Source organism: Tardiphaga sp. GW822-FHT04G09 (genome assembly GCF_058800725.1).
On the sequence record NZ_JBXAMO010000007.1, the window covers coordinates 168,752 to 224,813 of the forward strand.

The window sequence follows — 56,062 nt, forward strand, 5'->3', positions numbered from 1 at the left end:
CTTCCATCCCGGCGACCGCGTTGCCTATTATTCAAATCTCGGCAGCTATGCCACTGAGCGCGTCTTCGCTGCAGACCGGCTGGTGAAGCTGCCCGACCTGATCACCCACGAGCAGGGCGCCGTGCTGATGCTCAAGGGCCTCACGGTCTGGTATCTGCTGCACAAGACCTTCAAGGTCGAGCCGCATCACCGCGTGCTGATCCATGCCGCGGCGGGCGGCATCGGACTGCTTGCCTGCCAGTGGGCCAAGGCCATGGGTGCACATGTGATCGGCACCGTCGGCTCGAAGGAGAAGGGCGAGTTGGCACTGGCCAATGGCTGCGATCACGTCATCTATTACAACGAAGAGAACTTCGTCGATCGCGTGAAGCAGATCAGCCGTAACGAACTGTGCGATGTCGTCTATGACGGTGTGGGCAAGACCACCTATCCGGGCTCGCTGTCGTGCCTGAAGCCGCGTGGCATGTGGGTATCGTTCGGCAATGCGTCAGGCCCGGTGCCGCCATTCGCGATCGCCGAACTCAACAATCACGGCTCGCTGTTCGCGACGCGCCCGAAGCTGAACGACTATGTCGCCAAGCGCTCTGAATTGCTGGAGGGCGCCGACACGCTGTTCTCGGCTGTGATCGACGGCAAGCTGCATGTGCCGATCAATCACGCCTATGCGCTGAAGGATGCAGCCAAGGCGCATGTGGATCTGGAAGCACGCAAGACCACGGGCGCGGTGATTTTGAAGGTGTGAGGTTTGTTCTTTTCCCTCCCCCTGGTGGGGAGGGAAACCACCGCCGCCGGCACTTTTATTAAAACCCCGCCACGGTCCCGTGCAGATCATACGCATCCGCGCGCTCGATCTTCGCCGTGACGATCTCGCCGACCTTCAGCGGCCGGCGTGCGGTGATGTAGACCGAACCGTCGATATCGGGAGCGTCGGCCTTCGAGCGGCCCTTCGACACGGTCGGGCCGACCTCGTCGATGATGATCTGCTGCCGGGTGCCGACCTTGCGCTTGAGGCGACGCGCGGAGATCTTCTGCTGGCGCTCCATCAGTGCATTCCAGCGCTGCTGCTTGATTTCTTCGGGCACCGCATTGGCGATGGCATTGGAGGTCGCGCCCGCCACGGACTCGTATTTGAACGCGCCGACGCGATCGATCTGCGCTTCTTCCAGCCAGTCCAGGAGATACTGGAAGTCGCTTTCGGTCTCGCCAGGGAAGCCGACGATGAAGGTCGAGCGGAGTGTGAGATCCGGGCACATCTCGCGCCACGTCTTGATGCGGGCGAGGGTCTTGTCCTGCGCGGCCGGGCGCTTCATCGCCTTGAGCACCTCGGGAGCCGCATGCTGGAACGGGATGTCGAGATAGGGCAGCACATTGCTGCCGGCATTCATCAGGCCGATGACTTCGTCGACATGCGGATACGGGTAAACATATTGCAGCCGCACCCAGGCGCCGAGTTCACCGAGCTCTTTCGCCAGATCGTAGAACTTGGCGCGGACCTCACGGTCCTTCCACGGGCTGCTGGCATATTTGATATCGACGCCATAGGCGGAGGTGTCCTGCGACACGACCAGCAATTCCTTGACGCCGGCCTTCACCAGCTTCTCAGCCTCCAGCAGCACTTCGTTGGCAGGGCGTGAGACGAGATCGCCACGCAGCTTCGGGATGATGCAGAAGGTGCAGCGGTTGTTGCAGCCTTCGGAAATTTTCAGATAGGCGTAGTGCCGCGGCGTCAGCTTGATGCCCTGCGGCGGCACGAGATCGATATGCGGATTGTGCACCGGCGGCAGCGCGCGGTGCACGGCGTCGAGCACGCTCTCATATTGCTGAGGGCCGGTAATCGACAGCAGGTTGGGATAAGCGGCTTCGATCTGCTCGGGCTCGGCGCCCATGCAGCCGGTGACGATGACCTTGCCATTCTGCGCCATGGCTTCGCCGATGGCGCCCAGCGACTCCGCCTTGGCACTGTCGAGGAAGCCGCAGGTGTTGACGATGACGATGTCGGCACCGTCGTGCTTGCGTGCGAGTTCGTAACCTTCGGCCCGCAGGCGCGTGATGATGCGCTCGGAATCCACCAGGGCCTTCGGGCATCCCAGTGACACAAAGGAGATTTTCGGCGCGGCGGCCTGTTGCATGTTCGATCTGCCTGATTGAGAGGCAGCAGGTAGTCCCATTTGCCCATAATTACAAGGCTTTAAGCCGTGCGCGGGCGTGCTATGGGTATTCCGCATCCCTGTGAGTGCCCGATGGCTGCCGACCAGTCGCCCAAAATTGTCATTGTCGACGAAAGCCCGATTCGGGCCGCGATCCTCGAGGAAGGGCTGCGGGAGGCGGGCTATATCGACGTCCAGCACATCCGGGAAATGCACAATCTGCTCGCCCGGATCTACGCCCTGGACCCCGACGTCATCGTCATCGACCTGGAAAACCCCAGCCGTGACGTGCTGGAACAAATGTTCCAGGTCAGCCGCGCGGTGCGCCGGCCGGTGGCGATGTTCGTCGACCAGAGCGACGCCGAGGCGGCCCGGGCGTCAGTCGAGGCAGGGGTATCCTCTTACATCGTGGACGGGCTGAAGAAGGAGCGGATCAAGCCGATCCTCGATCTCTGCATCTCCCGTTTCAATGCCTTCTCCAAACTGCAGGACGAGCTCGAGCGCACCAAGTCGGCGCTGGAGGAGCGCAAGATCATCGACCGCGCCAAGGGCATCGTGATGAAGGTCAAGGGCCTCACGGAAGAAGAGGCTTACGTATTGCTGCGATCCACGGCGATGCGCGAGAAGAAGAAAATCGGTGAGATCGCACAGTCGATCGTCACCGCAGCGGAGTTGCTGAAATGACCGATCACCCGCTTCGTATTGGTTTCATTCCGCTGGTCGATGCCGCCGCGTTGATTGTCGCCGTCGACAAGGGCTTCACCAGGGCCGAAGGGCTGGACGTTACGCTGGTGCGCGAAGTGTCGTGGTCGAATGTCCGCGACAAGCTCAACATCGGCCTGTTCGAAGCGGCGCATCTTCTGGCGCCCGTTGCCATCGCTTCCAGCCTCGGGCTCGGGCATGTGAAAGTGCCGATCGTGGCGCCGTTCAATCTCGGCATCAACGGCAACGCCATTACGGTCTCGCCGGCTCTGCATGCCGCATTGATGGCTGAACTGGATGGCAATCCCACCGATCCGATGGCCACTGCGCAGGCACTGCGCCGTGTGGTGGCGGCCCGCAGCAAGGCCGGCGCCGAGCCGTTGACCTTTGGCATGACGTTTCCGTTCTCGACCCATAACTATCAACTGCGATTCTGGATGGCGGCCGGCGGTGTCGATCCCGACGAGGACGTGCGCCTCGTGGTGCTGCCGCCGCCTTACATGGTGGACAGCCTCGCCAATGGTCACGTGGACGCGTTCTGCGTCGGCGCGCCGTGGAATTCGGTCGCCGTCGATCTCGGCGTCGGCCACATCCTGCATTTCGTCTCCGACATCCTGCTGTGCGCTGCCGAGAAGGTGCTGGCGGTCCGGCAGGCCTGGGCGGAGAAGAATCCGGACACCGTCGCCGCATTGACGCGTGCGCATGTGAAGGCCGCGGCCTTCATCGAGGCCCCAGGAAATCGCGACGAGACCGCGGCCATTCTGGCCAAGCCCGAACATATCGGCGTCTCGCCGGAGGTCTTGTTGCGGACGCTGGATGGCCGGCTGAAGATTTCACCTGACGGCACCATGCGTGAGAGCGGCCGCTATCTGCTGGTCGGCCGTGAAGGGGCGGGGCGTCCCGACCCGCGCCAGGCGACGTGGCTTTATGCGCAGATGGTGCGTTGGGGGCAGGCCTCTATCAGCCCGGAAGCGCAGAAGACCGCCGAGGCGGTCTTCCGGCCAGATCTCTACGATGCGGCGCTGGGGATCGCGCCAAGCGCCAGCAGCGACGTGCCGGATGGGGTCGGTGCCTTTGCCGGCCCGGCGTTCGATCCCGATAATATCGCGGCGCATCTGGCTGCGTTCGAAATCGCGCATATGAAGTCGTAGCGGCTGCGTCAGCTCGCCGACTTGTGGATGCCGCATTCCGTCTTGGCCCGGCCGCGCCATCGGCCTGCGCGCGGGTCTTCGTCGGGTGAGGTGCGCGTCGTGCAGGGCATGCAGCCTACCGAGGCAAAGCCCGATGCGACGAGCGGATGCGGCGGCAGGTTTGCGGACGCGTAGATCAGCCTGATCTCGTCCGGCTCCACATTGGCGAACGGATTGAATTTCAGCTTGTCGCCATCGGTCTCGACCACCGGGATGGCCGCGCGTAATCCGCCCTGAAATCGTTTGCGGCCATTGATCCAGGCACCGAACGGCGCCAGGGCATGTGCCAGCGGTTCGACCTTTCGGATACGGCAGCAGCTATCGGGATCGGATGACCATAGGTCTCCGTCACTGTCGTGAGCAGCGAGCGCGTCCGCTGCGGGACGTATCGTCCGCACGTCGCGCAGGCCCAGCGTCGCGATCAGCTGATCGCGATAGGCAAGGGTCTCCTCGAACATCCAGCCAGTGTCGAGAAACAATACGGGAATGGCGGTGTCGACATCGGCCATTACCTTCAGCAGCGCCGCCGCCTCCGTGCCGAACGAGGACACCAGTGCGAGTTGATCGCGGCCCACCAGACGCAGCGCTGCGGCGACCACCTCGGCCGGCGAGGCGGATTGCAGCGTCCGGTCCCATTCATCGGCACTTGCGGTGGCTTGCGGCGGCGACATCACACACTCCTGAGCAACTCCAGCTTGACTGGAATAAGATTCTATATATCAGTTATTTATCGCCATTGAATAGAAGTATATTCTTTCTATTCAACAAAGGCAGTTTAGATTTTTTAACTCCGCAAATCCAGTTCCAGAGATGCAATTTCTCCGAGCATGCCCGCCTCGCGAGCAAGGACGAATCTCACGGCGGTTTTGAGGGTTTGGAGAAGGCGTATGACGTCAACCAATCTTGAGCGCGTCCGATCCGACGTCGCGTCGATGGATCACCTCGATCAACTGGAAGCACAGAGCATCTACATTCTCCGCGAAGCCTTCGCGCGATTGAAGAAGCTGGCCTTGCTGTGGTCACTCGGCAAGGATTCCAACGTGATGATCTGGCTGGCGCGCAAGGCGTTCTTCGGTCGCGTGCCGTTTCCCGCGCTGCATGTGGATACCGGCAAGAAGTTTCCCGAGATGTACGCGTTCCGCGATCGATACGCGGATGAGTGGGGACTCGACCTCACCATCGAATACTGCCCGTCGATCGACAGCGTCGACCCGACGCTGCCGCCGGCGGCGCGATCCGCGGCGCGCAAGACCGAAGGGCTCAAGCTGGCGCTTGCCAAGCACGGTTTCGACGGATTGATCGCCGGCATCCGGCGCGACGAAGAGGCGACCCGTGCCAAGGAGCGCGTGTTCTCGCCGCGCGGCGTCGAAGGCGGATGGGACGTGCGCGATCAGCCGCCGGAATTCTGGGATCAGTTCAACGCTTCGCCGCCGCCCGGCGCGCATCTGCGCATTCATCCCATCCTGCATTGGACCGAAGCCGACATCTGGGCGTACACGGCGCGGGAAAACATCCCGATCATTCCGCTGTATCTGGCCAAGGACGGCAAGCGCTACCGCTCGCTGGGCGATGCCGACATCACCAATCCCGTCGCGTCCACTGCCAGCACGATCGCCGAAATCCTGATCGAGCTCGACGGGACCACCGTGCCCGAGCGCGCCGGCCGCGCACTCGATCACGAGACCGAAGATGCCTTCGAGCGACTGCGCGTCGCCGGCTATCTCTAAGAGGTGATGCCATGACCAAACCCGTCAACCCGGTTTCGCTCGGGATGCCCAACGGCACCACACGTCCGCAATTGCGCATCGTCATCGTCGGCCATGTGGATCACGGCAAGTCGACCCTGGTCGGCCGACTGCTGCACGAGACCGGCGGCCTGCCGGACGGCAAGCTGGAGATGCTGAAAGCGGTCAGCGCGCGGCGCGGCATGCCCTTCGAATGGTCGTTCCTGCTCGATGCGTTGCAGACCGAGCGTGACCAGGGCATCACCATCGACACCACGCAGATCCGCTTCCGCACCAAGTTGCGCGACGTCATTCTGATCGACGCGCCCGGCCACGCCGAATTTCTGCGCAACATGATCACCGGCGCGTCGCAGGCCGATGGCGCCGTGCTCATCATCGATGCGCTGGAAGGCGTGCGCGATCAGACCCGGCGCCATGCCTATCTGCTGCATCTATTGGGCGTGAGACAGGTCGCCGTCGTCGTCAACAAGATGGACCGCGTTGATTTCAGCGCCGCTCGCTTTCAGGCGATCAGCGACGAAATCTCGGCGCATCTCATCGAACTCGGCGTCACGCCCGCCGCGGTGATTCCGATTTCGGCGCGGGACGGCGATGGTGTGGCCACCCATACCGACCGTATCGGCTGGTATCGCGGACCGACCGTTGTAGGTGCGCTCGATGCACTGACGCCGGCGCTCGCGCTTGATGAATTGCCGCTGCGACTGCCGGTGCAGGCGATCTACAAGTTCGACGATCGCCGCATTGTCGCCGGGCGCATCGAGGCCGGCCATCTGGCGGTTGGCGATAACGTCGTGATCATGCCTGCCGGCAAGCGGGCGAAGATCAAGAGCGTGGAGCGCTGGTCGGCGATGCCGCTGAAAGGCGAATACGGGGCAGGGCGATCCGTCGGTATCACGCTGGACCGCGAACTGTTCGTCGAGCGCGGCGATGTGATCGCTCACGTTGGCGCAGAACCGCGCGACACAAGGCGGCTGCGTGCGCGGATCTTCTGGCTGCACGACCAGCCGCTGACAGCGGGATCGTCGATCCTGCTTCGGCTTGGTGTGCGGGAAGTGCGGGCTACCGTGGTCGCGATTGAAAAGGCGATCGATCCCGGCGAGCTGGCGAGTGTCGAGACGAAAGAAATCGCCCGTAATCACGTCGGTGAAATCGATATTGCGCTGGCGCAGCCGGTCGCGGCCGATCGCTACGTCGACAATCCGCGAACCGGACGCCTCGTCATCGAGGTCAACGGCCGTATCGCGGGTGGTGGCCTCGTGCTCTCGGCCGATGCCGGACAGCGTGCGGTGTCGTCAGACATCGTGCCGGTGCAGTCGGCACTGCGGCCTGAGGAACGTTCGGCGCGCTACCGCCATCAAGGCGCGGTAGTGTGGTTCACGGGCTTGCCGGGATCGGGCAAGTCGACGCTGGCGCGGGCGCTGGAGCACCGTCTGTTCGCCAAAGGCGGTTCGCCGATCCTGCTCGACGGCGACACGCTGCGCGCCGGACTCAATCGCGACCTCGGCTTCTCCGCCGCCGATCGCAGCGAGAATGTCCGGCGGCTGGCAGAGATGGCCGGTCATCTCGCCCGCAACGGTCATATCGCCATCGTCGCGGCTGTTTCACCCTCGCGCGGCGATCGCGCCGAGGCCCGCAGCACGGTCGATACTGCATTTCGCGAGATCTATGTCGCGACTCCGGCGGAGATCTGCGAGCAGCGCGATCCCAAGGGGCATTACGCCAAGGCCCGCGCCGGCGATTTGCCGGGCTTCACCGGTATCGCCAATGACTATCAGGCGCCGGAGGCGGTCGAGCTGGTCATCGATACGTCGCAGGTCGATCTTGGTGTTGCGGTCGATGGAATCGAGGACATGCTTCGGCAAACGCGTGTGTTCGATGACGGGATTGCCGATCTGACGGCGAAACCCTAGATCGGCCATGGCCTGACGCCTGGACGGCAGCAATCCCCGCTGCCGTCTAAATATTGAGCGTGCGGTGCAAAATGCTGGCAACGCGCGGGCGGGTGTGCCCGATGCGTTAGCCAATGCGCTGATTTTCCGACGATTTTTACCCGCGATATTTTGGCATGAGACTTGAATGTCTCTAACCAGCCGGCGACCGCTGATGTCCGCCGGCCAGTCCCAGATGGATTTCCGCAGCAACGAGGCTGATCGGACCGTTCCCAGAATCCAAAGCCGGCGTCATGCGCTGACCTGATCCTGTGCGGTCACAATCCGTATCCCCGTTGAAGCCACGTTGTGGCCCGCAGGAGCTTCGTCGCGCGCATGAAAATCGAAACGCTCTCCGTCGACTTCACTGACGAACAGAAGCGCTACCTTGAAGGCTTTTCGACCGGGTTGCAGATCAGCCGTGTCGGCAAGGGCCTCGGCGGCGGGACGGTAGGCAAGACGAATGTTGAACCGACCGGACCGGATGCGCCCCACATCAAGGCGCAGGACCGCACCATCGCGGCGGGCAGGAAGCTGGTCGACCAGGAGAAGTGGAAGCGCGAGGAACATCCGTTCGACGCCTATCCACGCCTGAAAGCGCAGGCGCTTGCGGACGCCCGTCCGTCGCCGGCCGACAATTTCCGCTGGCGCTATTACGGCATCTTCTATGTGGGGCCAACGCAGGACTCCTATATGTGCCGGCTTCGGATCCCGAACGGCATCATGAAGCACTGGCAGCTTGCGGGTCTTGCCGATCTCAGTGACGCGCTGTGCGGTCCGTTCTCGCATGTGACCACGCGAGCCAATCTGCAGGTGCGCGAGATTCCGCCGAAGAATGCCGTGAAGCTGATCGAGGGGATCCAGGATCTCGGTCTGTGCTCACGCGGCTCCGGGGCTGACAACATCCGCAACGTCACCGGCACGCCGACCGCCGGCATCGATCCGCAGGAATTGCTGGATACGCGGCCCTATGCGCGCGAGTGGCACTATCACATTCTCAACGATCGCTCGCTCACCGGACTTCCGCGGAAATTCAACGTGGCTTTCGACGGCGCCGGCAAGATCGCCGTGCTGGAGGATACCAACGACATCGCCTTCGCTGCGGTCGAGGTGAAGGACGGATTCGGCGTCGAACCGGGCGTCTGGTTCAAGCTCGGGATCGGCGGCATCACCGGCCACAAGGATTTCGCCACCGATACCGGCATCATCGTGAAGCCGGAGAATTCCACCAAGGTCTCCGACGCTATCGTCCGCGTCTTCATCGATCTTGGCGACCGCACCAACCGGCTCAAGGCGCGGCTGAAATATGTGATCGACGGCATGGGCATGGAGAAGTTCCTCACCCTGGTCGAGGAGAAGCTCGGCGCGCCGTTTACCCGCGTTCCGGCGGACGCGTTGCTGCCCCGCCCAGGCTTCGATCGCACGGCGCATATCGGCGTGCACCGACAGAAACAGGAAGGCCTGAACTGGATTGGCGTCGTGCTGCCGCTGGGCAAGGTGACGACAGATCAGATGCGCGGTCTCGCGAAGATCGCCGCTGATCTCGGGGATGGCGATATCCGTCTCACTGTGTGGCAGAACCTGCTTATCCCCGGTGTGAAAGACGCGAATGTCGCGCTGGCGACTGCGGCCATCGAGGCACTCGGCCTTGCCATCAAGACCACCGAGATCCGCGCCGGCCTGATCGCCTGCACCGGCCGAGCTGCTTGCAAGTTCGGCAATGCCGACACCAAGCAGACAGCGACGGACATCGCCGCGTGGTGCGACACGCGCGTCGAGGTCGATACGCCGATCAACATCCATCTCACCGGCTGCCATCATTCCTGCGCGCAGCATTACATTAGCGACATCGGCATGATCGGCGCGCGCGTCGCGGTCGAGGACAGTGACGACACCGTAGACGGCTTCCACATCTTCACCGGCGGTGGCTTCGGGCCGCAGGCCGATATCGGGCAGGAGGTCTATCAGAACGTCAGGTCCGAGGACGCGCCCGTCGTCGTCGAGCGCCTGCTGAAGGCCTACCTCGCCAATCGCACATCGCCGGATGAGACCTTCCTGACTTTCGCGCGCCGCCATGACGGCGCGGCGCTGCGCGAGCTCGCTGACGAACAGGTGTCCGCATGAACCAGATGACGCCGCCCCCCAAACTCGAAATCATTCCATCGTCTGCACCGTTCTCCGAAGCGCAACGCTCCTGGCTGAACGGCTTCTTCGCCGGCCTGTTGTCCGATGCGCCGGCGACGCCGCTCTCGGCGGAGCAGGGCGCCGCCATCATGGAAGACGACGACGGCGCGCCCTGGCATGACCAGACCATGCCGATCGCCGATCGCATGAAGCTCGCCGAAGGCAAGCCGGTCCGCCGCAAGATGATGGCGGCGATGGCGCAGCAGGATTGCGGCCAATGCGGCTATAACTGCAACGACTATTCCGATGCGATTGCCACCAAGGCCGAAGCACGCCTGAACCTGTGCGTGCCCGGCGGCAAGGAAACCGCGCGGATGCTGAAGTCGCTCTATGAGGAGCTCGACAAGGCACCCGCTGGCGTTGCGCCCGCCCCGGTGAAGCCGGCAACTGCAGAGCCTGCCGAAGTGGCGGCGCCCGATCCATCGACGCTCGGCCGCTCGCGTGACAATCCCGCGCCGGCAAAATTTATCGGGCGCCGTCTGCTCAACGGCAAGGGCTCCGAGAAAGAGACCTGGCATATCGATTTCGATCTCTCCGGCTGCGGGCTCGATTATGTCGTCGGCGACTCGTTCGGCATCTTCGCGTCTAACGATCTCGGCCATGTCGACCAGATCATCGCACTGCTCGGCGCGTCGCACACGACGAAAGTGCGCGGCAAGACCCTGCGTGAGGTGCTGCAGTTTGATGTTTCGCTGGCGCCGGCACCGGACAGCCTGTTCGAGCTGATGTCCTATCTCACCGGCGGTACGCTACGCGCCAAGGCCCGCGCACTGGCGCAGGGCGAGGATCCCGATGGCGATGCAGCGATGCTCGACGTGATGGCGGCGCTGCAGAAGTTCTCCAGCGTGCGCCCGCATCCGGAAGCCTTCGTTGAGGCACTGGAGCCGTTGCAGCCGCGACTCTATTCGATCTCGTCATCGCACAACGCCACGCCCGGAAAACTCTCGCTGACCGTCGATATCGTTCGGTACATGGTCGGCAAGCGCAAGCGGCATGGTCTCGCCTCGAGCTTCCTTGCCGATCGCATCCAGCCCGGCGACGAACTCAAGGTCTATGTCCAGAAGGCACATGGCTTTGCGCTGCCGGAAAACCCGGAGACGCCGATCATCATGGTCGGGCCGGGCACCGGCATTGCGCCGTTCAGGGCGTTCCTGCATGACCGCAAGGCCACCAAGGCGCCGGGCAAGAACTGGCTGTTCTTCGGCCATCAGCGCAGCGGCTCGGATTTCTTCTATGCTGACGAACTCAATGGCATGAAGGCCGAGGGCTTCCTCACACGGTTGTCGCTGGCGTGGTCGCGGGATGCCGGAGAGAAGTTCTACGTGCAGGATCGCATGCGCGAGGTCGGCCGCGACGTCTGGACCTGGCTCGCCGAAGGCGCCCATGTCTATGTGTGCGGCGATGCCAAGCGCATGGCCAAGGATGTCGAACGGGCTCTGGTCGACATCGCCGCCCAGCACGGCGCGCGCTCGACCGACGAGGCGGTGATGTTCGTCAGTGAGCTGAAGAAGAAGGGGCGTTTCCAGCTCGACGTATATTGAGGCGAAGGGGGCGTAACGCCTCCATGTCGTCCGGCGCAGGTGGACGACGGCGCCGAGAAATGACAGTGCTGCTGAAATGCGAATGCGTAGAATAGTTGTACGCCGCTAAATCCCTTCCTCTCTCAGAGCCGATTGCATTGGAGATAATCTCTCCATCCTGCGCGACATTCAAAATTCCATTTTATTGACCGAAGTCGCCGCGCTGCGCATCCTCGTACCATCGTAATCACAGGGGCGGGAGTCGTCGGACTCTCACGGCTGAGCTTCCACTCAAAACATTGACCATCGCATCAGCGCGAGCCGCAACACCATGCGTTGTGGCCATGGGCAGCGCTGTGCCGATCGCAAGGAGACCAGATGTCGAACGATGATCACAACCGCAAGCCGCTGATGGATCGCCGGTCGCTGCTGCGCACCGGCGCTGCAGCCGCATTGGCCGCGCCGCTCGGCGTATGGGGCGCGCAGGCCTTTCCGTTTCGGCAGGCGTCACCCATTGATTTCTCCGAATTTCCGATCTGCAGGACCGCATCGGAGGCGCCTGCGCTCACCGGCGCGCCGCGCAAATTGAAGCTCTCCTGGAATGCCGGCGCGGTCTGCCTTGCGCCGCTGCCGGTCGCCATCGATCACGGCTTCTTCCAGAAGCAGAATCTCGACGTCGAACTGGTGAACTATAGCGGCTCGACGGACCAGCTTCTCGAAGCCATCGCTACCGGAAAATCCGATGCGGGCCTGGGTATGGCGCTGCGCTGGCTGAAGCCGCTGGAGCAGGGCTTCGACGTCAAGATCGTCGCCGGCACCCATGGTGGCTGCCTGCGCGCACTGGCGCCGGCGAAGTCAGAGGTCAGGAGCGTCGCCGATTTCAAGGGCAAGACCATCGCGGTCGGCGATATGGCCGGGCCCGACAAAAACTTCTTCTCGATCCAGCTCGCGAAGGCCGGACTCAATCCGGACAAGGATGTCGAGTGGCGGCAATATCCCGGCAATCTGGTACGGCTCGCCGTGGAGAAGGGCGAGGCGCAGATCGGGCTGGCATCCGATCCGCTGGCCTATCTCTGGCTCAAGGACGGCGAGCTGAAGGAAGTCGGCTCCAATCTCGACGGTCCCTACAAGGATATCAGTTGCTGCATCGTCGGCGTGCGCGGCAGCCTGCTGCGGGACGATCCGCAGGTCGCGCGCGGTCTGACGCAGGCATTGCTCGATGCAGCAATGTTCGCGTCACAGAATCCCGAAAAGGCGGCGAAGTCATTCCAGCCCTATGCGCCGAAGAATGCGACCATCGAGGATCTGCTGGGCATGGTGAAGTATCACACCCATCATCATCATCCGGTCGGCGACGCGCTGAAGCGCGAGCTGAAATCCTATGCCGACGATCTCAAGACTGTCTCGGTGTTCAAACCGGGCACCGACACCACCAAATTCGCGGAGCGCATCTATGCCGACGTATTCCGCGTCTGAGATTGCGCCGCTTGGCGCTGATCGCGAAACCGCGCTGATTGCCGGCGATGGCGGATTGCAATTCGTCAGCAAGCTCCGTTTCAGCATCACGGGGATCGGGGCAGGGCTCGCCTGGCTGGCCTTCGGCCTGTCATGTCTGTACTGGCCGGATATAGGTGACTGGCCGCGCAGCGAGGCCGTCGCTTACGCCGCATTCGCGATTGCCGCCGGCATCGCGATAGCAACCACGGCGCAGGCGGCGCTCGGCAAATTCGGCGATGGCGTGCAGCGGCGCGCGCCCTGGCTGTTTGCCTTGGGAGCGTTCCTGACGCTGTGGGAGCTTGCGACGGCAAAATTCGGCTGGCTGCCGCTGCCGTTCTTTCCGCCGCCGCAGTCGATCGTCGAGGTCTATACCGATGACCTGCCGAAACTGCTGGACAGCGCTTTCGCCTCGGTGAAGCTGCAGCTCGGCGGCTATTTCATCGGCGCGGCCGTGGGTTTCCTCACGGGCGTGTCCATCGGCTGGTCGCGGCTCGCCGGCTACTGGGTCCATCCGATCCTGCGCTTCATCGGACCGTTGCCGGCGACGGCCTGGCTGCCGATCGCGTTCTTCACGTTCCCGTCGGCCTGGAGCGCCAGCACGTTCCTGATCGCGCTGGCCACCGGCTTTCCCGTGACGGTGCTGACCTGGTCGGGCGTAGCCAGTGTCAGCACTGCCTATTACGACGTCGCGCGGACGCTCGGCGCCAAACCGTCCTTCCTGGTGACCAAGGTCGCGATCCCCGCAGCATTGCCGCATGTCTTTGTCGGCCTGTTCATGGGGCTCGGCGCGTCCTTCGCGGTGCTGGTCGTGGCCGAGATGATCGGCGTCAAGGCCGGGCTCGGCTTCTATCTGCAATGGGCGCAGGGCTGGGCGTCCTACAACAACATGTATGCGGCGCTGATTGTGATGTCGCTGCTGTGCTCCGGTGCGATCACGCTGCTGTTCAAGGTGCGCGACCGCCTGCTGGTCTGGCAGAAGGGAGTCGTCAAATGGTAGCGCTGGTCAAACCGTTTCAGCCCGCAGCGACCGGCGCGTCGCTCGACATCAAGAGCGTCAGCCATGCCTTCGATATCGATGGCAGCGTGCTGCCGGTGCTCGACGATGTCAGCATCAGTGTTGCACCGGGCGAGTTTGTGGCGCTGCTCGGTCCCTCCGGCTGCGGCAAGTCCACATTGCTGCGTCTGGTCGCCGGTCTCGAGCCGCCGCGTGCGGGAACGCTGGAAGAGGATGGCGTGGTCATCACCGGGCCGTATCCGTCCCGCGTTGTCGTTTTTCAGGATCCGACACTGTTTCCGTGGCGAACGGTGTGGGACAATGTCGCGCTCGGGCTGGAAGCGCAGGGCGTGCTGAAGACGCAGCGTCACCGCGTCGATGCGGCCATCGATCTCGTCGGCCTCGGCGCATTCAAGAAGGCCTATCCGCATCAGCTCTCGGGCGGCATGGCGCAGCGCGTGGCACTGGCGCGGGCGCTGGTGAACGATCCGCGCATCCTTGTGCTCGATGAGCCGCTCGGCAAACTGGATTCGCTGACACGGATCACCATGCAGGCCGAACTGGTCTCGCTCTGGCAACGTAACGGCTTCACGGCGCTGCTGGTGACACATGACGTGGAGGAGGCGCTGTTTCTCGCCAATCGTGTCATCGTGTTCAGCGATCGTCCGGCACGGGTGATGGCGGACATCACGGTCGACAGACCCTATCCGCGCCATCGCGGCGATCCGCATCTCGCCGAGCTGCGACGACAGATCCTGGGGCTGCTGGGACTCGATGCGACATGGTGAGCCCCGCCCGAATATGATCCGTTGCGGGCGGGCGCGCGCTCCACCGATAGCTGTATACGAGGCACGGTTATTGCATTCCTTTTGGGCTGACATGCGGTTCAGCCCAAGGGAATGACATGTACAGCACCAACCGACGCGATTTCATCCGCCTGACGGCCATTGCCGCGGCGCTGTCCACGACCAGCATCAAGGCTTTCGCTGCCGACCGCGTGGTCAAGATTGGAACGCTGAAGCTGATTCACGGCGTTACACCGTATTTCTACGAGAAATTCGCGCCAGAAGGCGTCAAGTTCGAGGTGATCCCGTTCGAGACCCCGACGGACGGCAAGAATGCCGTCGTGACCGGCACGGTCGATTTCGGCATCTTTGGCTTCGCCGCTGCGACGCTCGGCGGCGCCAATGGTGAGCCGGTCGTCGTCATCGCATCTGCCTGCAATCGCGGCATGGCCGTGGTGGCCAAGAAGGATTCCGGGATCAATACGATCAAGGACCTGAAGGGCAAGAAAGTCGCCATCCTGCCGGGCTCGACCCAGGAAGTCGTGATCCTCGATCGTCTCTCCGCGGAAGGCATGACGGTAAAGGACGTCGAGTCCGTACGTCTTTCATTCAGCGACATGGCGCCGGCGCTCGCCCGCGGCGACATCGACGCCTATGTGGGTGCCGAGCCCGGGCCTGGCATCAGCCTCGCCAATGGCGTCGGCCAGATCGTTGAATATCCCTACACCACGCCGACCGGTTCGCTGAACATGGTGCTGGCTACGCGCCGCGAACTGATCGAGAAAGACCCCGAACTCATCAAGGCGCTGCTCAGGACCCACCGCCTGGCCAGCGAATATGCCATGAAGGACCGCGAAGCCTTCATCGCCATTGCGATGCAGAAGCTCGGTCAGCAGAAGCCGTCGATCGAGAAGGCCGCGCCGAATGTGGAGCTGACCTGGAATATCGACGACCAGTTCATGAAGCAGGCGGAATATTACGGCGGCCAGATGCTGTCCAAGAAGCAGATCCGGCAGTTGCCGGACTATAAAACCTTTATCGATGCGAGCTTCGTGAAGGCGCTGGCGGCCACGTGAGCGCATCGTGAGTTTGCAAACGACGATGGACGATACGTCCAACAGGCTTGCGCCAGCGGCGGAGACGCCTCCGGGGCTTGCAGCCAGGAAGCGCGGGCAGGGCCTGCAGCGGGCCCGCACAGTCTCGCTCGCGCTGATCGTGCCCGTCTGCCTGATGGTGATCTGGGACGTCATGGTGCGCTGGACCGGCACGCGGCTGGTGCCGTCGCCCTATGGAGTGGCCGTGATGATGTGGGATTTCGCTTTCGGCGGAATCTATGACGACGCCTACAGCGCCAGCCTGCCGATCCATTTCTGGAAAAGCGTGCAGCGTGTCTATAGCGGCTTTCTCTGTGCCGCGGCGGTCGGCATTCCGCTCGGGCTGATGATCGGGCGTATGCCACTGCTGCGCAAGTTGCTCGACCCTACGCTGTCGCTCCTGCGACCGGTCCCGGTGACGGCATGGCTGCCGTTGTCGATGATCTTCTTTGGTCTCGGCCCGCGCGCGGCGATCTTCCTGGTATTCCTAGGCGCGTTCTTTCCGATCCTGCTCAACACGGTATTCGGCGTGCGCTCCGTCGATATCAGGCTGTTCGAGGCTGCCGAGATGCTCGGCTGCAGCGGCGCCCAGCAATTCCGTTCGGTCGTGCTGCCGGCGGCACTGCCGAGCATCTTCAACGGGCTTCGTCTCGGCGCAGGTTTCGCCTGGATCCTGATCGTGGTCGGCGAGATGACCGGCGTGCCCGAAGGCCTCGGCGCCGTCATCATGGACGGCCGCACGCTGTCGCGCACCGATCTCGTGATCACCGGCATGATCATCATCGGCATCACCGGCTTCGTGTCCGATCGTATCCTGCTGATGCTCAGCAACTACTTCCTCCGGTGGAGCCCACAGCATCATGCTTGATCGACCAACCATAATTGCGCCTGATATCCTCGAGGTCAGCGACGTCAGGAAAATCTATCAGGCTTCCAACGGCCCGGTCGAAGCGCTTGGTGGTGTCAACCTCACCATCCGCAAGGGCGAGTTCGTTTGCCTGCTCGGCGCGTCCGGTTGCGGCAAGTCCACCTTGCTTCGCATCGTCGCCGGCTTCGAGACAGCGACCCAGGGCTCCGTGACCATGTACGGCTTCCCGGTCGATAAGCCGGGCCCAGATCGGGGCATGGTGTTTCAGGATTACGCGCTGTTTCCGTGGCTCACGGTGCGCGACAATATCGGCTTCGGCCCCAAACATCGCCGTGTCGCGAGCAAGGTCGTGGACGAACTCACCGACAAGTTCATGGCCATGGTGGGATTGACGGCCTTTGCCGATCGCTACCCGCACCAGCTCTCCGGCGGCATGAAACAACGCGTTGCGATCGCGCGGGTGCTGAGCAACGACACCGACGTGCTGCTGATGGACGAGCCGTTCGGCGCGCTCGATGCGCTGACCCGCAGCAAGCTGCAGGAGGAACTCGTCGAGATCTGGCGCACCACCGGCCTTACCGTGATCTTCGTGACGCATTCGGTTGAGGAGGCCGTGATGTTGGCGGATCGCGTCATCGTGATGTCGGCGGGGCCGGGCCGGATCGATTGCGAAATCGAGGTCGATCTGCAGCGCCCGCGCGACGTGGCATCGCCCGAATTCAATGTGTTGCGGCGTGAGGTCACGCAAAGGCTTACCAGCCATATCGCCGGCAGCCGGCAGGTGGCGGCAGATTCCTGAATTGGGCTTCAAAGTCGCGCGAATAAAATTCTCACCTGAGGCCGCCAGGGAGAATTTTCACCTGCGGGTCTGACGCCCATCAGTCCCGCTGTCGTTATTTCCGGGTACCGCTTGTAACGCCTGCCGAACGGCATTCTCTAGGGTCAGAGAAGCCGAAAGCAGTACGATATGGACGCGGTTCCCAGCATTATCGATCGGGTCAATTTACTTGCGCCGGGCTTTGCCGAGCGCGCACCGCTGCACGATCGTGCCGCAAGCTTTCCGGTCGAGAATTTTCAGGAACTGTCCGAGGCGGGCCTTTTGGCGCTGCCGGTGCCAAAGGCGCTGGGCGGCGCGGGTGCCGGGGTGCGCGAGGCTGCGCGCGTTGTGAGCGCGGTCGGCAAGGCCGACGCTGCCACGGGCCTCGTGCTGGCGATGCATTATATCCATCATCTGGTGATCGCGAAGAGTGGCCGCTGGCCCGCGCATCTGTCGGAACGCGTGTCGCGCGACGCCGTGAATGGCCTTGCGCTGATCAACGCATTGCGCGTCGAGCCCGACCAGGGATCGCCATCGCGGGGCGGACTGCCTCAAACCACTGCGAAGCGCACGGCCGAAGGCTGGCGCATTACCGGCCGCAAGATCTATTCGACGGGGTCGCCGATCCTCAAATGGTACACTGTATGGGCCAAGACGGACGAGCCCGACGTACGCGTCGGCGTCTTTCTGGTGCCGGCCGGTCTGCCGGGCACAAAGATCATTGAGACCTGGGATCATCTCGGTCTGCGCGCCAGCGGCAGCCATGACGTTGTGTTCGACGATGTGGTCGTCCCGCTGGCTAACGAGATCGACGTGCGACGCCCGGGCGAATGGGGGCCGCCTGATATCGCGCAGTCCACCATCCAGGCCGTGCTGGTCGGTGCGGTCTATGACGGCGTGGCGCGGGCTGCGCGTGACTGGCTGATCGATTTTCTGAAGACCCGCACGCCGTCGAGCCTGGGCGCGCCGCTGGCGACGCTGCCGCGGGCACAGGAGATCGTCGGCGGCATCGAGGCGAAGCTCGCGGTCAATGCGCGACTGCTGGATACGTTTGCACGGGATATCGACGAGGGCATCGCGCTGACGTCGGTCGAGGCCAATATCCTGAAACTCAATGTCACCAACAATGCTGTGGCTGCTGTCGAGGACGCGTTGTCGCTCACCAGCAATCACGGTTTGACCCGTGCCAATCCGCTCGAACGTCACTATCGCGATGTGCTGTGTGGCCGCGTGCACACGCCGCAGGACGACAGCACCAAGATCTTCGCCGGGCGCCTCGCGCTCGGCATCTGAACAACAGCAGGAAGTGGAGAGCACCATGTCCGTCGAATTCATCGGCTTCATCACCAACAATGACGCATCCGAAACCCGTGTCCGCTCCGGTCCGGTGCTCGATCCCGGCTATATCGAAACTGTCGCGAAGGCGCATGAACTTGCCGGCTTCGACCGCGCGCTGCTCGCCTTCCATTCGACCACGCCGGACGGCCTGCAGGTCGCCCAGCATGCACTCGGCGTCACCGAAAAACTGAAGGTGATGATCGCGCAGCGTCCGGGTTTCACCGCACCGACGGTGCTGGCACGCCAGCTCGCCACCATCGAGAATTTCCACAATGGCCGCGTCTCGCTGCATGTCATCACCGGCGGCAATGCCAAGGAGCTGCGGCAGGACGGCAATACGCTCGACGACAAGGACGAGCGCTACGCGCGCACCAGCGAGTGGCTCGACATCATCAAACAGGAATGGACGAGCGAGAAACCATTCGACTATGCCGGCAAATACTATCAGGTCGAAGGCGGCTTCTCGCAGGTGAAGCCCACCGTGCCGATCCATGTGTTCGTCGGCGGCGCATCGGATGCGGCCATCGACGTGTCGGGCAAGCATGCCGATACGTTTGCGCTGTGGGGTGAATCCTATGCGCAGGTGCGCGATGTCACCGGCCGCGTGCGGGCCGCTGCGGCGAAATATGGCCGCCCGGCACCGCGCTTCAGCCTGTCGGTGCGGCCGATCATCGCCGACACCGAGGAGAAGGCCTGGGCCAAGGCCGATGACATTCTCGCCCGCGCCACCGCGCTGCAGGACAAGACCGGCTATCGCAAGCCGGCTGATGGCCATGCCACCGCCGGCGCGAAGCGTCTGCTGGCGCTGGCCGAGCAGGGCACCCGCATCGACAAGCGGCTGTGGACCGAGATGGCGGCGCTCACCGGCGCCAACAGCAACACCACGGCGCTGGTCGGCACGCCCGAGCAGGTCGCCGAAGTGTTCGCCGATTACTACGATCTCGGCGTCAGCCACTTCCTGATCCGCGGCTTCGATCCCCTGATCGATGCCATCGATTACGGCCGCGAACTGATCCCGCGCACCCGCGAACTGATTGCGGCGCGTGACGCCGCCAAGGGAGTGGCCGCAGCATGAAACGGCTTGTTCTCGCCGCCGGTCTGATCCTCGCGGCTTTTGCCACTTCTGCTCGCGCTGAGACCACGCTGATCGTCGGCGACCAGAAGGGTAATGCGCGCGCCGTGATGGAAGCATCCGGCGTGCTGAAGGACGTGCCCTACAAGATCGAGTGGAAGGAGTTCGCGGCGGCAGCGCCGCTGCTGGAGGCGCTCGGTGCCGGCGCGCTCGATAGCGGGTTGGTCGGCGATGCGCCCTTCACCTTTGCTGCGGCGGCCAATGTGCCGGTCAAGGCAATCGGCGCGATCCGGCAGACCGGCGATGGCCTCGCCGTGCTGGTGCCGAAGGACTCGACGATCAAGAGCTTCGACGATCTGAAGGGCAAGAAGATCGCCACCGGCCGCGGCTCGATCGGGCATCAGCTCATTCTGGCCGCGCTGGAGCAGAAGGGCTGGACGGCGAGTGATGTGCAGATCGTGTTCCTCGCGCCGTCTGACGCCAAGGTCGCTTATACCCGCGGGTCAGTCGATGCGTGGTCGACCTGGGAGCCTTATGTGAGCCAGGAAGAGGTGCTGTTCCAGTCGCGCGTCCTGCTCAATGCCGAGGGCCTGACATCGGGGCTGAGCTTTGTCGTGGCGACGCCGAATGCCATCCGCGACAAGCATGCCGAGCTCGAGGACTATCTCCGCCGCCTCACCGCAGCCCGCGCCTGGGCGCTGAAGAACGCGGACGCCTATGCGCAGACCTGGGGCAAGCTGATGAACGTGGCGCCGTCGGTGTCGCTGAACTGGCTGACCCGCGCCAAGATCAGGATCGCGCCGGTCGATGACGGCGTCGTCGCCGACGAGCAGAAGACCATCGATCTCTATCTGCGCAGCGGCCTGATCAAGCAGAGGCTCGATGCCAATGCGATCGTGGATCGATCGTTCAACGATGCCATCGGGAAGGGTGCGGGCTTGTAGCCTCTCGATCCAGACCCGGCAATGCTACTTAAACACTGTCATGCCCGGGCTTGTCCCGGGCATGACAGTGTTTGCATCGAGGATGTCTCGCTGTCGCCAGAGCCACAACCCGCACATCCGTAAATCCACGTATTCCCGGTCTCCCGCCGGCGGCCCACCATCGCCTGACAACGGGAGATCAGCGCGATGCATCACGGCGATATTTCATCCAGCAAGGACGCGGTCGGCGTCGCCGTCGTGAATTACAAGATGCCGCGGCTGCACACCAAGGCCGAGGTGCTGGCCAATGCGCAGAAGATCGCCGACATGATCGTCGGCATGAAGTCCGGTCTGCCCGGCATGGATCTGGTGGTGTTTCCGGAATATTCGACCCAGGGCATCATGTATGACTCCAAGGAAATGTACGAGACCGCCTCGATCGTACCCGGCGAGGAAACCGAGATTTTCGCGGAAGCCTGCCGCAAGGCCAAGGTCTGGGGCGTGTTCTCGCTGACCGGCGAGCGACACGAGCAGCATCCGCACAAGGCGCCCTATAACACGCTGATCCTGATGAACGACAAGGGCGAGATCGTTCAGAAATATCGCAAGATCATGCCATGGGTGCCCATTGAAGGCTGGTATCCCGGCAATTGCACTTATGTCTCCGAGGGGCCGAAGGGCCTGAAGATTTCGCTGATCATTTGTGACGACGGCAACTATCCCGAAATCTGGCGGGACTGCGCGATGAAGGGCGCCGAACTGATCGTGCGCTGTCAGGGTTACATGTATCCCGCCAAGGATCAGCAGGTGCTGATGGCCAAGGCGATGGCATGGGCCAACAACACTTATGTTGCTGTGGCCAACGCGTCAGGCTTCGACGGCGTGTATTCCTACTTCGGACATTCAGCGATCATCGGTTTCGATGGCCGCACCCTCGGCGAATGCGGCGAGGAAGATTACGGCATTCAATATGCGGCTCTGTCGAAATCACTGATCCGCGACGCGCGACGCACCGGACAATCGGAGAACCATCTCTTCAAGCTGCTGCATCGCGGCTACACCGGCACGATCAATTCCGGCGAAAGCAACAAGGGCGTCGCGGCATGTCCGTTCGATTTCTATTCGACCTGGGTGAACAATCCCGATAAGGCGCGGGAGAATGTCGAGGCGATCACGCGCAAGACTGTGGGTGTGGAGGAATGCCCGATCGAGGGGCTGCCGCATGAGGGGATGTTGAACGACAGGTGATGAATTCACTGTCATTTCCGGGGCGCTTGCGAAGTCGCGCGCGCCCCGGAATGACGATGGAGTTCTAAAGCGCCGTCTTGAACGGCGCGACCTCAATCCCTGCTGCCTTCAATCCATCGCGCACATGCCGCCCCAGCTCCACCGCGCCGGGCGTGTCGCCGTGGATGCACACGGTGTCCATCTTCATCTTGATCACCTTGCCGGTGATTGACGTGACAGCGCCGTCCTGCACCATCTTCACGACGCGGTCAGCGACCATGACGGGATCATGCAACACCGCACCGGGCTTCTTGCGCGAGACGAGGTTGCCGTTGTCCTCATAGGCGCGGTCGGCGAACACTTCATGGGCGAGCGGCAGACCGGCGGCTTCGCCGGCAGTCACCAGCTTGGAATTCGCCAGCACCACGAAGGTCAGATTGCGATCGACAGCCTTGATGCCGGCTGCGATGGCGCGGGCAGTCATGTCGTCCTCGCAGGCGACGTTGGAAATCGCGCCATGGGCCTTCACATGGGTCACCTTGTAGCCTTCCATGGCGGCAATCGCCTGAAGCGCGCCGATCTGATAGGCGATGAGGTTCTCGATCTCCAGTGCGGTGAGACCGACGATGGGCCGGCGGCCGAAGCCATGCAGGTCGCGGTAGCCCGGATGCGCGCCGATCTTGACGTTGCGTGCCTTGGCGAGCTGCACGGTCTTGCGCATCACGTCGGCATCGCCGGCATGATAGCCGCAGGCGATATTCACTGACGTCGCGAGATCGATCATCGCGGCGTCGTTGCCCATCTCCCACATGCCGAAGCTTTCGCCGAGGTCGCAGTTCAGATCGATGGTCGCCATGGTCGTGCTCTTTCGTAGGTAGGGTTCCAAATCAGTCTTGCGCGTCTGCCGTCTGCAGTGTCTGCCACGTATTGTCGTCGGTCGCGCTGACGGCCACGCCGGCGACATTGGCCGACAGCAACGCCTTGATGTCCAGCATCAGGATGTTGGAATCATGGACACGACCGGGCAGGCTCTGCAGCAGTTCGGCGAAGGCGCGGTATTCCGCCTGCGCCTCCGCCATGGTGATCGCCTTGAAGCGGAAACCGCGGCCCGGCTGGGTCTGGCCGAACCGGCCGAGATCCGCCGAAATCACGGTCGCGATTTTCGGATAGCCGCCCGATGTGCCACGGTCGGGCATCAGCACGATAGGCTGGCCGTTGCCTGGCACCTGGATGCTGCCATTAACCGTGCCGTCGGAGACGATGTTGTGGCCGTGGAGATGCTTGATCACCGGCCCCTCAAGGCGATAGCCCATGCGGTCGCTGGTCGCCGAGATCTTCCACTCGCTGTTCAGGAACAGTTCCCTGGCTCCGCCGAATTCATCATCTTGCGGGCCAAGCACCACGCGGATCGGTCCTTCGACAGGCGCCGGCAGGTCGATGCGCTTCTCGTTGGCGCTGCTCGCAGCCGCCACCAGCAATTCGTCGCCGGCCTGCAGCGGGCGCGGATAGGGACTGCCGAGACCGGCGCGGGCATTCACGGCCAGGCTGCCGAACATCGGCTCGCCGCGCACGCCGCCTTCGATGGCGAGATAGCCGAAGGTGCCGGCGCGGGCGACGCCGAGATTGAGGCTCTCGCCGTCGGCCAGCGTGACGGATGTATTGACGTTGAATGGCGTGCCCGCGATATCGGCCGGCCGCGCCGCGCCGGTGAGCGACACGCGCACCGCGCCGCCTTTGGCGGTGAAGACCGAGTTCAACGGACCGAGTTCAATGGTCGCTGCGAACAGCGGGTTGCCGAGCAGGGCATTGGCCGCGGCCATGGCCAGTCGATCAACCGCACCGGACGGCACAAGCCCATAGCGCTGTGCGCCGAACCGGCCGACGTCCTGAACCGACGTGCCGGGACTGACGGATGTGACGATGAGCTTGCTCATGGCGCAATCAGCTCCGCGATGAATGCACCGGCTTCGGCCGCGCGGTCCTGCTCGGCAAATGTCTTCTCATCGACCGCGGTGAAAGTGATGGCGTCTCCAGGCTCCAGAAGAAATGTCGGATCGCGGCCGAGCTGATAGGTCCGCACGGCGGTGCGCCCCAGGAGATGCCAGCCACTCGGGCCCGCGAGACATTGCACGCCGGTCTGGATGCCGCCGATAGAGATCGTTCCGGGCGGCGTCAGCAGCCGTGGATTCTGCCGGCGCGACATCTGCATCGAACTCGGCAGCCCGCTGAGATAGGACCAGCCCGGCGTGAAGCCGATCATCGCCACCTTGTAGTCGCCGCCCACATGGCGCGCGACGACTTCGTCCGGCGTGATGTTCAGCGCCTTCGCGACGTCTTCGAGATCGATGCCGTTCTCGCCGCCATAGGCCACGGGGATGCGCCAGCGCCGCGCGGCTTGGGCCTCGGGCAACGGCTTGAGCGCCAGTTCGGTGAGTGCGTCGCCCAACGCCTCGAAGCCGATCTGCAGGGGATCGTAGTGCACCAGCAGGGAGCGATAGGTCGGTACAGTTTCGGTGACAGCGGCGAGGCCGGCCGATGCGACGAGTTTGTCGAGCGCCAGCACCCGGCGGTTGGCTTCCTCGTCGATCGTACGGCTGAATTCGACGGTGATGGCTGCATCGCCTGACGGTAGGATGCGGGGCGGGGGGAGAGTTGCGACCATGGCCTCACAACGTCAGTATTGGACAACCATGTATAGCGCGTTTTACCGGCGAGTGGAATTCGCAATCTAAAAATAACCGTGCATCTTCAATAAATTAATGCGCATGTTCGCGATAAGCCGGGCTGATCGCAGACGGTTCACGACATTGCATGGCGCTTTGAAGCAGCAGCCCTTGACGCGCTGGCATTCCACCGCAAGATGCGCCGCCGCAAGTCCAACGTCCTGCATCCTCTGACCTGAAGAGCCCTGCGCATGTCCCTGACACCCGAAGCCATTGCCACCCTGTCGAAGGTCACCACCGCGACCATCACCACCGTTCTCCTGAAGAAGGGCCTGCGCAATGTCTGGCTGCGCGGTGCCAAGCCGCTGCGTCCCGGTCAGCCGCGTCTCGTCGGTCCGGCCTTCACCCTGCGCTTCGTCCCGGCGCGCGAGGATCTCGCCACTCCGGAATCGTGGTCGTCGCCGATCTCCACCCGCACCGCCATCGAAGCCATGCCGGAAGGCTGCATCGCCGTGGTCGACGCCATGGGCATCACCGACGCCGGCATTTTTGGCGACATCCTCTGCGCCCGCATGCAGAAGCGCGGCGTGGTTGCGCTGATCACGGACGGCGTGGTGCGTGACATCGAAGGCGTGCTCGGCACCAATCTGCCAGTGTGGTGCGACGGCTATGCCGCGCCGCCGTCGGTCGCCGGTCTGACTTTTGTCGGCTGGGGTGAACCGATCGGCTGCGGCGGCGTTGCCATCTTCCCGGACGACGTCATCGTCGCCGACCAGGACGGCGCTGTCGTGATCCCGAAGGCATTCCTCGATCTGATCCTCGCCGAAGGCGCCGAGCAGGAGCGTATGGAAGCGTGGATCGTCAACGAGGTGAACAACGGTGCGACGCTTCCGGGCCTCTATCCGATGAATGCCGAGACCAAGGCGCGCTACGCCGCGTCGAAGAAGTAACTTACACAGCAACAGCGAGACCGTGCCATGAAGCTTTTTCCCGCAGGTTCGCGCCCGACCAACAGGGCGCCAGAGGAATACTTCACGGGCACGGTCTGGCAGGACCCGGTCATTGTCGCGGAAGCGCCGGCGCGGCTGGTGACCTTCCGCGTCAGCTTCGAGCCCGGCGCACGCACCGCCTGGCACACCCATCCGTTCGGGCAGACGCTCTACGTCATCGCAGGCGTCGGGCGCTTTCAGACCGAGGGTGAACCGATCGTCGAGATCAAGCCGGGCGACACCGTCTGGATTCCACCGGGTGAGAAGCACTGGCACGGCGCGGCACCGACCACCGGCATGACCCATATTGCCATGCAGGAAGCCCTCGATGGCAAGACCGCGGACTGGATGGAAAAGGTCAGTGACGAACAATATGCGAAGCCGGTCGGCTAGGTAACTGATCCCCGGCGTATTGCTATTCGAACCAGCGGCTGACGGCGGCACGGAAGCTGCCGTCTTCCTGCATGATGTGCAGCCACTGATCGACGAACGCTTTCAGCGCCACATCGCGCTGGAGCCAGTAGGCCTTCTCGGCAAAGTCGAACGGCGCATCAGGATGCACGGCGCAGAGCACGCCGTGGTGCAGCTTCTGCTGATAGCGGGTCTCTGACGCGTCGGTCATCATCAGGTCGGCACGGCCCTGCGCAATCTCGTCGAAGATGCTGGTATTGTCGTTGAAGACGGTGATGTCGGCTGCCTTGATATGCGCCCGCGCAAATCGCTCATTGGTGCCACCGGGATTTACGATGACCTTGACGCCGGGGCGGTCGATTTCGGCGAGTGTGCCGAATTTGCTCGCATCGGCGCAGCGCGCGATCGGCGTTTTGCCCTCGCGCATGATGGGAATCGAGAACACGCCCTTCTTCTGCCGGTCGAGGGTGATCGACACGCCGCCCATCACCATATCGAACTGGTCTGCCGCAAAGTCAGCTGACAGTTTCGGCCAGCTGGTCTTCACATAGTCAACCTTGACGCCGAGCGCTTTTCCGAGCGCTTCCGCCATCTCGACGTCGAAGCCCTTGAACGATGTCGTGGCCGGATCGAATGCGCTGAACGGCATGTAGTCGCCGGTCAATCCGACACGCAGCGTCCCGCGGGCGATGATGTCGTCGAGGCGGGACGGTGAGGGCGCAGGGGCCGGCATCTGCGCCTGCGATGGTGCGGTCAGCAGCAGGCAGGCCGCAAGCCAGGCGGCGATGATCCGGATCATGATGTTTCCCCCGTCTGAATCGTGGGCGCGCCATTTCAACTGCGCGCTGCGTGACAGCTTACAGGGGATGTCCGAGCGTTCAATCCGCTGATCAGTTCACCCGCGTCCAGGTCTGGCCGCCGCAGAACATGCCGCCGAAGGCACAGCCCTGGACGCGCAGCGTGTCGCTGCCCTTGAGCGCGATGGTCGAGTCATAGGTGCTGCCACTGTTCGGATCGAATATCTTGCCGGTCCATTTGTGATTGCCGGGCTTCATGTTGATCAGCACCTTCTCACCATTGGCCTCGGTCTTGGCATTCATCGCGTAGCCGCACAGATTGACGCCGCATTGTTCGATGCGAACCCTCCCTTCCTTCTTCTCGGTCATCCAGATGCCGAGCGGCGTGGCCGCGGCGGCAGGCGTAACCGGCGCGGACGTATCCGGCTTGCTAACTGGATCGCTGGGCGGTGCATTGGCGACCACGGCGGACGGAGTGAGCTTCTCGGCCGGAACGGGCGCCGGTGCAGGCTGCGGGGCCACTGCGACGGATGGGGTGACAGCTGTCGTCGGAACTGCGGCCTCTTTCGGGGCGACAACGGGCTTCTGCGTCTCCACGGGCTTGGCCGCCTGTTCGGGTCGCGGAGCGGGAGGGGCCAGCTCGCGGGCCTCGCGGTCACGCTCGCGCTTGCTGCGCTTGGTGCCATATTCGTAAATGCCGGGAATGGAAACCGAGATGCAGTCCGTCGAGTTGCAGTCGCTTGGCGCTTCGATGGTAATTGTGCGGCCGCCGATATCGAACGAGTAGCTGTCGCCGGCCTGAGCGACGGTGCTGGTCAGCAGGATGGTGGCGAGGGCGAAGTGCAACTTCATGTGTCCTCCAAAGCGGTTGAAATCCTGACCCTGAGCAGCGTCGCGGATGCGCCCGAACACTGTGATCCGCATCGCTCAGGGGGAATTGCAATTGCTTTGGTGTGTGGCGCCGACTGAAGAAGTGGTTCAATCCTGCGCCGGACATCGTCGGTTTGAGGCAGCGTGATAGGCCTCAACGCCGCCGCCGGACGGCGGCGTCGCCTGAAACAGGCTTTCGTCAGTAGTCGCTATACCGCGAAGCGCTGCTGCCCACGGTCATCTGGCTCTTGAGCGTCTCGAAACGATCGCGCGCAGCGCGTTCGCGTCCATCGATGAAATCAATAATCGCGTCGCGCGGCATTGGCCCTGTGGAAATCGGCCGCGAACTGCCGATCGTTTCATCGACAAAATACTGGCCGTTGTCGTCGCGACGCGCGGTCCAGCGGAAGCGAATGGCATCCAGCGGACCCGGACCGAGCCGGGAGTAGCCGTCGACTTCGATGGCCTCTGGAGCCGTAGAAGGCGACTCGTGTTCGACGAGCGGTGCTTCGGGCTCCGCGGCGACCATGACAGATACAGTCTCGGTGACCACGGTTTCTGTGACCACAGTGACCGACGGCTGCTCGGCCTCACGCGCTTCCGCTTCCTTGCGGTCTAAAATGCTCGCAATGGCCGCGAGGGCGTGATCGGTCGGATCGTTCTGGGTCATCGAAATGCGCCTCTCTGCAATTACGCAACGTCCACATAGGACCGATATCTAAACGGCTGTGGTTTCATTTTGGTAATCGCTGTGGCTGTTTTTAGGCAGAGATCGGCGGACGCCTGTCTTTCCAGGGCCGGATCTGCTCGAGCTGGCCCGCCAGACGGAACAGCATGGCCTCGTCGCCGAAATGCGCCGTGAACATCATACCGATCGGCGGGCCTTTGCTGCTCCAGGCCAAGGGCACCGACATGGACGGCTGGCCGGTCATATTGGCCATGCTGGTGCCTGGCATGTAGCGGCGGAGCAAAGGCGCGACATGGCCGAGATCGTCCGACATCGTGTCGATTTCGCCGATCCTGATCGGCGGCGTGCAGAGCGTCGGCGACAGGAAGATATCGCAGCCGGTGAAGAACTCGGTGACGCTGCGTGAGATCTGGAAGGCATTCTGCAGTGCTGTCACGTAATCAACTGCGCTGGCCTTGCGGGCATTGTGTGCGCTGCCGAGTGTGAGTTTCTCGAAATCATCGGAGGTCATCGGGCGGCCGAACTTCTTCTCCGCAAATTGCACGGTCGCGGCCGTATTGGCCGACACGATCGCCGCAATCACCTGCGCAGGGTCAAGCGGCAACACCGGCGCGCGTTCTTCGACATGATGACCCTGTGCTTCGAGCAACCTGGCGACATCTCGGACGGCAGCGGCCACTTCGGGATCGATGGCATCGCCATAGGGCGACTTGTCGGTGAAGAAGATGCGCAGCCTGCCGGGATCGCGGCCGGCTTCATCGAGAAACGGGCGCTCCGGCGCGGGCGCCATATAGGGGCTGGTCAGTTCAGGCCCGTGAACAGCATCGAGCATCGCGGCGCTGTCGCGCACGCTGATGCTGACGACATGGCCGCAGGAAAAACCGCCCCAGCCTTCGGCCTTGTCAGGACCTGTCGGATTGCGGGCGCGGGTCGGCTTCAGGCCGAACACGCCGCAGGCCGAGGCGGGAATACGGATCGAGCCGCCGCCGTCGCTGGCATGCGCGACCGGCAGGATCCGCGCAGCCACGGCAGCGGCTGCGCCACCTGAGGAGCCGCCTGATGTATGATCGGGATTCCAGGGATTGCGCGTCGGTCCGTGCAGCCGGCACTCCGTCGTCGGCATCAGTCCGAATTCGGGGCTCGCACTCTTGCCGAATATTGTGAGGCCGGCATCGAGGAAACGCTGGGCGAGGGTGCCGGTGTGATCGGCGACAAAGTCCTTGTAGAGACTGGCCCCGAAGGTCGTGCGCGTGGTGTCGAGGAGTTCGAGATCCTTCAGCAGGAATGGCACGCCGGTGAACGGCCCGTCGGGCAAACCCTTGTCGATCTGGCGCTGCGCATAGTCCTCATGGTGCACCACGACGGCGTTGATCCGGGGATCGACGCGTTCGGTGCGCGCCACGGCTTCGTCGAGCAGTTCGCGCGCGCTGACCTGCTTGCTGCGCACCAGTCCGGCGAGGCCGAGCGCGTCGTGATCGCCGTATTCCTTGAATGCCATCGTAGGGGTGCTCTGGTGAGGATTGCGGAAGTGCTGGCGCGGACAACCATCCGCGCCAGCAATCGACGGTTCAGCCGAACACATCCGCATTGACGGCGTTCTGCTTGATCGGCTCGCCGTCGAGCACGCTCAACATATTCAGCGCGGTCTGGGCGCCCATGCGGTCGAGCGCTTCGCGGGTCACGCCGGCAACATGCGGCGCGATGATCACGTTCGGTAGTTCGAACAGCGCATGACCGAGCGGCGGCGGTTCGGCTTCGAACACGTCGAGGCCGGCGCCGGCGAGCTTGCCTGAGACCAGCGCATCATGCAGTGCGGCTTCGACGATGATTCCGCCGCGTGCAGTGTTGATGAGATAGGCCGTGGGCTTCATCCGCGCGATCCGCGCGGCGTTGAACAGGCCGGTCGTCTCCGGGGTCTTGGGGCAATGCAGGCTGACGAAATCCGCGCGCGGCAGGACCGCATCGAGATCACTCACGGGTTCGCATCCGGCGGCCTTGATGGTATCGGCCGAGACATAGGGATCATAGACCAGCACGTTCATTTCCATCGCCTGGCAACGCTTGGCGGTGCGGGTGCCGATGCGGCCGAAGCCCACCACCAGCACGGTCTTGCCGAACAGGTCGAATGGCAACGCGCCGAAACGCGACGCCCATTTGCCTTCCTTGACCATGGCGTGAAGTTCAACCGCGCGCTTGGCGAGCGTCAGCATCATGAACAGCGCCTGTTCCGCGACCGAGGGCGAGTTGGCGGTGCCAGCAATCATCAGCGGCACCTTGCGCTTGGACAGCGCCGGCACATCGACCGCGTCGTAGCCGACGCCGATGCGCGCCACCACCTTCATGTCCTTGCAGGCTTCGAGTTCGGGCTCGCCGAACCGCGTGGCGCCGAGCGCGGTGCCGTGGACGGGTGCGTGTTGCTCAATCAGCTTGATGTAGTCGGCAGCGGAAATCAGATTGCTGAACTTGACCACTTCGATGTCATCGCGTGCATTGAACAGGTCCATTCCCTGGGTCGACATCGACTCGGTGATCAGAAGTTTCTTCTTGTTGGTCGCCATTTCCACCCCTTGAAGCATTCTATGTTGTTGCGCACCCGCCAGTGGCCACGCGGGCGTTATCTAACAGGCTTGGCTCGATGAGGTCTACCATTGGCGGAGACGCAGCGTGTGGACTTGGCCGTGTTGAAGCCACTATGGTTGCTGATGATCGCAAGTGATTTGCTGCGCCGCGAAATTGCGGTGAGGAGACGGTGATGACCAAAATGAATTTGCCCAAGCGCACGCTCCGACCACTGCGTCATGTGCTGTGCGTTGCCGCCGTTCTGTTGCTCGGAAATTCCGCGGCGGTTCACGCGCAGGGGCTGGTGCAGGGCGTGCAGCAGGGTGCGAGAGACGGCAATCGTGCGGCCGGGCCGATCGGTGGCGTGCTCGGTGGCGCGATCGGCGGCGTGGTGGGCGTTGTTGGCGGCGTCCTGGGCGTTCCCTCGAACAGCAATGTTCGCGGTCCCGTCGGCGGGCAGTCGGGTGCCAAACAAACCAAGGCCGCCAAGAAGGGCGCTCAACCCGCGGCGGAGCCGGAACTGACCGCGGAGCAGATCGTCGCGAATAGCGATGCCAACATTACCCGTATCAAGGCGTCACTCAACCTGACGCCGGAGCAGGAAAAGAACTGGGCCGGCTTCAGCAGCGCCATGCATACGCTCGGCAATAACGGCGCGGAGCGTCTGAAACTGCGCATCGCCCGCGCTCAGCGCGATCCGCCGGATGACATCATCGAGCAGATGCGCAACGAGGCCCAGTTCCTCAACGACCGGGCCGTCGATCAGCGGGCCGTTGCCGATGCTGCGGAACCGCTATTCGCCACGCTGGATGACAAGCAGAAGGCGCTGTTCATCCAGGAGATGGTCGGCCTCAGCCGCGAGCGTGGTCTCGACTAATTGCCGCAGAGCGGAACCTCTTGTTCACGGGGACGTTTTTCCTTCATCAGATGAAGGAGACGATCATGGCCGAGAAATTCGATCCCGCGCCCCACGACAAATACGCTGTCGGCGTGAAGGAAGCAGCGCGCGCTGATCGCAAGACTCATGAGGAACTCAGCACCGGGCTGAAGGACAGTTTCCCGGCTTCGGATCCTGTGAGTGCTACGCAGCCGGACCGCTCGAAACACGATAACGACGATCGTTCATCGCTCTGGAACAAGATCACGGGCGTCTTCAAATCCTGACAGCTCGCGCGGTTGTAGTAATTGGTTAACCATGGGTGCCGCACAATGACCTCGGGCTTTGACTGATGATGGAGACAGGCGTTGGCGACCGTGTTCTCTGACAGTGATCTTGAAGCAACCGACATCCCGCCGGCTTCGCGGCGGGGCGATGTCTTCACCATCCACGCAACGCGCAATGACCAGAGCATGGTGACGCACCGGATCATTCCGGACGTTGCTGTCGCGCAGGCCCGGACGCTGAACGATGCGGGGTGGCGCGTCAGCATCTCCGGTCTCGGCGGCCGCCAGTTCCTGCCATCGGAATTTCACCAGCTGCTCACATTCAAACGGATCGGCTGACGATCCAAAATTTGAACCCCGCCGGTAACACGAGCGGGGTTTTTTGCATGTGCGAACATGATAGGTTCAAGCCGAAGAATCCTCCCAACTCACATAAGGTAATTGGCATAAGTCAATGGAAAAAATTGCATTTGCAGTCCTGGCTATTGCCTGCGTCGCTGCGCAGTCTCCCCTATATGCAGCGTCGTCGCGGACCGATCAGATGCTCAAACTGTCGCCGGAAACCCGTCTGGAGCAGCGTTGCGATGCGCGCGCCATGGGCGCCGTGGGCCGTGAGCACAAGGGATACAAGCCGGACGAGTTCGTTGCCTATGCGTTTGCCGATCCGGTCATTCGCGGCAACCAGATCAAGGCGCCGGGCGGTGCCGTTCGCAGCGGGGGCAAGTGGTACAGACTATCCTATGTCTGCGAGACCAGCTCTGACGGACTCGAGGTGAAATCCTTCGCCTATCAGCTCGGCGCTGAAGTGCCGCGCGGCGAATGGGACGAACACTATCTGGTGCCGCGCTGACGGCCACAGCAGCCCGTATTCAGGTCCACGATCGTGGCGGCACTATAGGTTCACGACGCCTGGTGACTTGAAAAAGCGTGACGAGATCTCGTTGAGCAAGTCCGTGCTCTGCATCGTCTCCAGGTTCGAGCGCGCGCACAGCAACGCTTTGAGAGGCGGCAGGTGCGGCAAGTAATATTCCTGCGCCCAGACGAGCGCAGGTGGGATCATCCGTTTCGGAATCGCGGTGATGCCGATGCCGCTTTCAACGGCTGCCAGCTTGGCGTGATAGTCGGGACTGTTGAATACAATCTTGTAGGAGAGGCCGTGGCGCGTCAGCGTCCGGATCATCAGATCGTCGCCCGGCCAGGTCAGAAGCGGGATCGGTGAGCCCGGACTGAGGACGAACTCCTTCGCGCGCACCCAAACGAATTCCTCGTCTGTCTCATTGACGATCAGGTGCGAGGCTTCGCTGCCCATCTCCGGATTTTCGAGGATGTAGGCAATGTCGATATAGCCGTCGATCAGGCCCTTGGTGATGCTGATGGAGTTGTCTGTATGAATGACCAGATCGGTCAGGCTTTGGGCGGTCTGGTTAGTGAAGAACTCCCGGACGAACAATGTGCTTAATCCCAGCCGGATGGGCTGCGGATGATGGGCGGCGCCGCCGATCCGCAGCATCTGGTCGTTAGCCTCGAGGATGCGGCGGGCCTGGTGCAGGACCAGCTTGCCGAGCTGTGTGGCGGTCGTACCGTTGACCGTTTTGGTGAAGAGGTTGCCTCCCACCATGGCCTGGATGCGCTTGATTTGGGAGCTGACGGCCGGTTGGCTCAGGCCCAGCCGTTCGGCAGCCTTGGTCAGGCTGCCAGTCTCGGAGATCGCCACAACGGTACGGACGATCTCGATGGGGATGTTGAGCGGCTGATATCGCTTGTGCATTGCGACATTCCAGGGTCATCGAATAGATCGGTCCATCAACATCTATAGTTGTGTGGCGATGGACCGCAATCGAAGAGTTTAAATGCACTCTAAACTGCGTGAAAAGACGTATCGCCGCGAACCTGCAATCTGGATAATTCAACCGGAATAAGGTAGCTCACTACTGCTGCGATTCCCCAATCGGGTAGCGCGCTCTTTAAGCAATTATAGGTTGTCTGTTCCACGCTCGCATCATGCGCGAAAACGCGCAGGTCCGGGCGAGCTGTTCTCGGTTTTCGGAGACTGCAGATGCCCGGTACCCGCGGAGCTTACCTCAACGACAATATTCGTACCGAGCATTTGAAATGTTCGTACTGCAGGACCCAAGTCTATTTGATCAAGATCGAGTCGGACGACGAGGGCGGGGAGGTTCGCACCTTTGGCTGTCCACACTGCGCCGCATCGAAATCGTTGCGTTTGGCACCGCGCCGGGGCAGCTCCTGGGCCTGCTGAACTCGCTGCCGACCAGATCGTCTGCTGATCGACCGACTAGAGTCGGTCGACGCGCAGGAAGAAGGCCCAGATGACGGACAGGACGGCAGCGATGATGAGCCATGACGGGTTCATGCAGAAAATGTCGCCATAGCGGCACACCTGCATCGCCCATCCGCTGTTATTGATGCTCGCTGCATAGAACACACCGGCAGCGACCGTCAGAATGCTCGCAATCATGAACATGGGACGCTCCAATAATATTGCCGCCACACTGTTCTGCATTCTTGAAGCAGCCGTGAATCTGATCGCCGAAAGTCGGGGTCTTCCTCACATTGGGTGCAGAGACCGCTAGCCCGATACCGTCGCAGGTTCGTTTGAGGCTTTGTTAACCGCGAGTCGCCGACAGTTCCTGCGGGGACCTTGCGACGTTGGGGAGGCCTGATTTGGCCAAATACGAGACGACGAAATACGCGCAGATGCGCCGCTGCCGGATGGCGCATCTCCATGGCGAACTGATCGACGAACGATTTAGCGATGATGCCGACAGCGTTTTCGTCAACGGCTATGTTCATGCCGTCCGTCCGGATCTGACCTGCTGGCCGCTGCGCTGGACCATCACGGTAGAGCCGTATCCGGTCGAAAGTCGCGCTTTGGCGATGACGGGTTGAGCCGCGCAGTGCGCATCAAAAACTGGTATCGAAAGAAAAAGCCCTCGCTTCGGAGGGCTTTTTCTTTCGATGCGTTCCGCAGCGATCAGTAGCGCGCGACCGACGGGCCGCCGAAATGATAGTTCAGTCCGCCGCGCACCGTATTGGTCTTCAGATCCACATCGTGGGCGATGATACCGGTTGCCGCGCCGGGACCGGTGAAGACCGGCGCCGTTACCGACTGCTTGCCGAAGTCGGTGTGGAGATATTCGACCTTCGCCGACCAGTTCTTGCTGAAGGCGTGTTCGATGCCTGCGCCGATCGTCCATCCCGCTACGGTCTTCGACAATGATGCGGCTTCGTTCTGGCCGGTCGTGTCGGTGAGCGACGACGCAAAATTCAACTCGGTCAGTGCGAGACCGCCGGTCGCATAAAACAGCGTGCGATCGACCGTATAGCCGACGCGCGGGCGCAGCGTGACCAGCCAGTCGCTTGTCACCGAGCTGGCCGTGGTGAAGGACCCGCCGGCCGGGAAGGGGGCGGTGAAACCGCGCGACTGTTTCAGGCCGAAATAATTCGCATCGGCCTCGACGCCGAACAGCCAGCGATCGACCTGATGATTGTAGCCAATCTGGCCGCCGCCGGTGAAACCGTCGGGATTGAGCCGCGGTGAAGATGCTGCGATCGCCTGCTGGTTTGCAATCGGCGCCGTGCCGTTGACGAAAGCATTGGAGACGTTGCTCTGGCCCCAGGAGCCGCCGGCATTGCCGCCAGCATACCAGCCGCCCCAGTTGTAGCCTGCTTCAGTCGCCGCGGGCGCTTTGGTCCACACGCGCGACTGCAGGTCGGCGGCAGCGGCATTCACCGCGCCCGACGCTGCGATGATCGCGGCCAGCCAAAGCGTTCGCATCCAGAACCTTCCATCGCCCTGAAGATATTGAGCGAATTCGACACAAGCCTTAGCTGGAAACGCGGACCTTGGCTGTCACCGGAGGGCAACAGAAGCAGAACAATACCTGAGTAAGGCAGCAGAAAGCCCGGCCACGTGGGCGGCCGGGCTTTCCGTAATTTGGTGTGATCAGTAGGCGCAGACGTTGACGGTACGGACGCGCGGCCCACGGCGGGTTTCCACGACGCGGCGCTGCAGGCAGCCATCGGTCAGGCCGCCGACATAGAAAGCGGGCCCGCCATAGAAGGCGTGGTGACCGTAGCCACCCCATCCACCGTGCCAGCCGCCAATATGCCAGCCATGAGCCGACGCAGCGCTGGGGGCGAGGGCGGCCGCACCGAGTGAGGCCGCAGCGATCAGTCCGAGGGTCATTTTGCGAAACATAGATATTCTCCATGGGTGGGCGCGGTGCGCCTTGCTGTGTCCCTGCCCATCAGTCGCAGCCCTTACGGCGCGCGTTCAAAGCGGATCTGGAGAATCGTGTTTCAGTCTTGTTTCGCCGGAGGCAGCTCTCGTTGAAGCCGGGCCTCTCGAGCAAGGCAGCACAGTGGTTGCAGACGCACCAACTCGCTGGGTTGCGACATGGCTGAGCGGCGATGCTGCGAGATCGTTGCGCGCTTAGAAGCGGGCGCGGTAACCGTCATAGGCGTGAGCGGCCAGAATGCCGGCGCTGAGAAAGCCGAAGAGTGCGGTGACGGTCTCGATCATCGTGGTAGTCCTTATTCCCCCGCGACCTACAAACGTCACAGGGGGCCGCACAGTCAAAGAGATTCGCGGTCGGCTTTTCATTCGGAGCTGTAGTGATGCGTCGTTGCAACATTTTACCCGGTCGCGAGGAGCGATCGCGGCGCGATGGCGATGACAATGCGGCGCCGACGAGGCGAGACCTGCCTGGCGCAGCGTTAACTGGCGTTGAAGACGTATGAGCGCGGGCATGACGACGGGACATGGGGGATTAGCGGGGCGCAGCAGTTCACCTCCGCGGATTTTTTGCTTACATACGCTCCAAGGAATGGCGCCGGTTGTCTCGCTCGACGAGCCGCAGGATCGGATGCCGCAAGTGAGGATCTCCCGTGGCCGATGCATTCAATAACGAGATCAATGTCGGGCCGCCGCCGGTGACCTTGCCCAAGCGCAGGTCGTTCGGCCCGCTCGGAATCATCGTCGTGCTGCTGATCCTCGGTGGCGGCGGTGGATATCTCTGGCTGAACTACCGCGAAGCGCTGACCGATATGGTGCAAGCTGTCACGGGAAGCACTGGCAGCAGAGATGGCGCGCCGGTTTTGGCCAGCGCGGCGGAGGGCGGAGTCAGCGCGACTGATTTCGCAGCGTTCCAGCAACAGACCGGAAGTTCGATCCAGGCCGCAACCGAACTGCTGACGGCGCAGCAGGTCGAATTGAAGCGCTTGTCCGATCAGATCCAGGGCCTGACGACCCAGGTCGTTGGACTGACCGCCAAGATCGATGCGCTGCAGGGCCGAGGCGTTCTCGCACCGCCGGCTCCGGCCGCCGTGCCGACAGCACCCTTGGCCGCAGTTCCGGCTGCTCCCGTCGTCGCCCGCCCGGCGCCAACGGCACCGCGTAAACGACCCGCCGATCGTCCTGCAGGAGCTATCTCGGTCGGCGGCGCACCGCTCCCGGCGGCTCAGCCACCGCGTTAGTTCCGATCCTCGAAGCGGCCTGGCGCGTCCCGGGCTGTCTTGCCTTCCGAGGCGGGCGATGGCGGCTGAGATCGGGCGGCCCGCCGACGATCTTGGTCTTCACGAATTCGCATTTGGGGCAGGTGAAGGTGCATTTGTCGCCACCCCCGGCATCGGGCTCGCTCCGCAACAACGTCATCCGCGCCCGGCACATCGCACAGCGCGGCGGCTTGAGAGCGCCGAGTGTTTCGGCGGGCGTTGTTGGCTCGGATTGATCGATCATGTCGTCCGATGGAGGCTGATGCGGCAAATGGCGGAAGGGAAACGACGATAATGGGCAGAACGTCTAACCGCGGATTACCATCGCCGAGAACGCGGGCAACCGCGATCCTGATGTTATCATAGAGGATCGTCTGCGGCACTACGCGCGGCGTTGACCCCTTGGTGTTGCTCACTGTCCGCGAGAAGGACCGAGGGCAGCCCCGCCAGTATTGTGCGCCTTGCAGACAACCTGTAGCTCGGGCCGGTCACGAAGGGCTGTATCGCCCTGCTGATTTCCCCATGAGTAAACAAAATCGAACTCCGGCGATGGAATGATGGTCGTCCACCGATCGATCAACGCCTGAAGTTGTTTCGGGGTAGGGACGACATATTTCCCGCCCTCAGCCGTTTTGAAGGTGCCCCCGCCAAACGCCTGAAACACCGGCACAATTTTTCCTGCAGGTATTCCCGCCTGGACGGCGGCCGCAACGGCCGCGTCTATGTCATTCAGGTTCGATGCGCCCGCGTCTGTACGGAAAGGGTAAGGATCAAGCCCATACAGATCGATTCCGGTGTTTGCCGGGTTGTATGTATTCTTGTAGTCCGGGCGGGCGTTCGATGAGCCCATGTTCATCAGCACGATAAACGTTTTCGCACCCGGGACATTCTGGTGTATCCAATCGGACTGTTCCTTAAGGCTACTTGGGGTGATGAGTTCGCCATACCTGCCAGTTGGATCAGGCTCGTCCCAGAGATAGAACCCGAATACCTTCGCGTTGCCGATGAACGGTTTCACCTTGTTCTGAAACTCGGTCGTGGCTCCGCCTTTGATGCCAAGCCAGATCAGGCCTTTCATGCCTTGGGGGAGAGCGTTGAGCGAGGCGAGGTCGCCAACGTCGGCCATGTTAAAGCCGAGTTCAGCTCCCGCTCGCGCGTCTGAGGCGCCCAAACCGGATGCATAGTGAACGGTGGTTTGAGCGCTCGCGCCCGCTATCCATGCGATCAGCGCGATCACGGCAAGTAGAGCGATTTTCATAGCCCATCTCCTTATGCCAGCCGGCCGAGTTGGTACGAATGCCCGCCTTTTCCACTCACGGTGTTGGGGGTCGAGATCAAGCGGGCGGTTCGCTGCCTTCAACTTTCGCGCCCGGCGAAGCGATCGAGGGAGCAAAGCAGACTTCTTGCGCAACCCGGTAACCCGCGGCCAAACGGCTGATGATAGACATCAGCCCTCGGATCAGCGGTTTGCGTACTGGTACTTCTATGAAGTGCCAGACGAGGAAGGACGCAATGAACATTCCAACCAGCACGAGTATGACGGCGGCGTGCTTGCCGACATGCGGTGCAAGCGCATTGAGCAGAATGTAGCCGATGAATTGATGCAACAGATAGAGCGGATAGGTCAGGCCGCCCAGCATCAACATCGTCGGAGACGGACGCACGACGGATCGGAGCATGATGGCGCCGGCAAAGATCACGTGTATCGCGATGTTCGCGGCGACGAGGTGAGGGTAGGACGGCGCGGCTCCAAGATGCGTGATCATCCAGTTTTGAGAGAAGACGATGGTCTTGCACGAAAGCAGGAACGACGCTGCGAGAAGTGCCAGCGCGCCCGACGAGCGGCCTCTTGAAATCAGGTGATAAGCTAGGATTCCACTGGCAAAGAACGGTGCATATGCCGTCACCAGGACGATGCGCAGTGCGCCGCTTCCGACGAATGTCTCGTTCAGCGCGGAAATTGCCAGCCAAATTGCGATAATGGTGAGCTTTCGACGCGGATAGACGCCGACGAAGATCAGCGCGGCGAACCAGCCGTAAAAGACGATCTCTAGCATGATCGACCAGTAGACGCCGTCCATCGCAAGCCGACCAAGGGCGGGAGCGAACATCGAAAGATTAGCGGCATAGGTCAAAAGATCGGTCGGGAAACGCGGATCGCGGGCAATCGTGAGAACGATAAAGGTCGCCGTCATGCAGACGAGAAATCCGGGATAGAGCCGGACGAAGCGCGCGACGGAAAATTCCTGCCAGTGTCGGCCCTCGGCTGACCAGGAGATCACGAAGCCGCTGATCAGAAAGAACAGATTTACGCCGAGATAGCCGTACATTGCGAACGGCACCGCCGCGGGGTACCCGTCGTCGAGATCGCCTGCGATCTTGCCGCGGAAGCAATAGTGGAAGAAGACAACAGCCAGCGCTGCCAGCAGTCGCAATAGATCCAGCGACGCCATGCGCGACGAATTTGGTGCGCTTGTCCCTTGGTTCATGATCGGTCCTCGACTCTCACGCTATCGTAAGCGCCGGGCGGCCGCGTCATTCAAACGCACGATGACGAGTGCAAGCTTCTTGTCTACTTCGCGAGGCTGGCATGGGCTGACTTCGCGGAGAGCGTCATACGTCGTGTTGTGCACGACGGGAACGAGCCGCTCACCCGCGAGGAGTGCCGAAAGCTCTTTATCGGCGATGCCTCCTATTCTCCATCAATCGTCGGGCGAGGAAGGAAGGAGACCGGCATCGCTGCCAGCTGCGTGTTTGATTAATCTCCATCGGCATCGTGCTTCACTTCAGGTCCGATCGTTCAAGTGAAGTATGCGCTGCGGTGCGGACTAGGTCAGCCACAAAATTGGCTCCAGCTTTTGTCAGGTGGCCGTAATCCCATGAGATCAATTCGCCTCTCGGCGAGCTTCCGTGTGTGATGCATCCCGCCTCGTTGCACATGGCGTTGTATATCGAAATGAACTGAGCACCGGAGGTCCTCGCTACGGCGGCGAGATCGCTGTCCAATTGCTTATAGTCCACGTTGCTTGGTCGGATGCGATCCGGAATTCTGCCCGAGGATTTCCAGTTCTCATAAACTTGTGTGGGCAAATCGGGTGACCATAGCGGCGCGGGACCGAGGATCACTATTTGCTTCACTGATTTTCGCGTTTCGACCACAGCGCGCGCGAGACTGCTCATCTGGGAGCGCTTCAATTCTTCGCTGTTTACCAAATGTGCCCAGAAGGCGAATATAATCAGCTTATTCGGCTTTAGCTCAGCGATCCTGTTAACAATATCGTTGTTGCTCCTTTCGCATACCGTCGAGTTTGCACCGAATGAGGGTAGGCATGCGTCTCGTGTAAATTGAGCGACCTGTCCGTCGCGATCTTCGGAAAAGCCGGTGTAAAGGCGGCCAGCGTGCGAATCGCCCCAGATCAATGTTTGCCCAGCACCGCACTCTCTGCTGAACTCGCTTGTCGCAGTGTTCGCAATCCAGCACGTCTGCGCGCGAGCGCCTGCGGCTGAGTCATATCGCATTGTGTCGATTACAGATCGAATCTCCGCAGGGTAGCGCTTTGGGAGGCCGCTGCTGAAACATACCGCGGCGCTCATTAAAAGGGCGAGAGCGGCCATCGACGATGCAATAGCAGGCGCCCGCTGGCTGAGACGTCCGAAGCGAATTGGTGTTTCTACCAGTGCAGTAGTTAGCCAAGCTAGAACAAAACTGGCGATGACGATGCATCCCATGATCCATGCGGATGTAAGACCTGAAATCGTCGCAAAGGTGATCAGGGGCCAGTGCCACAGGTAAGCGGGGTAGCTGATCTTTCCGACCTCTATGAGTAACCGGCGCTCCAAGAAACTCGCGCCGTAAGCGAGTATCAGGGCGGATCCAACAACAGGAGCTGCAGCACGCCAGCCGGGGAATTCGCTTGATTTGGTGAGAAGGGCGGCGCTGCATAAGATGAGTACAAGGCCGAAAAAAGAAACGATGTTCCCACGTTTAGGATTCCGGATTGCGACCGCGATAAGTCCGCCGGTTCCGAGTTCCCAAAGGCGAGCCAGCGGGTTGTAATATGCGGTCGCTTGGTTGAGACGTGTGTCAATGATGCAGTAGATGAATGATGCAACTACGATCACTGTTAGAAACGCGATCGCCCTCTTTTGGGTTCTCGCAAAGAGGATCAGTAGGAGCGGCCAGAGAAGGTAGAATTGCTCTTCAATCCCTAACGACCATAGGTGGAGAAGGGGTTTCGTTTCGGCCGCGGCATCGAAGTACCCGACTTCCGTCCATGCCAAGAAATTCGGGAAGAACAACAATCCGGCGATGCCTTGGAGGCCCAGATTCTCATATCTGATTGGCAGCAGGATGAAGCCGCCAAAGATAACCGTTGCTCCGATTACAATAGAGAGCGCTGGCAAAAGCCTCCTAGCTCTCGCCTGGTAAAACTTCCCGAAACTGAAGGTGCCTTCCGTCATTTGAGGGAAGTATTTTCGGGTGATCACGTACCCACTGATGACGAAGAACACGTCAACGCCCACGTACCCGCCGGTCAAGGCGGCCGGAAATGCGTGGAAGATAACAACAAGAATCACCGCTACAGCGCGAAGCCCGTCAATATCTGGACGATAGTCTTGCGGCATGGCCTCTCAGCGCTGGTGTGATCATATGGAGGTATCTTTCTATAGGGGGGCGACCTGATAGTCGAGGCACGCGGCGCTGATGCAGGGCCTTTGCGGAAGGCCCCGACGGTGATGTGGCAGGTCGAGGAAAGGGGCGAGCGATGCGGCAGGAAAGCGCCTCAAGCATGGATTTTTTGGCCTTCTTCGAGGTGGCGTGGATGTTTGCCTGCCGGAAAAGGCCCCCTTCAATTAACGCGGCAGCATCGAGCGGGGACCGGTCCCGCGTGATTTCGGCCATCCCGCGAGCGGTCCCGACGTTCCGGAAGCAGGTGTCGTTCCGGAAACGGTTGCGAATGCGGCGTGGCGCCGTTGCCTCAGATCAGTCGTTCATTGCCGAAGGCCCCGGGCGAAACTGGGGCCACGGCAGTCTTGCGACGATATAGCGGGATCCTTCGACGGTTAGATGGCCATAGTCCCAAACCAGAGGGGTGCCGTCTTCGACAGTGATCGGGCATGTGCCAGCCGGGCAGACGTCGTCGACTACAGAAATGTAGGTAAAACCCTCGTAGTTTGGCAGCGCCGCTTTCATCTTCGCGTCGCCCGCAAAGATGTCTGGGCGGATCATATCTGCGGACTCGGGCACGACGCCCTTGGACGTGGCACGAATGATCATTGAGGGAAGACCCGTTTTGAACTGGACTGCGGGTCCGACAACGATCACCTGACTTCCCCGCGAGATCAGGGTCGCGGCGGTGGCCTTGATGTTCTCGACCATAGAGTCGAAGCGTGAAGAGTGAACGTCTCTCAACCAGTCGCCAGAAATGATGACGACATCCGGAGTATGGGAATCGAGCCACGGAACGACCGTCGCAGCAAAATTGCGGCACCATACGCCCGCATTAGGGCGAGGCTGGAAGGTCGGCGTGCAACCGGCCTGAGTGGCCTGCATGAGATTGAACCGCTCGCGCTTGGCCATCTCCGACAAGCCGGGATAGTAATGCGCGGCGTGGCTATCGCCCCATAGGAGGACGTTCAGTTTTCCGGACGCAGGTTGCAGGCAACGCTCCGGATCGAATGGACGATCATCGAAGCGAAAGCATTGTCCCCCCCGATAGGCGCTCTGATCGAAGGAATTGAAAGCGTCCAGTTTGGCCAGACGCTGGTCCATCTCGGACTGAGGCGTCTGGATCATCAAGCCCGCTGTACTTGCCGTAATGAGGCAGGCGGAAGCGCTGGCCGCGACGAGAGCAATGGAGCGTCGGCCGCCCGCCCATGCCCTTCGTCGGAAGGGTTCTTCGATAAATCTCCATGAGGCGTAGGAAATCGCGACTGCACCGGCGAAGAGCACGAGCTTATCGAACCCACTGAGCGTAAGCCCGTCCATCGTAAACCTTGCGAAGACGAACAGCGGCCAGTGCCATAGGTAGAGGGAATACGATATCGTTCCAAAGAAGCGCGCAAGGCGGTATGGCGAGTAAGGGCCGCGGACGACCTGTGCAGCGCCGGTACCGCTCCAGATGAAGAGGGCAGCGCCGACGCATGGATAAAGAGCATGCCATCCCGGGAAAGATGAGTTCGCTCGAAGCCCGAATATGGGGATGAGCAAAAACGCGTAGCCGATGCCGCAAGCAATATTTCGGTGAAGCTGCCGTCGTAGAGTGGGAAACCCCTCTATTGCGATCAGACTTCCCATCATGAATTCCCAAGCACGAACGGGACACATGTAGAAGGCCGCGGCGCTTTGACCGTTCCGGAGTAACCACAGTCCGGATGCGCAGGATGCAACTGCGAGGCCGCAGACGACCGAGAATAGGACTAGCTTGGCGCGTGCTCCTGAAAACCTCAGAACAGCCCAGATCAAAACCGGCAGGACGAGGTAAAATTGCTCTTCGACGGAGAGAGACCATGTGTGGAGCAACGGTTTCTCGACGGCAGATCGATCGAAATATCCGCTCTGGGACCAGAAGAAGATGTTCGCGGTGAACGTTACAGCGCCAGCAATGGAGCCAAAGAAACCGCTTCGTTCAGATGGCAATAGGAAGTGGATCGAGAGCGGGATCGTAACCGCGATCATCACATACAGCGCGGGCAACAGCCGCCGCACGCGTCTCTCGTAGAAGGTTGAAAACGAAAAGCTCCCGGCCAGCATCTCACGCTGGATGATTTGCGTGATCAGGAAACCGGAAATGACAAAGAAAATGTCGACGCCGACGTAGCCGCCGTGCGCGCCAGCGGCCTCGCCAAAGTGGAATGCCACGACCGCCAAAACCGCAAGACCGCGGAGTCGGTCAATGTCTTCCCGATAAGGCAGATGCACCCCGTAGATCCCCAAGCCTTCCACGCCCAACGCGAGTACTAATAGGGCCACGAGCCAGCGTAAAGCCATTGGCAGGGCGAAGGATTCGCTCCCTCACGCACGGGGGGGGGGGAGGGGCTGGGGCGGGCAAAAAGCCCAAGGCGGATCGGCTCCTCGGCGCGTTTGACTGCGGACCACGAGCCAAGTTCTTTCCTTGAGCGAGCCCCTTGCTTCCGGAAGATGCTGCCGCACCACGCGGCATACTCCGCCCGGCCGGTGTCCATGCAGGCGGTCCTTCCTGCCGCAGATCAAGCAACACGCCAAACGGGCTCGGACGAGACGGCTGAGTTTAAGCCAACATCCCGGGCCCAATCCGATGATGGGTCGGGGCGACGCCGAGACATTCCCCTGGAGATCGCATTAATCGAAAGATCAGCCGCCTCGGACGGCGATGAGTCTTTCGACCTCCAGAGGCGCTGCGTCGAAAGAGCGACGTATGGCGGAAAGGGTGGGATTCGAACCCACGGTACCCTTGCAGGCACGGCGGTTTTCAAGACCGCTGCCTTAAACCACTCGGCCACCTTTCCGTCGTGGGACAGCGCTTAGCAAAGCGGCCTGCCGAGGGAAAGAGAGGATTGTGCCGGGATGGCCGGCCAGGCGCTGAAATCTGCGGGACAGGTGATTCTCAAGAGCGGTCGGTACCGGCGGGGTGGGCGTGCTAAGCAAGGCCTGACGATTCTGAACGACGGAGACCACCATGGCAAACCCGACACCACGCGCCGACGCCTTGCGTGCGATGCGCGAGGCCAAGTTCGAGGCCGCGCAGCGACTGATCAAGGAGGCGGGCAAGGCTGCTGCAGCCACGGAGAGCAAGCCTGCGCCTGCGGCAAAGAAGGCGCCTATCGCGAAGCTTGCCGGGGAACCGGCTGCCGAGGTTCCAGCGGTCGAGACCCATGGTTCAGGACCTCAGGCCGCTGACGTGCTGCCGGCCGAAGCTTCGGTTGCCGAAGTCAAACCCGCAAAGACCAAAGTACCTAAAGGAAAGCCGGCCAAGGCAGAGGCAGCCAGGAGCGTTGCCAAAAAGACCGCCACCAAAAAGGGTTCCGCCAAGAAGGCCTAGCGGCCAGCGGCATTCTGCCCGGAAAGCAGGGCGGACCGAGCCTAGATTTCGCCCGAGATCGCGCCTATATCTGGTTCGTCGCAAGACGATGGCGCTGAACCTCTCAATGGACTGCGGGCAGACCCGGGGGCAGTACCCGGCGCCTCCACCTCAGCAGCTCGCGATCTCATCCGGGTGAGATCGATTTCGCCGGACGGTGAAATGCACGGGCTGCTCAGGCGGGGGCGAAACAGGATCGATGGCCGCGAAGAAGTTGAGAATTGTGCTCGGCATGATACCGCCGTTATCGGGTCAAAACCTAAATGCAAACGATAACGTTCGCATGAACGAAGTGCGCCTCGCGGCGTAACCGTTCGGGGTAGGTCCACCTTGCAACAGAACGGCCATGGCCGCGTCAACCTTCGGGTTGGCGCGGCTTTTAATTTGTAGAGCAGCGAGCGTGGCGCTTCCGCGCGTTCAATGCCTGGTCTTGCCGCTCTGCAGGAACGGCCGCCGCGCATTTTCGTGTTTCTGGTAGAGTTCGAGCCAGCGCCGGTCTTCGGCCTGGGCCCATTGTTCGGGCGAGATCCCAGGCGGGCGGCCGTGACCGATGGTGCCGTCGAGGCGGGTGAATTCCGCAGTCTCCTCCACGATCAGCCCGATCAGTACCCGGACGCCCTGGTCATTCAGCTCATAGTTGTCGTCATCGTCGATCATGCCGGCAATTGAACAGGGCTGTCGGTGCGGTCAATGCAATTACGGGCTTAACCTAACCGATCAACCTTACCGGCAGCATGTGCGCATGATCGTCGGCAGCTATCCACGTCACCACGCGATGGTGCCTGTTTGCTGCCAACTCGCGCCGCGTCACCACGAAGCGCCGCTCGCCGATGCCATGCTTGCCGTGGGCGCCTAAATTGTCACCGCAGCCACGACGCAATTTTAACAGATTGCACGCTCACATTCAGTGTCGTTCGGTCGATGCAATGGAGCAGGCAATGGCACGCAATTTCGGCGTCCCCCGACAGTTCACCCCGCAGACGCAGGCGCCCGTCTGGCCGCTGTGGATAATGGCTTTCGCGGTCGTCACCGTCATCAATGCAGCGACATTCCTTCCGCACTAGCGGGAGCGGGCGGGTGATCGCCCGGCGCTGCATCCGGAAGACGCCACGACCCGAGCACATAGAGCTTCATGCTGTTGTGGAAGCGCGATGTGACGACGGTGAAGATGGCTTCGGGATGTTCGGCCCAGATCGCGATCTGGTAGAGCGTCACGATCAAGTGGCCATCGCGAAATCTGTACTCTCCCGCACCGGTGATCCCGCCGCAGTCCGTCCTTGAAACGTCCATCTCCATCCCCAAAATCCTGCCGCCAGAATCCAGCCCAGGAATCCCGTCGGCGCGTTCTGCGATCAAATCAAGATCGTGCGCGATCGTTCAACTAACAAATAGTTGAAATCGACTGGGCGGGGCGCGGAAATTAATCTCCGTTAGCGGCGAGCTGCAAATTCAAACCAAACGGCGACGGGGATTTTAAAAATCACCATATATTGCTGTGCCCAACGAAAATGCCGGGGGGCTTTGTGGTGATCGAGACGTTGGTGTTGCTGAGTGCTGTGGCCGGTGTCAGCTTCCTGCTGGTGGAGCTCTATCGCAGGCGTCAGGACGTGCTGTATGGCCCCTATATCCGCCGCGAGTGGCGCGATTGATCGCGCGCGGTGTGTGCAGCGCGAGATGATTACCCGTTGTACGGGCTAAAAAACGACATCCTCTGTTTACCATATCGGGCCTCTCCCCATTTTCGCCGCGATCCGGCTGCGATATATTCATCACTTGATGCGGAAGTGGGCTGCATCGGGGATTATGGCCGTGGGGATGCCCGGATATGGGCAGGCGGCCGCTGGAATGGTATTGGGGCGTATGGGGATTCGTGGGTCACATCGACTCGGCCAGGCTGTTCAGGCAGCAGCGGCCATCAGCGCCTGTCTGGCGTTGGCCAATTGTTCGTCCTCTTCCACCAGCTTCAGTCGTCTCGATCCGAAATATGGCGTTTCGAGCAGCCCCCGTGTGGTCGGGATGGGCGAGCCGGTTCCCAAGGGCGGCGGCACTTATCGTGTCGGCAAACCCTACACCGTCGCCGGCAAGCTCTATGTGCCGGAAGAAAACATCAATTACCGCGCTGAAGGCATCGCATCCTGGTATGGCGACGCGTTTCACGGCCGTCTGACGGCCAATGGTGAAGTGTTCGACATGGCCTCGCTCACGGCGGCCCATCCGACGCTACCGATACCGAGCTATGCGCGCGTCACCAACGTCAATAACGGCAAGTCGCTGATCGTGCGTGTCAACGATCGCGGCCCGTATCACGGCAACCGCCTGATCGACGTCTCGAACAAGGCGGCCGAACTGCTCGAATTCAAGGGCAACGGCACCGCCAAGGTCCGCGTCGAATATGTCGGCCGCGCGCCGCTGGAAGGGTCGGACGATCGCCAGCTCGTGGCCACCCTGCGTACCGGCGAACCCGCGCCGTCGCCGTCATTGGTCCGTGTCGCATCGGCACGTTCCTTCGTGCCTGATATGCAGGGTGGTCGCGTTGTCTCCCGCGATGTCCCGCTGCCGGAAGGGCGTCCGTATTCGCTTGGCAATACGCCGGCGGATATGGCCTCGATCCGTTCGACATCTGAGATGTCGGCGTCGAGCCGCATGCGGACCGCCTCGGCACCGCGGATGACCGAGAACCATCGCGCAGTCTCCTATGAGAGCAATGCTGCTTACGCTGCGCCTGCCGAGCCGGATGACGGCACCGTCGATGCACGCGGCGCCCAGGCCATTCTGTCCGGCCGCGGTCTCTACTAAGCCAGTCCGTCCTTCATTCCCGATATCGTGACGGGCGCAGCATGGTGCCCTGATGTGCGTTGCACCTTGCCGCGTTGTTTGCCGCCGGTGATCCTGTTAAGACCTGAGCACTCAGGACAGCACATGGCATCTGGCTCTATCTCGTTGAAACGACCGCAATTCGCCGCGCTGAGCTGGCGTATGCTGCTGGCTGCCCTGGTCGCTTTCAGCGTCGATCTCGGTCCGGCGCAGGCTGCGAACCAGAGCGTGCAGGGCGCCAAGAAAGTCGTCGAGGACGGTGGCTACGACACCGATGCACCGACCGCGATCCTGATCGAGGCCGGCTCCGGCAGCGTGCTGTTCGAGAAGAATGCCGACGAGCTGCGCGCGCCCTCCAGCATGATGAAGCTGATGACCGTCGAGCTGGTGTTCGACGCGCTGACCCGCGGCGACATCAAGCTCACGGACGAGTATCGCGTCAGCGAGAATTCCTGGCGCAAGGGCGGCGCGCCGGCCGGTGCATCGACCATGTTCGCCGCCATCAACAGCCGCGTGCCCGTCGCCGATCTGCTGCGCGGTGCGATCATCCAGAGCGGCAACGACTCTTGCATGATCCTGGCTGAGGGCCTCGCGGGCGGCGAGGCAGCTTTCGCCGAGAAGATGACGGCACGAGCGCGTGCGCTCGGGATGCCGAAATCCACTTTCGCCAATTCGAATGGCCTGCCTGACCCCGGCAACAAGATGACGGTGCGCGAGCTTGGCGTGCTCGCCCGCCACATCGTCCGCACCTATCCCGAATTCTACAAGCTGTTCGGCGAACGCGAATTCACCTGGAACAAGATCCGTCAGCAGAACCGCAATCCGTTGTTGGCGACGTTCGACGGCGCCGACGGCTTCAAGACCGGCTACACCAAGGATGGTGGCTACGGCATGGTCGGCTCGGCCATTCGCGACGGCATGCGGCTGATCGTGGTGATCAACGGTCTGGACGATCCTGACGATCGCGCGACTGAAGCGAAGAAGCTGCTGGAGTGGGGTTTCAAGAATTTCGAAGCCCGCACGCTGTTCGCGGCCGACCAGACCATCGGCTTCGCCAAGGTGTTTGGCGGCGAGAGCCGCTCGGTCGCGCTTTCGGCCCGGGAACCGGTCAAGGTGATGGTGCAGAAAAATGGTACCGACAAGCTGATTGCACGCATCGTCTATCAGGGCCCGGTGCGCGCACCGGTCGAACCCGGCCAGCCGGTCGGCGTGATCAAGGTCTGGCGCGGCGCCAATATTGCCGTCGAGACGCCGCTCTATACGGCGGCTGCCGTCGGCACGGGATCGACCATGCGGCGCGCCGTCGATGGTGCCGGCGAGCTGGTGATCGGACTGTTCCGCGCCGGCGCCGAGAAGCTCTGACATGACGGAGACGCCCACGACACCGCCGCCGCGCGGTCGCTTCGTCACTTTCGAAGGCGGCGAGGGCGCCGGCAAATCGACCCAGATCAAAATTCTGGCCGACAGGCTTGAGGCCGAAGGCAAACGCGTCATCGTCACCCGCGAGCCCGGCGGCTCGCCCGGCGCCGAGATCATCCGTCATGTGGTGCTGTCGGGCATGGGCAAGCTGCTCGGGCCTGAAGCCGAGACGCTGCTATTCGCCGCCGCGCGCGACGATCACGTCCACGCGGTGATTGCGCCGGCGCTGGAGCAGGGCATCTGGGTGCTGTGCGACCGCTTCTCGGATTCGACGCGGGCCTATCAAGGCCGGCTCGGGCATGTCTCGCCAGAACTGCTCAACGCGATGGAGCGCGTCACCATCGGAGGGCTCAAGCCCGATCTCACGGTCATTCTCGATATCCCGGTGTCGATTGGCATGCGACGCGCAGCAGCGCGGCGCGGCAATGATGTGCCCGACAGGTTCGAGGCCGAGGGTATCGCCTTTCATCAGGGGCTGCGTGACGCGTTCCGGCAGATCGCGGCTGACGAACCGCAACGCTGCGTGCTGATCGACGCCAATGCAGATCCGAAGATCGTATCGAACAATATCTGGGGCGTGTTGCGCCGACGCCTTCTGACGCCGTCGAACCATGAGGCGACACCCGCATGAGCGCAAAGTCATCGGAGCAGACGATCTCGGTCCCGCATCCGCGCGAGACGACGGCGCTGTTCGGTCATCAGGATGCCGAGGCCACGCTGCTCAATGCCTATCGCGGCGGGCGCATTCCGCATGCCTGGCTGATCGGCGGTCCGCAGGGTATCGGCAAGGCAACTTTGGCCTATCGCATGGCGCGTTTCGTGCTGGCGCATCGCGACCCTGCATCACCGCAGGTCCAGGCAGCAGAGTCACTCGCCCTCGATCCGATGCATCCTATCGTGCGCCAGGTCGCCGCCGAATCCCATGGCGGCCTGCTGACGCTGGAGCGTTCGCTCAACGACAAGGGTGTGATGCGCACGGTGATCACCGTCGATGAGACCCGCGAGACCGTATCGTTCTTCGGCTCGACCGCAGCCGTCGAGGGCTGGCGCGTCTGCATCGTCGATACCGTCGATGAGCTGAACGCCAATGCCGCCAACGCGCTGCTGAAGGTGCTCGAGGAGCCGCCGCTACGTTCGCTGTTCCTGCTGGTGACGCATGCGCAGGCGCGGGTGTTGCCGACCATCCAGTCGCGCTGTCGCAAGCTGGCACTGCGTCCGCTTTCCGTCGCCGATGTGACCCGCGCCACGTCGCAGGCCGCCGAGATCGAAACCAGCGATCCCTTGCTCAAAGAGGTCGCCGAAGCCTCCGAAGGCAGCGTCTCGCGCGCCCTCAATCTGCTTGGTGGCGGCGCGCTGAAACTGCACCAGCGCACCGCATCGCTGCTGAACACGCTGCCCCATGTCGATCCGCGTGAGCTGCACGCCCTCGGCGATGCGCTGGGGACCAGCGACCGTGTCGCGCTCGGCGCCTTTGTCGACAGTGTCGACCGCTGGATCGGCGAGCGCATGCGGGCCGATGACGCCAATGCCAACGCCAATCTGCCCCGCCTTGCGCGGCTGGCGGAGGTATGGGAAAAGATCAACCGAGCCGCGCGCGAGACCGAATCCTACAATCTCGAGCGAAAACCGCTGGTTTTCTCGGTATTTGGACTACTCGCGGAAGCAACGCGCTGATCGCTGCGAGACTGGTTTCCGCCAATCCGCGCTCCACCAAGATCGTCTTATTCAAGGTCCGTAAAGTCAGCCATGACATCTGCAACCGATGCAACCCGACCGGCGTATTTTCTGACAACGCCGATCTTCTATCCCAACGGCGTGCCGCATATCGGTCATGCCTATACGGTCATGGCGACCGACACGATTGCCCGCTTCCAGAGGCTCGACGGTTACGATGTTCGTTTCCTGACCGGAACGGATGAGCACGGTCTGAAGATGCAGCAGACCGCCGTCAAGGAAGGCCTGACACCGCTCGAACTGGCCGACCGGAATTCTGCGCGTTTTCGCGAGATGGATGCTGCGCTCAACATTTCCTATGACGACTACATTCGCACGACGGAGCCGCGTCACGAACGCGCCTCGCAGGCGCTCTGGGTCGCGCTGGAGAAGGCCGGCGCCATCTATCTCGACAAATATGCCGGCTGGTACTCGGTTCGCCAGGAAGCCTATTTCGACGAGGCGGAAACAACGCTCGGCGACGATGGTGTCCGGCGTGAGCCGCTCGGCTCGCCGGTCGAGTGGACCGAGGAGGAAACCTATTTCTTCCGTCTGTCCGCCTACCAGGACAAGCTGCTCGATCTGTATGCGCGTGTTCCTGATTTCGTATTGCCGCGCGAGCGCCTCAACGAAGTGACGAGCTTCGTCAAAGGCGGCCTGCAGGATCTGTCGATTTCGCGGACCACGTTTGACTGGGGCATCAAGGTGCCGGGCGCGCCCGGTCATGTGATGTATGTCTGGATCGATGCGCTCACCAACTACATCACCGCGGCCGGCTATCCCGATGTCGATGGCGAGAGCTTCAGGCGATACTGGCCGGCCAATCTGCATGTGATCGGCAAGGATATTGTTCGCTTCCACGCGGTGTATTGGCCTGCCTTCCTGATGGCGGCCGGAATCGATGTCCCGCATCGCGTCTTCAGTCACGGCTTCCTGCTCAACCGTGGTGAGAAGATGTCGAAGTCGGTCGGCAACGTGGTCGATCCCATCGGCATGGCCCAGCAATACGGCGTCGACCAGATGCGCTATTTCTTCATGCGCGAAGTCTCGTTCGGGCAGGACGGCAGCTACAATCACGAAGCCATCGTCAATCGCACCAATGCCGACCTCGCCAACGATCTCGGCAATCTCGCGCAGCGCTCGCTGTCCATGATCGCCAAGCAATATGGCGGCGTGCTGCCGGAGCCCGGCGAGTTCAGCGACAACGACAAGGCCATTCTGGCGCAGGCCGATGGCATGCTGGAGCTCGCACGCACCGCGATGGCGACGCAGCAGATCCATCAGGCGCTGAATGCGGTTTGGGCTGTGGTTGCCGAAGCCAACCGCTACTTCGCGGGCGAAGCGCCGTGGGCGCTGGCCAAGACCGATCCGAAGAAGCAGGCGACGGTGCTCTACGTCACGGCGGAAGTCGTGCGTCAGGTTGCGATCCTGGCGCAGCCGGTGATGCCGGCGTCCTGCGCCAAGCTGCTCGACGTGCTCGGTATCCCCGAGGGCGAACGCAACTTCACGGCAATCGCAACCCGTATCAAGCCGGGCACGCAACTGCCGACGCCCACCGGCGTGTTTCCGCGTTATGTCGAGCCTGCGGCCGCGAGCTGAGTTTGCGTGATGCTTGTCGATAGTCACTGCCATCTCGATTTCCCAGACTTCGCCGAAGACCTCGACGGCATCGTCGCGCGTGCGGAAGCCGCAGGCGTCGGCAAGCTCGTGACCATCTCGACGCGCGTGCGCCGCCTGCCGGCGCTGCTCGCGATCGCCGAGCGGTTTCCGAATGTCTATTGCTCGGTCGGCACTCATCCGCACAATGCCGACGAGGAAGACGGCATTTCCGCAGAAGAGCTGATCGAACTGACCAGGCATCCCAAGGTCATTGCGCTCGGCGAAGCCGGTCTCGATAATTTCTACGAACACGGTTCATCGGAGGCGCAGGAGCGTGGCTTCCGTGCCCATATCGCCGCGGCCCGCGCGACCGGATTGCCGCTGGTGATCCATACCCGCGAGGCGGATGAGCAGTGCGGCACCATTCTCGAAGACGAGATGGCCAAGGGTGCGTTCAAGGCTGTTCTGCATTGCTACACCGGCGGACGTGAGCTCGCGATGAAGGCCATCGACATGGGCCTGTCGATCTCGTTCACCGGCATCATCACCTTCAAGAAATCGCAGGAGCTGCGCGACCTCGCGGCTGAGCTTCCCGCCGACCGCATCATGGTCGAAACCGACGCGCCTTATCTGGCGCCCGGCAAATGGCGCGGCAAGCGCAACGAACCGTCATATGTCGTCGAGACGGCGAAGGTGCTTGCGGAGACCCGCGGCGTGGCGCTCGAAGAACTGGCCCGGCAGACCACCGAAAACTTCTTCCGCCTGTTCAGCAAGGTACCTGCCGAGAGCGCCCCTGGCGCTGGCGTGCCGGCATGACATTGGTGCTGACCATCCTCGGCTGCGGCTCGTCGGCGGGCGTGCCGCGCCCGGCGCTGGGCTGGGGCGCCTGCGATCCCGCCAATCCAAAAAACCGTCGCCGTCGTTGTTCGATGATGGCGGAACGGATCGGGCCCGAGGGCGTCACGCGTGTGGTGATTGACACCTCGCCGGACCTGCGCGAGCAGCTCATCGACGCTGATGTCGATGATATCGATGCGGTGTTCCTGACGCATGAGCATGCGGACCAGACCCACGGCATGGACGATCTGCGCTCCGTGGTGCTGAAGCGGCGCAAGCGCATTCCCGTCTATATGAACGCCTCGACGGCGACTGATATCATGCTGCGCTTCGGCTACTGCTTCGTATCCCCGCCGGGCAGCGACTATCCGCCGATCCTCGACCGCCTCGACATCGAGGCCCGCGAAAGCCGCACCATCACGGGGAAGGGCGGCGATCTGACGCTGACACCGTTCCTGGTGCAGCATGGCAACATCCCGGCGCTGGGCTACCGGATCGGCAACACCGCCTATACGCCTGATCTCAACGACATCCCGGAAGAGAGCTGGCCGGCGCTCGAAGGTCTCGATCTCTGGATCGTCGACGGCCTGCGCTACACGCAGCATCCCAGCCATTTCAGCATCAGCGATGCGCTGCGCTGGCGCGACCGCTTCAAGCCGAAGCGGACGGTGATCACCAACATGACGGCGGATGTGGATTACGAGGCGGTGCGCAAGATGCTGCCGGAGGGAGTGATCCCTGCCTATGACGGGATCAGGCTGACGATAGGATAGCTTAGCGCCAAACATTCCGGGCTTCCGGGTTCACTCGCCTGCGGCGAGCGCCCCGGAATGACCAGCGGGTCGGTGGAAGCGGGCGCCTAGCTGTTAAACGACCCCGTCGACTTCACCTGATCGCGCAGCAGGAACTTCTGGATCTTGCCCGTCGAGGTCTTCGGGATCACGCCGAACACCACCGCCTTCGGCGTCTTGAAGCCGGGCATCTGCGCGCGGCAGAAGGCGATGATGTCGGCCTCCGTCGCCGTGGCGTTCGTCTTGAGCTCCACGAAGGCGCACGGCACTTCGCCCCATTTCGCGTCGGGCTTTGCCACCACGGCCGCGAACAGCACCGCCGGGTGTTTGTAGAGTACATCCTCGACTTCCACCGACGAGATGTTCTCGCCGCCGGAGATGATGATGTCCTTGGAGCGGTCCTTGATGGTGACATATCCGGCGGCGTCGAGCACGCCGAGATCGCCGGTATGGAACCAGCCGCCTTCAAACGCCTCCTTGGTGGCCTTCTCGTTCTTCAGGTATCCCTTCATCACGATATTGCCGCGGAACATGACCTCGCCGATGGTCTCGCCGTCGCGCGGCACCTCCTGCATGGTCTCGGGATCGATGACGGTCACGGCTTCCTGCAGGTGATAGGGCACGCCCTGGCGGCGCTTCAGGTTGGCGCGCTCATCCGCGGGCAGGGAATCCCAGCCGGGCTGTTCGGCACAGACCGAGGCGGGGCCATAGACTTCGGTCAAGCCGTACACATGCGTCAGCTTGATGCCGATCCTCTCGGCGCCCGACAGCACCGCCATCGGGGGCGGGGCGCCGGCAATCGAGCCCTGCACCAGCGGACCGCCGGAATAGACCGGCGCGTCGGGCGCATTGATCAGCGTGTTGTAGACGATGGGCGCGCCCGACATGTGGGTGACGCCGTGTTCGCGCATCAGCGCGAAGATCTTGGTGGGATCGACCTTGCGCAGGCAGACATTGACGCCGGCGCTCGCCGCAACGGTCCAGGGGAAGCACCAGCCGTTGCAATGGAACATCGGGAGGGTCCAGAGATAGACCGGATGCTGGCCGAGGCCGGCGGCGAGAATATTGGAGACCGCGTTGAGATAGGCGCCGCGGTGATGGGTCACGACGCCCTTCGGATTGCCTGTGGTGCCCGAGGTG

Annotated in this window: 55 protein-coding genes, 1 tRNA gene and 1 other RNA gene (2 of these 57 cut by a window edge); 35 read left to right on the forward strand and 22 right to left on the reverse strand. The window is 62.1% G+C overall.

The window, feature by feature from the left end:
* On the forward strand, positions 1–742 hold the 3' portion of the coding sequence (locus AC1RLZ_RS15190; RefSeq protein ID WP_493189265.1) for a quinone oxidoreductase family protein. 233 nt of this gene lie to the left of the window's left edge; the window shows 742 of its 975 coding nt (coding positions 234–975); its start codon lies off the left edge, out of view; the stop codon is at positions 740–742.
* Positions 743–800: 58 nt separating this feature from the next.
* On the opposite strand, the gene rimO is transcribed toward AC1RLZ_RS15190, so the two are convergent.
* Positions 801–2,129, reverse strand: a complete 1,329-nt coding sequence (gene rimO, locus AC1RLZ_RS15195) for a 30S ribosomal protein S12 methylthiotransferase RimO (protein WP_493189266.1) — start codon at positions 2,127–2,129, stop codon at positions 801–803.
* A 111-nt stretch (positions 2,130–2,240) separates the two neighbouring features.
* On the opposite strand from rimO, the gene AC1RLZ_RS15200 reads away from it, so the two are divergent.
* Together AC1RLZ_RS15200 and AC1RLZ_RS15205 are read left to right on the forward strand one after the other, a co-directional pair.
* Positions 2,241–2,831, forward strand: a complete 591-nt coding sequence (locus AC1RLZ_RS15200) for an ANTAR domain-containing response regulator (protein WP_493189267.1) — start codon at positions 2,241–2,243, stop codon at positions 2,829–2,831.
* Complete coding sequence (locus AC1RLZ_RS15205) at positions 2,828–4,000, forward strand: CmpA/NrtA family ABC transporter substrate-binding protein (RefSeq protein ID WP_493189268.1); 1,173 nt, start codon at positions 2,828–2,830, stop codon at positions 3,998–4,000. The genes AC1RLZ_RS15200 and AC1RLZ_RS15205 overlap by 4 nt, the downstream gene beginning before the upstream one ends.
* 8 nt (positions 4,001–4,008) lie before the next feature.
* On the opposite strand, the gene AC1RLZ_RS15210 is transcribed toward AC1RLZ_RS15205, so the two are convergent.
* A complete protein-coding gene (locus tag AC1RLZ_RS15210; protein WP_493189269.1) occupies positions 4,009–4,710 on the reverse strand; it encodes a phosphoadenylyl-sulfate reductase in 702 nt (233 codons plus the stop codon).
* 216 nt (positions 4,711–4,926) lie between these two features.
* On the opposite strand from AC1RLZ_RS15210, the gene cysD reads away from it, so the two are divergent.
* The 14 genes from cysD (at position 4,927) to AC1RLZ_RS15280 (ending at position 22,052) form a co-directional block, all read left to right on the forward strand.
* On the forward strand, positions 4,927–5,766 hold the full coding sequence (gene cysD / locus AC1RLZ_RS15215; protein ID WP_493189270.1) for a sulfate adenylyltransferase subunit CysD: 840 nt from the start codon (positions 4,927–4,929) through the stop codon (positions 5,764–5,766).
* Between the two features lie 11 nt (positions 5,767–5,777).
* Positions 5,778–7,694 (forward strand): adenylyl-sulfate kinase, encoded by a 1,917-nt coding sequence (gene cysC, locus AC1RLZ_RS15220; protein WP_493189271.1) that lies wholly within the window; start codon positions 5,778–5,780, stop codon positions 7,692–7,694.
* Positions 7,695–8,048: 354 nt separating this feature from the next.
* The gene (locus AC1RLZ_RS15225; protein WP_493189272.1) at positions 8,049–9,836 is read left to right on the forward strand and encodes a NirA family protein; all 1,788 of its coding nucleotides are present in this window, start codon (positions 8,049–8,051) and stop codon (positions 9,834–9,836) included.
* The gene (locus AC1RLZ_RS15230; protein ID WP_493189273.1) at positions 9,833–11,437 is read left to right on the forward strand and encodes a sulfite reductase subunit alpha; all 1,605 of its coding nucleotides are present in this window, start codon (positions 9,833–9,835) and stop codon (positions 11,435–11,437) included. The genes AC1RLZ_RS15225 and AC1RLZ_RS15230 overlap by 4 nt, the downstream gene beginning before the upstream one ends.
* A gap of 357 nt (positions 11,438–11,794) precedes the next feature.
* Positions 11,795–12,892, forward strand: a complete 1,098-nt coding sequence (locus AC1RLZ_RS15235; protein WP_493189274.1) for an ABC transporter substrate-binding protein — start codon at positions 11,795–11,797, stop codon at positions 12,890–12,892.
* Positions 12,870–13,910: an ABC transporter permease gene (locus tag AC1RLZ_RS15240; RefSeq protein WP_493189275.1), complete on the forward strand. Its 1,041-nt coding sequence runs from the start codon at positions 12,870–12,872 to the stop codon at positions 13,908–13,910. The genes AC1RLZ_RS15235 and AC1RLZ_RS15240 overlap by 23 nt, the downstream gene beginning before the upstream one ends.
* The gene (locus AC1RLZ_RS15245) at positions 13,904–14,695 is read left to right on the forward strand and encodes an ABC transporter ATP-binding protein (RefSeq protein ID WP_493189276.1); all 792 of its coding nucleotides are present in this window, start codon (positions 13,904–13,906) and stop codon (positions 14,693–14,695) included. The genes AC1RLZ_RS15240 and AC1RLZ_RS15245 overlap by 7 nt, the downstream gene beginning before the upstream one ends.
* Positions 14,696–14,811: 116 nt before the next feature.
* Complete coding sequence (locus AC1RLZ_RS15250; protein WP_371423320.1) at positions 14,812–15,768, forward strand: ABC transporter substrate-binding protein; 957 nt, start codon at positions 14,812–14,814, stop codon at positions 15,766–15,768.
* Between the two features lie 7 nt (positions 15,769–15,775).
* Positions 15,776–16,654: an ABC transporter permease gene (locus AC1RLZ_RS15255; protein WP_493189277.1), complete on the forward strand. Its 879-nt coding sequence runs from the start codon at positions 15,776–15,778 to the stop codon at positions 16,652–16,654.
* Positions 16,647–17,453, forward strand: coding sequence for an ABC transporter ATP-binding protein (locus AC1RLZ_RS15260; protein WP_493189278.1), 807 nt, complete (start codon positions 16,647–16,649; stop codon positions 17,451–17,453). Before AC1RLZ_RS15255 ends, AC1RLZ_RS15260 begins: the two co-directional genes overlap by 8 nt.
* 168 nt (positions 17,454–17,621) lie before the next feature.
* Positions 17,622–18,764, forward strand: a complete 1,143-nt coding sequence (locus tag AC1RLZ_RS15265; protein ID WP_493189279.1) for an acyl-CoA dehydrogenase family protein — start codon at positions 17,622–17,624, stop codon at positions 18,762–18,764.
* Positions 18,765–18,789: 25 nt separating this feature from the next.
* Complete coding sequence (locus AC1RLZ_RS15270; protein WP_493189280.1) at positions 18,790–19,884, forward strand: LLM class flavin-dependent oxidoreductase; 1,095 nt, start codon at positions 18,790–18,792, stop codon at positions 19,882–19,884.
* Positions 19,881–20,825, forward strand: a complete 945-nt coding sequence (locus tag AC1RLZ_RS15275; RefSeq protein ID WP_493189281.1) for an ABC transporter substrate-binding protein — start codon at positions 19,881–19,883, stop codon at positions 20,823–20,825. Before AC1RLZ_RS15270 ends, AC1RLZ_RS15275 begins: the two co-directional genes overlap by 4 nt.
* A gap of 186 nt (positions 20,826–21,011) precedes the next feature.
* On the forward strand, positions 21,012–22,052 hold the full coding sequence (locus AC1RLZ_RS15280) for an aliphatic amidase (RefSeq protein WP_493189282.1): 1,041 nt from the start codon (positions 21,012–21,014) through the stop codon (positions 22,050–22,052).
* 64 nt (positions 22,053–22,116) lie between these two features.
* Here the strand turns inward: AC1RLZ_RS15280 and AC1RLZ_RS15285 are convergent, their stop codons facing one another.
* The 3 genes from AC1RLZ_RS15285 to pxpB are packed head-to-tail and all read right to left on the reverse strand — an operon-like array spanning position 22,117 to position 24,693.
* Entirely contained in the window at positions 22,117–22,887 is a 771-nt protein-coding gene (locus AC1RLZ_RS15285; RefSeq protein WP_493189283.1) for a LamB/YcsF family protein, read from the reverse strand.
* A 31-nt stretch (positions 22,888–22,918) separates the two neighbouring features.
* Entirely contained in the window at positions 22,919–23,965 is a 1,047-nt protein-coding gene (locus AC1RLZ_RS15290) for a 5-oxoprolinase subunit C family protein (RefSeq protein ID WP_493189284.1), read from the reverse strand.
* A complete protein-coding gene (gene pxpB / locus AC1RLZ_RS15295) occupies positions 23,962–24,693 on the reverse strand; it encodes a 5-oxoprolinase subunit PxpB (protein ID WP_493189285.1) in 732 nt (243 codons plus the stop codon). Before pxpB ends, AC1RLZ_RS15290 begins: the two co-directional genes overlap by 4 nt.
* A gap of 252 nt (positions 24,694–24,945) precedes the next feature.
* Between pxpB and AC1RLZ_RS15300 the strand changes: the two genes are divergently transcribed.
* Together AC1RLZ_RS15300 and AC1RLZ_RS15305 are read left to right on the forward strand one after the other, a co-directional pair.
* Positions 24,946–25,644 carry a ribonuclease activity regulator RraA gene (locus AC1RLZ_RS15300; protein WP_493189286.1) on the forward strand — a complete coding sequence of 233 codons (699 nt, stop codon included), beginning with the start codon at positions 24,946–24,948 and terminating at the stop codon, positions 25,642–25,644.
* Positions 25,645–25,671: 27 nt separating this feature from the next.
* Positions 25,672–26,076 (forward strand): (R)-mandelonitrile lyase, encoded by a 405-nt coding sequence (locus AC1RLZ_RS15305; RefSeq protein ID WP_493189287.1) that lies wholly within the window; start codon positions 25,672–25,674, stop codon positions 26,074–26,076.
* A 22-nt stretch (positions 26,077–26,098) separates the two neighbouring features.
* Here AC1RLZ_RS15305 and AC1RLZ_RS15310 read toward each other — a convergent pair whose 3' ends face one another.
* From AC1RLZ_RS15310 to AC1RLZ_RS15330, 5 genes are all read right to left on the reverse strand, one after another.
* Positions 26,099–26,896 (reverse strand): transporter substrate-binding domain-containing protein, encoded by a 798-nt coding sequence (locus tag AC1RLZ_RS15310; protein WP_493189352.1) that lies wholly within the window; start codon positions 26,894–26,896, stop codon positions 26,099–26,101.
* A gap of 88 nt (positions 26,897–26,984) precedes the next feature.
* On the reverse strand, positions 26,985–27,743 hold the full coding sequence (locus tag AC1RLZ_RS15315) for a DUF2147 domain-containing protein (protein WP_493189288.1): 759 nt from the start codon (positions 27,741–27,743) through the stop codon (positions 26,985–26,987).
* Positions 27,744–27,960: 217 nt separating this feature from the next.
* Complete coding sequence (locus AC1RLZ_RS15320) at positions 27,961–28,431, reverse strand: hypothetical protein (protein ID WP_493189289.1); 471 nt, start codon at positions 28,429–28,431, stop codon at positions 27,961–27,963.
* Between the two features lie 91 nt (positions 28,432–28,522).
* Positions 28,523–29,947, reverse strand: a complete 1,425-nt coding sequence (locus AC1RLZ_RS15325; RefSeq protein WP_493189290.1) for an amidase — start codon at positions 29,945–29,947, stop codon at positions 28,523–28,525.
* A gap of 70 nt (positions 29,948–30,017) precedes the next feature.
* A complete protein-coding gene (locus tag AC1RLZ_RS15330; RefSeq protein WP_493189291.1) occupies positions 30,018–31,007 on the reverse strand; it encodes a hydroxyacid dehydrogenase in 990 nt (329 codons plus the stop codon).
* 203 nt (positions 31,008–31,210) lie between these two features.
* On the opposite strand from AC1RLZ_RS15330, the gene AC1RLZ_RS15335 reads away from it, so the two are divergent.
* The 4 genes from AC1RLZ_RS15335 (at position 31,211) to AC1RLZ_RS15350 (ending at position 33,022) form a co-directional block, all read left to right on the forward strand.
* Positions 31,211–31,885 (forward strand): Spy/CpxP family protein refolding chaperone, encoded by a 675-nt coding sequence (locus tag AC1RLZ_RS15335; RefSeq protein ID WP_493189353.1) that lies wholly within the window; start codon positions 31,211–31,213, stop codon positions 31,883–31,885.
* Between the two features lie 65 nt (positions 31,886–31,950).
* A complete protein-coding gene (locus AC1RLZ_RS15340; protein WP_371423305.1) occupies positions 31,951–32,172 on the forward strand; it encodes a hypothetical protein in 222 nt (73 codons plus the stop codon).
* Positions 32,173–32,253: 81 nt separating this feature from the next.
* Positions 32,254–32,511, forward strand: a complete 258-nt coding sequence (locus tag AC1RLZ_RS15345) for a hypothetical protein (RefSeq protein ID WP_371423304.1) — start codon at positions 32,254–32,256, stop codon at positions 32,509–32,511.
* A gap of 202 nt (positions 32,512–32,713) precedes the next feature.
* A complete protein-coding gene (locus AC1RLZ_RS15350; RefSeq protein ID WP_493189292.1) occupies positions 32,714–33,022 on the forward strand; it encodes a DUF930 domain-containing protein in 309 nt (102 codons plus the stop codon).
* Between the two features lie 42 nt (positions 33,023–33,064).
* Here AC1RLZ_RS15350 and AC1RLZ_RS15355 read toward each other — a convergent pair whose 3' ends face one another.
* Together AC1RLZ_RS15355 and AC1RLZ_RS15360 are read right to left on the reverse strand one after the other, a co-directional pair.
* Positions 33,065–33,940, reverse strand: a complete 876-nt coding sequence (locus tag AC1RLZ_RS15355) for a LysR family transcriptional regulator (RefSeq protein ID WP_493189293.1) — start codon at positions 33,938–33,940, stop codon at positions 33,065–33,067.
* Between the two features lie 528 nt (positions 33,941–34,468).
* The gene (locus tag AC1RLZ_RS15360) at positions 34,469–34,657 is read right to left on the reverse strand and encodes a hypothetical protein (RefSeq protein ID WP_493189295.1); all 189 of its coding nucleotides are present in this window, start codon (positions 34,655–34,657) and stop codon (positions 34,469–34,471) included.
* Positions 34,658–34,857: 200 nt separating this feature from the next.
* On the opposite strand from AC1RLZ_RS15360, the gene AC1RLZ_RS15365 reads away from it, so the two are divergent.
* Entirely contained in the window at positions 34,858–35,082 is a 225-nt protein-coding gene (locus tag AC1RLZ_RS15365) for a hypothetical protein (protein WP_371423299.1), read from the forward strand.
* Positions 35,083–35,167: 85 nt separating this feature from the next.
* On the opposite strand, the gene AC1RLZ_RS15370 is transcribed toward AC1RLZ_RS15365, so the two are convergent.
* Both AC1RLZ_RS15370 and AC1RLZ_RS15375 read right to left on the reverse strand, forming a co-directional pair.
* On the reverse strand, positions 35,168–35,971 hold the full coding sequence (locus AC1RLZ_RS15370; protein WP_493189296.1) for an outer membrane protein: 804 nt from the start codon (positions 35,969–35,971) through the stop codon (positions 35,168–35,170).
* Positions 35,972–36,139: 168 nt separating this feature from the next.
* Positions 36,140–36,394 (reverse strand): hypothetical protein, encoded by a 255-nt coding sequence (locus AC1RLZ_RS15375; protein ID WP_493189297.1) that lies wholly within the window; start codon positions 36,392–36,394, stop codon positions 36,140–36,142.
* Between the two features lie 689 nt (positions 36,395–37,083).
* Between AC1RLZ_RS15375 and AC1RLZ_RS15380 the strand changes: the two genes are divergently transcribed.
* Positions 37,084–37,671: a hypothetical protein gene (locus tag AC1RLZ_RS15380; protein WP_493189298.1), complete on the forward strand. Its 588-nt coding sequence runs from the start codon at positions 37,084–37,086 to the stop codon at positions 37,669–37,671.
* 430 nt (positions 37,672–38,101) lie between these two features.
* Here the strand turns inward: AC1RLZ_RS15380 and AC1RLZ_RS15385 are convergent, their stop codons facing one another.
* The 5 genes from AC1RLZ_RS15385 to AC1RLZ_RS15405 form a co-directional block, all read right to left on the reverse strand.
* Positions 38,102–38,947, reverse strand: coding sequence for a hypothetical protein (locus AC1RLZ_RS15385; protein ID WP_493189299.1), 846 nt, complete (start codon positions 38,945–38,947; stop codon positions 38,102–38,104).
* A gap of 76 nt (positions 38,948–39,023) precedes the next feature.
* Positions 39,024–40,142 carry an acyltransferase family protein gene (locus AC1RLZ_RS15390; protein WP_493189300.1) on the reverse strand — a complete coding sequence of 373 codons (1,119 nt, stop codon included), beginning with the start codon at positions 40,140–40,142 and terminating at the stop codon, positions 39,024–39,026.
* 328 nt (positions 40,143–40,470) lie between these two features.
* Complete coding sequence (locus tag AC1RLZ_RS15395) at positions 40,471–42,315, reverse strand: acyltransferase family protein (RefSeq protein WP_493189301.1); 1,845 nt, start codon at positions 42,313–42,315, stop codon at positions 40,471–40,473.
* 358 nt (positions 42,316–42,673) lie between these two features.
* Positions 42,674–44,611, reverse strand: a complete 1,938-nt coding sequence (locus tag AC1RLZ_RS15400; RefSeq protein ID WP_493189302.1) for an acyltransferase family protein — start codon at positions 44,609–44,611, stop codon at positions 42,674–42,676.
* A 476-nt stretch (positions 44,612–45,087) separates the two neighbouring features.
* Positions 45,088–45,177 (reverse strand) — tRNA-Ser (locus AC1RLZ_RS15405).
* A 170-nt stretch (positions 45,178–45,347) separates the two neighbouring features.
* On the opposite strand from AC1RLZ_RS15405, the gene AC1RLZ_RS15410 reads away from it, so the two are divergent.
* Positions 45,348–45,710: a hypothetical protein gene (locus AC1RLZ_RS15410; protein ID WP_493189303.1), complete on the forward strand. Its 363-nt coding sequence runs from the start codon at positions 45,348–45,350 to the stop codon at positions 45,708–45,710.
* A 38-nt stretch (positions 45,711–45,748) separates the two neighbouring features.
* Positions 45,749–46,101: a transfer-messenger RNA gene (gene ssrA, locus AC1RLZ_RS15415) on the forward strand.
* Between the two features lie 65 nt (positions 46,102–46,166).
* On the opposite strand, the gene AC1RLZ_RS15420 is transcribed toward ssrA, so the two are convergent.
* Both AC1RLZ_RS15420 and AC1RLZ_RS15425 read right to left on the reverse strand, forming a co-directional pair.
* Positions 46,167–46,406 (reverse strand): hypothetical protein, encoded by a 240-nt coding sequence (locus tag AC1RLZ_RS15420; RefSeq protein WP_493189304.1) that lies wholly within the window; start codon positions 46,404–46,406, stop codon positions 46,167–46,169.
* Positions 46,407–46,784: 378 nt separating this feature from the next.
* Positions 46,785–47,105, reverse strand: coding sequence for a hypothetical protein (locus AC1RLZ_RS15425; RefSeq protein ID WP_493189305.1), 321 nt, complete (start codon positions 47,103–47,105; stop codon positions 46,785–46,787).
* Between the two features lie 170 nt (positions 47,106–47,275).
* Here AC1RLZ_RS15425 and AC1RLZ_RS15430 point away from each other — a divergent pair, with 170 nt between their 5' ends.
* The 8 genes from AC1RLZ_RS15430 to AC1RLZ_RS15465 all read left to right on the forward strand — a co-directional run bounded on the left by AC1RLZ_RS15430 (position 47,276) and on the right by AC1RLZ_RS15465 (position 54,904).
* A complete protein-coding gene (locus tag AC1RLZ_RS15430; RefSeq protein WP_493189306.1) occupies positions 47,276–47,398 on the forward strand; it encodes a hypothetical protein in 123 nt (40 codons plus the stop codon).
* Between the two features lie 211 nt (positions 47,399–47,609).
* Positions 47,610–48,545, forward strand: coding sequence for a septal ring lytic transglycosylase RlpA family protein (locus AC1RLZ_RS15435; RefSeq protein WP_493189354.1), 936 nt, complete (start codon positions 47,610–47,612; stop codon positions 48,543–48,545).
* 180 nt (positions 48,546–48,725) lie between these two features.
* A complete protein-coding gene (locus AC1RLZ_RS15440; protein WP_493189355.1) occupies positions 48,726–49,925 on the forward strand; it encodes a D-alanyl-D-alanine carboxypeptidase family protein in 1,200 nt (399 codons plus the stop codon).
* Position 49,926: 1 nt separating this feature from the next.
* The gene (gene tmk / locus AC1RLZ_RS15445; protein ID WP_493189307.1) at positions 49,927–50,613 is read left to right on the forward strand and encodes a dTMP kinase; all 687 of its coding nucleotides are present in this window, start codon (positions 49,927–49,929) and stop codon (positions 50,611–50,613) included.
* Positions 50,610–51,656: a DNA polymerase III subunit delta' gene (locus AC1RLZ_RS15450; RefSeq protein WP_493189308.1), complete on the forward strand. Its 1,047-nt coding sequence runs from the start codon at positions 50,610–50,612 to the stop codon at positions 51,654–51,656. The genes tmk and AC1RLZ_RS15450 overlap by 4 nt, the downstream gene beginning before the upstream one ends.
* A 72-nt stretch (positions 51,657–51,728) precedes the next feature.
* Positions 51,729–53,294 (forward strand): methionine--tRNA ligase, encoded by a 1,566-nt coding sequence (metG, locus tag AC1RLZ_RS15455; RefSeq protein WP_493189309.1) that lies wholly within the window; start codon positions 51,729–51,731, stop codon positions 53,292–53,294.
* A 9-nt stretch (positions 53,295–53,303) separates the two neighbouring features.
* The gene (locus tag AC1RLZ_RS15460) at positions 53,304–54,110 is read left to right on the forward strand and encodes a TatD family hydrolase (RefSeq protein WP_493189310.1); all 807 of its coding nucleotides are present in this window, start codon (positions 53,304–53,306) and stop codon (positions 54,108–54,110) included.
* Entirely contained in the window at positions 54,107–54,904 is a 798-nt protein-coding gene (locus AC1RLZ_RS15465; protein WP_493189311.1) for an MBL fold metallo-hydrolase, read from the forward strand. The genes AC1RLZ_RS15460 and AC1RLZ_RS15465 overlap by 4 nt, the downstream gene beginning before the upstream one ends.
* 86 nt (positions 54,905–54,990) lie before the next feature.
* Here the strand turns inward: AC1RLZ_RS15465 and AC1RLZ_RS15470 are convergent, their stop codons facing one another.
* Positions 54,991–56,062, reverse strand: the 3' portion of a protein-coding gene (locus AC1RLZ_RS15470) for an acyl-CoA synthetase (protein WP_493189312.1). Its footprint extends 578 nt past the window's final position; the window shows 1,072 of its 1,650 coding nt (coding positions 579–1,650); its start codon lies beyond the right edge, outside the window; the stop codon is at positions 54,991–54,993.

Excerpts from the sequence above, each read along its gene's own strand:
- AC1RLZ_RS15245 (WP_493189276.1), top strand. The coding sequence starts at position 13,904 with ATGGTAGCGCTGGTCAAACCGTTTCAGCCCGCAGCGACCGGCGCGTCG.
- AC1RLZ_RS15335 (WP_493189353.1), top strand. The coding sequence starts at position 31,211 with ATGAATTTGCCCAAGCGCACGCTCCGACCACTGCGTCATGTGCTGTGC.
- AC1RLZ_RS15225 (WP_493189272.1), top strand. The coding sequence starts at position 8,049 with ATGAAAATCGAAACGCTCTCCGTCGACTTCACTGACGAACAGAAGCGC.
- AC1RLZ_RS15420 (WP_493189304.1), bottom strand. The coding sequence starts at position 46,406 with ATGATCGACGATGACGACAACTATGAGCTGAATGACCAGGGCGTCCGG.
- AC1RLZ_RS15385 (WP_493189299.1), bottom strand. The coding sequence starts at position 38,947 with ATGAAAATCGCTCTACTTGCCGTGATCGCGCTGATCGCATGGATAGCG.
- AC1RLZ_RS15450 (WP_493189308.1), top strand. The coding sequence starts at position 50,610 with ATGAGCGCAAAGTCATCGGAGCAGACGATCTCGGTCCCGCATCCGCGC.
- cysD (WP_493189270.1), top strand. The coding sequence starts at position 4,927 with ATGACGTCAACCAATCTTGAGCGCGTCCGATCCGACGTCGCGTCGATG.
- AC1RLZ_RS15395 (WP_493189301.1), bottom strand. The coding sequence starts at position 42,315 with ATGCCGCAAGACTATCGTCCAGATATTGACGGGCTTCGCGCTGTAGCG.
- AC1RLZ_RS15260 (WP_493189278.1), top strand. The coding sequence starts at position 16,647 with ATGCTTGATCGACCAACCATAATTGCGCCTGATATCCTCGAGGTCAGC.
- AC1RLZ_RS15265 (WP_493189279.1), top strand. The coding sequence starts at position 17,622 with ATGGACGCGGTTCCCAGCATTATCGATCGGGTCAATTTACTTGCGCCG.
- rimO (WP_493189266.1), bottom strand. The coding sequence starts at position 2,129 with ATGCAACAGGCCGCCGCGCCGAAAATCTCCTTTGTGTCACTGGGATGC.
- AC1RLZ_RS15205 (WP_493189268.1), top strand. The coding sequence starts at position 2,828 with ATGACCGATCACCCGCTTCGTATTGGTTTCATTCCGCTGGTCGATGCC.
- AC1RLZ_RS15200 (WP_493189267.1), top strand. The coding sequence starts at position 2,241 with ATGGCTGCCGACCAGTCGCCCAAAATTGTCATTGTCGACGAAAGCCCG.
- AC1RLZ_RS15325 (WP_493189290.1), bottom strand. The coding sequence starts at position 29,947 with ATGGCATTCAAGGAATACGGCGATCACGACGCGCTCGGCCTCGCCGGA.
- AC1RLZ_RS15235 (WP_493189274.1), top strand. The coding sequence starts at position 11,795 with ATGTCGAACGATGATCACAACCGCAAGCCGCTGATGGATCGCCGGTCG.
- AC1RLZ_RS15280 (WP_493189282.1), top strand. The coding sequence starts at position 21,012 with ATGCATCACGGCGATATTTCATCCAGCAAGGACGCGGTCGGCGTCGCC.
- pxpB (WP_493189285.1), bottom strand. The coding sequence starts at position 24,693 with ATGGTCGCAACTCTCCCCCCGCCCCGCATCCTACCGTCAGGCGATGCA.
- AC1RLZ_RS15315 (WP_493189288.1), bottom strand. The coding sequence starts at position 27,743 with ATGAAGTTGCACTTCGCCCTCGCCACCATCCTGCTGACCAGCACCGTC.
- AC1RLZ_RS15340 (WP_371423305.1), top strand. The coding sequence starts at position 31,951 with ATGGCCGAGAAATTCGATCCCGCGCCCCACGACAAATACGCTGTCGGC.
- AC1RLZ_RS15285 (WP_493189283.1), bottom strand. The coding sequence starts at position 22,887 with ATGGCGACCATCGATCTGAACTGCGACCTCGGCGAAAGCTTCGGCATG.
- cysC (WP_493189271.1), top strand. The coding sequence starts at position 5,778 with ATGACCAAACCCGTCAACCCGGTTTCGCTCGGGATGCCCAACGGCACC.
- AC1RLZ_RS15270 (WP_493189280.1), top strand. The coding sequence starts at position 18,790 with ATGTCCGTCGAATTCATCGGCTTCATCACCAACAATGACGCATCCGAA.
- AC1RLZ_RS15290 (WP_493189284.1), bottom strand. The coding sequence starts at position 23,965 with ATGAGCAAGCTCATCGTCACATCCGTCAGTCCCGGCACGTCGGTTCAG.
- AC1RLZ_RS15330 (WP_493189291.1), bottom strand. The coding sequence starts at position 31,007 with ATGGCGACCAACAAGAAGAAACTTCTGATCACCGAGTCGATGTCGACC.
- AC1RLZ_RS15230 (WP_493189273.1), top strand. The coding sequence starts at position 9,833 with ATGAACCAGATGACGCCGCCCCCCAAACTCGAAATCATTCCATCGTCT.
- AC1RLZ_RS15355 (WP_493189293.1), bottom strand. The coding sequence starts at position 33,940 with ATGCACAAGCGATATCAGCCGCTCAACATCCCCATCGAGATCGTCCGT.
- AC1RLZ_RS15370 (WP_493189296.1), bottom strand. The coding sequence starts at position 35,971 with ATGCGAACGCTTTGGCTGGCCGCGATCATCGCAGCGTCGGGCGCGGTG.
- AC1RLZ_RS15410 (WP_493189303.1), top strand. The coding sequence starts at position 45,348 with ATGGCAAACCCGACACCACGCGCCGACGCCTTGCGTGCGATGCGCGAG.
- AC1RLZ_RS15210 (WP_493189269.1), bottom strand. The coding sequence starts at position 4,710 with ATGTCGCCGCCGCAAGCCACCGCAAGTGCCGATGAATGGGACCGGACG.
- AC1RLZ_RS15275 (WP_493189281.1), top strand. The coding sequence starts at position 19,881 with ATGAAACGGCTTGTTCTCGCCGCCGGTCTGATCCTCGCGGCTTTTGCC.
- AC1RLZ_RS15460 (WP_493189310.1), top strand. The coding sequence starts at position 53,304 with ATGCTTGTCGATAGTCACTGCCATCTCGATTTCCCAGACTTCGCCGAA.
- AC1RLZ_RS15465 (WP_493189311.1), top strand. The coding sequence starts at position 54,107 with ATGACATTGGTGCTGACCATCCTCGGCTGCGGCTCGTCGGCGGGCGTG.
- AC1RLZ_RS15350 (WP_493189292.1), top strand. The coding sequence starts at position 32,714 with ATGCTCAAACTGTCGCCGGAAACCCGTCTGGAGCAGCGTTGCGATGCG.
- AC1RLZ_RS15375 (WP_493189297.1), bottom strand. The coding sequence starts at position 36,394 with ATGTTTCGCAAAATGACCCTCGGACTGATCGCTGCGGCCTCACTCGGT.
- AC1RLZ_RS15360 (WP_493189295.1), bottom strand. The coding sequence starts at position 34,657 with ATGTTCATGATTGCGAGCATTCTGACGGTCGCTGCCGGTGTGTTCTAT.
- AC1RLZ_RS15300 (WP_493189286.1), top strand. The coding sequence starts at position 24,946 with ATGTCCCTGACACCCGAAGCCATTGCCACCCTGTCGAAGGTCACCACC.
- AC1RLZ_RS15240 (WP_493189275.1), top strand. The coding sequence starts at position 12,870 with ATGCCGACGTATTCCGCGTCTGAGATTGCGCCGCTTGGCGCTGATCGC.
- AC1RLZ_RS15390 (WP_493189300.1), bottom strand. The coding sequence starts at position 40,142 with ATGGCGTCGCTGGATCTATTGCGACTGCTGGCAGCGCTGGCTGTTGTC.
- AC1RLZ_RS15435 (WP_493189354.1), top strand. The coding sequence starts at position 47,610 with ATGGGGATTCGTGGGTCACATCGACTCGGCCAGGCTGTTCAGGCAGCA.
- AC1RLZ_RS15250 (WP_371423320.1), top strand. The coding sequence starts at position 14,812 with ATGTACAGCACCAACCGACGCGATTTCATCCGCCTGACGGCCATTGCC.
- AC1RLZ_RS15320 (WP_493189289.1), bottom strand. The coding sequence starts at position 28,431 with ATGACCCAGAACGATCCGACCGATCACGCCCTCGCGGCCATTGCGAGC.
- tmk (WP_493189307.1), top strand. The coding sequence starts at position 49,927 with ATGACGGAGACGCCCACGACACCGCCGCCGCGCGGTCGCTTCGTCACT.
- AC1RLZ_RS15440 (WP_493189355.1), top strand. The coding sequence starts at position 48,726 with ATGCTGCTGGCTGCCCTGGTCGCTTTCAGCGTCGATCTCGGTCCGGCG.
- AC1RLZ_RS15305 (WP_493189287.1), top strand. The coding sequence starts at position 25,672 with ATGAAGCTTTTTCCCGCAGGTTCGCGCCCGACCAACAGGGCGCCAGAG.
- metG (WP_493189309.1), top strand. The coding sequence starts at position 51,729 with ATGACATCTGCAACCGATGCAACCCGACCGGCGTATTTTCTGACAACG.